The organism is Vicinamibacteria bacterium, from assembly GCA_035570235.1.
GTDB lineage: Bacteria > Acidobacteriota > Vicinamibacteria > Fen-336 > Fen-336 > DATMML01.
This window is the reverse complement of sequence record DATMML010000086.1, coordinates 1-57,671: the sequence shown is the minus strand read 5'-3', so window position 1 is coordinate 57,671 and position 57,671 is coordinate 1. Positions and strand designations below refer to the sequence as shown.

Below are 57,671 nucleotides of genomic sequence, written 5' to 3'. Positions count from 1 at the left end.
CATGCATCCGTCTTTCTACGACGCGGAGCTGATGCGGCCTTCTCGCACCGGCATCGAATACCTGTTGCCCATCTTCACCAACGCGATCGGCCACGCAGATGTGGAGCACCTGCGCGAAAGCATTTTCGACGCGGGCAGTCTCTTCCGCCCCTACCACTCCGTCAACACCGACATCAACAAGCGCATTCGTTACCTGGAATTGGACTGAGCCAGGACCGCCCACCGCGGGCTCGTCCGCGGCCAGAGCACGGATGCGTAGCCCTCCGCCTTTCGGCCGAGGCCCACGACCCCTCCCGATCCGCCCAAAGGCCGATCGCCCGCCGGAGGAGCGTAGAAGCGAACGGGGCCCTTTGGGGGAAGGCCCCGCGAAACCCAGAGGACGGGGCGACCTTGCTGGAAGGAGGCCTCCGCTACTATAGTTCGTGGCACTCACGTGGGCGATAAGAAATCCTTGCCGCTGACCGACATCGTCCCCCTGCTCCCCAAGACGGACCTGCATGTTCATTTGGACGGATCGATCCGCCTCTCGACTCTGATCGATCTGGCCGGGAGAGCGCGCGTCCCCCTTCCTTCCGAGACCCCGGAGGGGCTCAAGGCGCTCGTGTTTCGAGCGCGCTACCGCGATCTTCAGGAGTACCTGGAAGGGTTCCGGTACACGGTGGCCGTGCTTCAAGATGCCGAGGCCCTGGAGCGGGTAGCCTTCGAGTTGGCGGAGGACTGCCAGGCGGAAGGCGTTCGCTACCTCGAGGTCCGCTTCGCCCCGCAGCTCCACGCCCGGCCGGGCCTAGAGGTGGCGGACGTGGTGCGGGCCGTGGACCGGGGTTTGCGGCGGGCGGCGGCCCAGTTCAACGCCCGGCCGGAAGTGACCTCGGGCGCGGAGCCGCGCTTCGTGGCGGGGATGATCCTCTGTGCCCTGCGCTTCTTCCGCTCCGAGTTCTCGGCTGGCTACGACCGCTTTCTCAAGGCCCTTCCCGAGGCGCCCCCGTCCGAGGTCTACGCCGCGGCCAGCATGGAGGTGGCCCGTGCGGCCGCCCGCCTGCGCCACGAGGAGGGGCTCTTGGTGGTGGGGATCGACCTGGCCGGCCAGGAGAAGGGCTACCCCGCGGAGGGCCACCGCCTGGCCTATCAGGTCGCGCACGAGGCTTTCCTGGGCAAGACGGTTCATGCCGGGGAGGACTACGGGCCGGAGTCCATTTTCCAAGCCATCGGAGACCTTCATGCGGACCGGGTGGGCCACGGCACCTGGCTCTTCGACGAGACCAAGATCCGCGACCCCCGCATCACGGACCGCAGGGCCTATGTGGAAGCCCTGGCGGAGTTCATCGCCGACAAGCGCATCACCATCGAGGTCTGCCTCACCTCTAACCAGCAGACCGTGCCGGAGCTCGCCACCGACCTGCGCAAGCATCCCTTTGGGGAGATGCGCCGCCGTCGGCTCTCGACCACATTCTGCACGGACAACCGCCTCGTCTCGCACACCACCGTGACCAGCGAGATCATCCGCGCCATCGAGGCTTTCGCCCTCAGCCCGCGCGAGATCCGGGACATGCTCATATACGGGTTCAAGCGCAGCTTTTTCCCGGGAACCTACCTGGAGAAGCGGGCCTACGTCCGGGAGGTCATCGACTACGCGGATCGAGTGCTGGCGCGGCTGGGCCAGGGGCCGCTGCCCCCGGCCTGACCAGGAGGGTCACTCCCGGGGCACAACCTCCAGGGTCCTCTTCTCCGCCTTCCGCAGCAAGGTAAGACGCGCGCTCGTCCCCACCGGCCCATCCGCGAGCACCCGCTGCAAGTCATCGACGCCGGCCACGCTGTGGCCGGCGAAGCCCACGATCACGTCTCCCGCCGCGACCCCCGCCGCCGCGGCCGGGCTCCGAGGTTCCACCGAGATCACGAGCACGCCGGTCTCCGCCTCCAGGGCCTGGGCGCGGACCACGCTGCGCGGGAGGGGAACGGTCTGCCCGCCGAGGCCCAAGTGGCCCCGGCGGATCTTTCCGTCCTTGATGAGCCGACCGGCCACGAACTGCGCGGTATGGATGGGAATGGCGAAACAAATCCCCTGGGCGGGCAGGATGACGGCGGTGTTGACGCCGATGACCTCGCCCCGCGAGGAAACGAGCGGGCCCCCGGAATTGCCGGGGTTCAGGGCGGCGTCGGTCTGGATGAGGTTGTCCATCAGCCGGCCCGACTGCGCGCGCAGGGAGCGACCGAGCGCGCTCACCACCCCTGTGGTCACCGAGCACTGAAAGCCGTAGGGGTTGCCGATGGCCACCACGAGCTGACCCACGCGGAGGGCGCGCGAGTCACCGAGCCGCACCGGGAGAAGGCCAGGAGGGTCGAACCGAACCACGGCCAAATCGGTGTCGGGATCGTCGCCAATCACGCTCGCGGGCAAGGAGTGCCCGTCGGAGAGGCGGACCCGGACCGACCGCGACCCCTGCACGACATGGCTGTTGGTCAAGGCAAACCCGTCCGGGGTGAGCAAGAATCCGGAGCCGCCTCCACGCCCGACTTCAAGGTTGACCACCGAGGATGCCACCGCCTCCACCGCGCGCGTGACGGCATCTGAATAAGCGTCGAGGAGCGGGCGATCGTCGACGGGAGGGGAAGCCGTCTGCGGCCCCCCCGGGACCTTGTCGTTACGGGCCACCGGAAATGCGAGAGTCATCGTTAGGCCTCCCCAGCCTCTCAAACGTCCGATTCCTCGTTATGCTTGGCTACCAGCGATGATAGGCGGGATGGCCTTCGCGCACGGCCACAAAGAGGCCGCGACAGCTAGCCGTGAGTTTGCCCCCCGCCTCGAGCGTGGCCTCTACGGTGGCGCGGTCGGGGCCGGACTCCGCTACCTGCGCGCGCAGAAATACCTCCGCCCCGGTTGGGGTTGGGCGGATGAGGCGCACGTGATAGTCGGCGGTGACCGTGCAGGGAGGGGTGGCGTGGCCGCCCTTCCGCATCAGGTGCCACGCCGCGGTCCAGTTGCTGTGGCAGTCAAGGAGGGTGCCGATGATCCCGCCGCACAGGACGCCGGGAAAGGCTTCATGCTGCCGTTCGGGGGTCCAGTGGGCTACCAACGTGTCACCTTCCGCCCGGCTCTTGATGCGCAGGCCTTTATCGTTGGCGGGCCCGCAGCCGAAGCAGTGGTTCTCCGGCGCGTAGCGATCCTGAAGACTCTCAGCGTCCATAAGCCATTCTAACCCGCTCGGGAGGCGGACCTCAGTGCAGCTTGTCGAGGGCTCCCCGCGCCTCTCGGCGAACCGAATCGTCGGGGTCGCCGGTCGCGCGTTGCAGGGCGGCCGCGGCCGGCCGCGCCTCCAGGCCTATGCGCCCGAGGGCCCGGGCGGCGTGCGCGCGCACCATCTCCTCGGGGTCGCTCAGGGCCTCGATCAGACCGGGCACCGCGGCGCGGGCGGCCGGACCCAAGCGGCCCAGCGTCCGCGCCGCCCGCCAGCGGCGACCCCCCTCCTTATGCTTGAGGTCGAGGAGGAGGGCAGGAACGGCCTCCGCCGCCGCGGGTCCGATGCGCGCCAGCGCCGCCTCCACGGTCGGGGCCCCCTCCGCCTCGCCCAAGGCCTGCACCAGCGCGGGGACCGCGTCCCGAGCCGCCGACCCCAGGTTGCCGAGCGTCCAGGCCGCAAAGCCCCTCACGTAACTGTCGGGGCTCCGCAGGGCGGCCGCCAGAGGAGCCACGGCCTCCAAGCCGGCCAGATCCATCTTCGAGAGCGCGTCCGCGGCCGACCAGCGAACGCCCTCCCGGGGGTCGCTCAGGGCTTCGAAGAGGGCCGGGACCGCTGCCTTCGCCGCCATGCCCAATGACCCCAGCGCCCGCGCCGCCGCGGATCGTACCGCCTCCGCCTCGTCCCGGCGGAGAGCCTCGGCCAGCCGCGGGGCGCCCGCGGAGGCGGCGGAACCGATCGTGGTCAGGCCGTAGGCGGCGGCCGCCCTTAGAGCGGGATCTCTGTCCGAGAGAGCCTCCGTGAGCGCCGAAACGTCCGCCTCCCTCGGGCCCAGGTGTGTCCGCAGGATTTCCATGTCGGAGGGGAGGCGGGGCAGGAGCTCGCTGGCCCGCATGGAGTCGACGGTGAGAACGGCACCCGCCGGGCTGAGGTGGTCATAGTCCAGGAACGCGGAGGGCCCTGCCGCCCGGAAGGCGGGCAGGAGATCGAGGCAGCGCAACCCTTCCGCGCTGCAGAAGGACGTGGTCTCCTGTTGGACCGAAGGCACGGGCGCCTCCACCTCCACCTGGAAGCGGAAGGGGAATACGATCATCGCGAAGCGGGCGCCGTCAGCCTCGACCTCGGAGCGCAAGGTCCGCACCTCGGCAAAGAAACGTGCCATCGCCTCGCGCACCCGCGGCGACTCGCGGTCCAGGAACAGCTCTTCCACCCGGCCGATCTCGCGGCCCTGGGCGTTCACCAGCCTCCTTACCAGGGCCGAGCGTTCGTGGAGCACGGCCAGGAGCCGCGGTGGCCGACTCAGGTTGTTTTGGAGCTCGGGGATGTCGTTCAAGCAAACCGCCAGCACTACATCGTCTGGCCGGTACTTCCGAGCGATGCGGGCATAGGCGATGCGCTCCTGGCGGGTGGACCAGCCCCAGAGGGCCACGTTCAGCACCTCGATCCGCTGCCCCTCCGCCCGCAGGCGCGCTTCCAGCAACTGGGGAAAGGCCTCGTAGGGCCGTATCCCGTCTCCCAGCGTCACGCTGTCCCCCAAGACCACGACCCGACGGAACCCCTCAGGCTTCTCCAAGGGATGCCGGCGGTCGCGCAGGCCGTCGCGGTTGAACTCCTCCCAGGGCGGCCAGCCGACGGCTTCGGAGCGCATCGTGTAAAAGTCGCCCTCCATCTTGCCCGCCCAGTCCCAGATGTAGTCCGCGACGGGGGGGGCGGGCCGCTTCGGCTCCCGAAAACGGGCGAGGCCTTCTAGGCCGAGGAGCAGAAGGGCGCTGACGGCGAAGGTCGGAAGGAGGCTGGCCAGGAGGGAGGAGCGAAACCTCACGTTCCCGCCGCCACCCGGAGGGCGCCCGAAATCCGCTCCCAGTGGGTGCCCCGCCAGAAGAGTCGATTGCAGCCCGCGCAGACGAAGTATTCGTTCTTCCAGAGCGCGGTGCGGGGCGGGATGCGCGCGAGCACAGACTCTTTGGGCGTTGGCTGTAGCTCCCCTCCGCAGGCCATGCAACGCGCGGCCCGCGGTTGGAGGCCCAGGTCCCGCATCAGCATCGCGAGCTGCTCGCGCTTGCTAAAGGCGGAGGGAATCCAAAGTGCGGGCACGGCACACTCGCGGAGGGGACGACGGTCCAGCAGACGGCTGTCGCTCGTCAAGAGCACGAAGCCCCCGCCCGCCGCCTCCTCCAGAAGGCGGTCCCCCGATCCGGCTGCCCCCTGACGGGCCTCGTAGCCGGCCGCTCTCAGCCAACGCGCGAGGCCTCCCAGACTCGAATCGCAAAGGAACCGCGGGGGCGTCCCGGCGAACCCCTTTTCCACTCGGCTCCCGAGCCCGCACCCTTCCATGAGCCGCAACCGCCGCTCCACCCGGACCCGCGTGAACTCGTAGACGAAAGCCAGGGCGCGAGCCAGAGCGATCCCCTCGCGGGCGCTCTTTTCCCGCGCCCGCTCGAGGAGCAAATCCACGCCGAATTCCAGCCGGCGTGGACGGACGAGGGCAAGGAGGGCCCAGAATCGACGCCGGTAGCCGTCTTCGATGCGGCGGCGCGTCATTCCAGCTTCAAGCTTACTCCGACCCGCCTTGCTCGGGACTCGCCATCCAGGGTATAAATGTCGGTCGCGCGATGGCCCGCTAGCTCAATTGGTAGAGCAAGAGACTCTTAATCTCTGGGTTCATGGTTCGAGTCCATGGCGGGTCACCAACAACTCCCTGACAATCAGTCACTGACGGCCATGTGTGACCCAAACCTGTTTCCCGGCTCGACGCTGGGTCACATATGGGTCACACCATTACTCGAAATAGACCGGCCGTCCTCGGTAGTCGCGACTGGCGGAGACCGGCCCGGACGATCACCCCTTCGAGGATCTGTGCCGCTTGGGGCGAGGCCCGCAGGGCCGAGCGGCTCCAAAGGGTTGTTTCAAGACGTTCCACACACCAGGATCGTTTATAACGCGACGGCGCTGCCGGCAGGGTTTGGGTTGACTACGATGGTATCCGCTCCATTTAGGAGCTCCCTGGGCCACTCAGACGTGAACACTACGCGTCTAGACTCACGTCCTCAATCGCAGAGGCCACGACGTGGTCAGCCGGCTCGACTATTCTCCGTTGTTGGAGATCTGGCCTCGTAGGCCACTTGGACGATTCTTGCTCCCTCCGCGCGCGACTCGCCCGTGCTAAATAGAACGGCCTAACCCAGCAGCCTGCCACACGTCCCTTCGCCAAACGGGCTGATGGGAGACTGCTTGCTTGCCTTCTTGCCCGTTCCCCAGGGGCGCTACACTGCATTCGAGGCGGTCCTAACGGGAACTAGGCCGAACGACCTACGCGGTGTTCGGCCCACATTGAAAGCGCGGGCGAGGCGTTGTGCGCGTTCTTGAGCGTGTCCTTGCCATCCTCACCGTAAGCGCCGGGTCTGGCTGGGCCATCTACGTTCTCGCGTTCGGGAGCGACGCGGGACTCACGGTGCCGGTTCTTCTCGCACTGGTCTGGGGTGGCGTAGCGGTGCTCGTCGTTTGGAGCCTGCGTGCCGGACTGCATCTCCTCAACACAAGGGGCTTGCCGGGGCAGAGGCATCTGCGAAGGGTGATCGCTCAGCCTGCTGCGCTCGCGCTGTGTTTCGCCCTCGTGTGGAGTGAAGCCGCGTTCCGAATTCGGTTCTGGCTGAGTAGGCCCGCCCTCCAGAGCTACGTGCAGCGTGCACGGCCGTCAATTCGTCATGGGGAGTTCAGGCCGGGAGTCCGAGTCGGTCTCTTCTGGCTACGGGAAGCCGAGGCTCTCCCCGGTGGCGTGGTACGTCTGATCACCACCCAGTGCATGTTTGACGACTGCGGCGTGGTGTACAGCCCAGTCGCTGAACCGCCCAGGATCGGTAGGGACATCTACAGCGCCCTGGGCGGCCCGTGGTATCACTGGAGGCAAGGCTGGTGAGCGACCCTGCGACCGAACGACCGGATGCAGCTGACGGCGCCTCTCGGCGCCGGCCGGCGTAAAATTCAAGGCGGCGCCTCGTGCTCGCCATTCGGCGAGCACCGGCTATGCAGCTGATCCGGGGGTTCGACGGGCATCCCACGGAGTGGCGGAACGTGACGAGTATCCTAAGGCGGCGAGCTAGCCAAATGAAGGGCGCGCAGGCCTTCGTCAACCATTACTTTAGGGGCTGCAGGAAGCACGCTGAAGAAGCCTCGGCGGTGTTCCTAGCGGTTGAGCAGCTTTGTGGATCGGACCTGGCAGACCTTGATCCCGAGGCGGCCCTTCGGGATGTGCTTCCCGAGCAGACGTTCCACTTCGATTCTCTCGAGGCTGTGGAACTTGAACTGGCTCTTGAAGAGGAACTGAAACATGAGGATCTCGTCAAGATGGCAATCCGCCGACACATGGATGAGACCATCATGAAGGCGTTGCTCGGTCCAGCGGCCGCCGCCTGTTCCTGGGATCCTAGAACTATCTGGGCACGTTCTGCCCGTGGTGTGATCAACGAGCGGGTTCGACTCCAAGCGGGTGACTGCGTATGCAGCGGGCCGTCCAACGACAAAATGCAGCCGACGAGGCCGACCCATAGGACGGAACCTCGCCGCTGATCTCGGTGTTCGAGGGAAACAGAGGAGGACTGCCTACTGGTGACGTTTCGTCGAATCACCACTGAGGTCGCGGCGGCCGGCGTCAACTGCGTGGTCTTCGTCGTCGCACTGGCGGCTGGGTTCCGCGTCATTTACCCCTTCGTCTTCTTGCTGACCTCACTTCGGTGCCGCTGCTCATAGTCGATGACCTCGGCATGCGTAAACTGCCTCACACGGCCGCCGAAGACCTCCTCGAGGTAGTCATGCGGCGCTACGAGCGCGCCTCAACCCTGCTGACCTCCAACCGCCCCGTAGACGACTGGGGCAAGCTGCTTGGAGACACCGCCGCCGTGACCGCTCTCCTCGACCGGCTACTCCACCACGCACACGTCCTCAAATGCGGTCCACGAAGCTGGCGCACCAAGATTCACACCGACTTGCGCCAGGAGGTGGCAACGAAGTAAACATTCACCAGTCTCGGAGGCTTAGCTGCTGGCCGGTCTTTGAAGTGTCCACTAAGGATACGGACCGAAGAACATCGCTGGGACAGGGGTAGAGGCCAATGTGCACAAACCTGTGCAGCCTGCAATGAAGCTCTCGGCCTCGGTATTGATGATGGGAGGACAGCCCTTCAAGGTGCCCGGGGCTGTACATGTTGCCCTCGGTATTGCAGTGATCGTTATGGGATTGTGGCCGGGCATGGACTTCTACGCCGGGCTCCCCACTCAGCGCCCCAGCGTCAGGAAGCGAGTGCCACGCTGGTTTGGTCGCCTGTGGTTCGTCGCAGGTGGGGCGATCCTGATCTATTGGGGCGTTACGGGGTGGTGACGGTGACGCGGGAATAGCAGTAGAGGCGGCTGCAAAGATGGGCAAGCCAATAGCGATATCTACCAGGGCGACTCTGGAGACTATCAGGGGAGACGCTCCGACGCCCGTATCCCCTTGCCGGGAACGGCGAGCAACGCAGAAGCGATAACGGAGGAGCCAACGAGGTAAACACTTACCAGTCTCGGCCCGCTATCTGGAGGCCGGCTTTGACCATCTTTCTGAGCCCCGCCCAGCTTCAGTGCGGACGGGCGTACTAACGACGCCTCACGCGGAGGCGCTGAGAGATTCGAGCCGTTCCAGGGTATCGGGGTATTTCCGCACCAACCAGATAAGAGCCGCTGCTTGCTCGTTGGGCTTGCTGCGCCCCTGCTCCCAGCGCTCGAGAGTCCTTGGATTGACCCCTAGCCGGAACGCGAACACCTGCCGCGACATGTTGAGCGCCTCGCGCGTCTCACGGACGAGCTTCGGGTTTAGCCTCGGCAGGGCGATAGGCTCGACTTCGTGGGTCCGAAGTGTGAGCCGGCCCTCGCGGTGCTCGCGCATCGCCTGGACGCCCGAAATGAGCTCGCGGAACAGGCTCCGCTTTCTCGCTCGCTTCACGGTCTTGGTCATCGGTTACTTTCTCCTCAAGGCACGACGCCGGGCCCGCTGCCGCGTCTCCTCATTGATCGCCGCCTTCAGGAGCCGCTTCTCCTTCGGGCTGAGATCCACAACCTCGTCCTTCCCGTACAACGTGAGAAACCAGATCTGCATGTCCTGTTCGAAGTAGTAGTAGATCACCCTCAGGCCACCTCTCCGACCGTGACCCCTCCTCGGGTCCGCCCACCGCACTTTGCGAAAGCCCCCCGTGCCTTGGATGACCTCCCCCGCCTCGGGGTCATTCGCGAGATGGATCTGCAACTCTCCGTAGTCGTCGTCGCCCAAATAGTCGGGCAGGAGCTGCGTGAAGCGCGGCGCCTCGATGAACTCCAGCAATTCAAGCATACGCAACTTGCGTAGGTTCATCAAGTCGCCGGTTTAGGCGCCGGCACGCCGGCCGCGTGCCGGAACAGCAGCCAGGCGCCCGCCTGACGGCCCCCGCGCGCGACTCGCCCGTGCTAAATAGAACGGCCTAACCCAGCAGCCTGCCACACGTCCCTTCGCCAAACGGGCTGGTGGGAGACTGCTTGCTTGCCTTCTTGCCCGTTCCCCAGGGGCGCTATACTGCATTCGAGGCGGTCCTAACGGGAACTAGGCCGAACGACCTACGCGGTATCGTGCCTGCGGAAACAGCCTTTATTCGTTTGTGCAGACCGACTAGGTAAGCGATGCCTCCAGGCGAGGGCGACCGGCGGTCGGACGAACGGGACACCCGGCTCTACTGCTCCTTCTGCGGCAAGAGCCAAGAGCAGGTCCGCAAGCTCGTCGCCGGGCCAAAAAGCCACATCTGCGACGAGTGCATCGAGGTCTGCGTCGACATCATCTCGGACGACCGCATTGCGGACACGCCACACGCTGAACAAGCCAAGCTGGTGCGAGAAGGCAGTCGCGTCCTGACTGCACGATGTAGCCTTTGCCGAATGCCTGTGGTCATCCAGGACCTCTTGGCGGTGATTGGCCGTGGATCCGTATGCGTGTCCTGCATCGCGGCTGTTCAGGCCATCCGCCGTCCGATCGAAGGGCTCAAGGACACGCAGGAGTAGTGGTGCGAGGGTGAGCAACAGTGAGATGCAGCGGACGGCGCCAGGTAAGGATGGAGCACCGCCGCTGATCTCAGTGTTCGGCGGTGTAGGTTGGAAGCATCAACGAAGCCGGGCAAGGATCACGGCGTCATTGCGACGGCACGCCTCGGCTAAGCACGCCTCCAACTCAAACACGCGCTGTACAGTAAGCGGGAAATCCGAGGACCGACATGACACCGCTGACGAAGGCAACGATCGCAGGGCCTGTGACACTCGGCGTGGCATGGGCGGCCATGAGTCTTGCGCCGCCGACGTGGGACCTGCTCTTCCTGATCGTAGCTGCCTCCGCACCACTCTGGTTTGGGCTGATCGCTCTCGGAGACGGTCTAAGGCAATGCTCGCGGGGCCCCCGGCGGGCCGAGACTGTGGTAGCTATCGTAGTCGGGTTCTCCGTCGTGCTTTTCAGTGGTAGGGTCCTTCTTGGGATCTTCGGATGGCATTGACGACGCTCGTCACGAGCCAGCCGCCGAACACTTATCAGGCCCTCGGCTGTCAAGTGAAGACACATCCGTTGTTCGTCCCACCGAGGGACGTGGATTGAATGGGCGACCAAATCGTCAGCTCGTCGCTCTTGATCGGTTTCTCGCAGGCCCCATCCGCTACCTGGCCCAGTTTCTGCTTCTAGTCGGTCCGGCAACGGCAGACGCTCAGGTCAGACCGATCGCAACGCCTCCCCCGCCAACTTCCTTCGCGTCCTACGGTGAGCCGGAGCCCGTACGGCTGTCCGACATCACCTCAAACGGCCAGCAGTACGAGCGTGTCAACGTCCGCACGACCGGCGAGCTGCGCTCGCTCGCTGGCAACACACCATACTTCGTCCTGGCCGATGGGATCTCGCGCGTTCTCCTGATCCCGGCCATCGAGGGAACGCGAGATACCGATCTGCTCGTGGGACGCCCCATCGAACTCACGGGCGTCGTGCGCGTGCTGCCGGCTCAGCAGCAAAGTGTCCCCTGCTACGCCACGCGGCTGCCCGAGAGCAAGTGCCTCGATCCCGAGCTGCCCGTCCTGCCTAACGCGCGTCAGGACTGGCCACCCGTGTCGATCACGTTCTTCAGCATTGTGGACACCACGCCCTTCGGTCAGAAGACGGTTGCGCCGGGCGGGGTCAGCTTGCTGGAGATCATTCACAACCCCGGGCCGTACGGGGTGAAGCCCATCACCGTGGTTGGCGTCTTTGCCGGCCGCAACCTCTTCGGTGACCTGCCCGCGGGCTCGCAACGCACGCCGTCCGACTGGGTCCTGAAACAGGGGACGAACGCGGTCTGGGTGACGGCCAAGCTGCCGCAGGGCAGAGGCTGGAAGCTCGATCCCGACTATCGCGGTGACACCGGGAAGTGGCTGCAGGTAACCGGCCGCGTTGAAGCCATTAACGGAGTCACCTACCTGCGCGCGACTAACGTTGCGCTCGCGAGCGCCCCCAGGTCGTCGGACCAAGAGCCTTAAGCGTCAACGCGGCCCGTAGTCTGGCGAGCACACATCTCCTGCCTGGTGAGGCCGCCCGCATGGGAGGCTGCTACTACGCCGCTACCAACCTATGCGGACGAACCGCAGCAACGGCCGGAGTGCTCGTCGGTTTCCGTTGGTCTTAGCTTGGTTTAGGGGGGCCTGGTTGTTGCAGCCGGAGGTGTCTCCGAGCAGCTTGCGGCGTGTCCCCCTGTTCCGCCCCCGGCGGCGTCCCTCAGGTTCCATCGAAGGAAGGACGGGTCTTCTCCAGAAACGCGCGTGTCCCTTCCCGGAAGTCTCTCGTCGAGGCCACCAGCCCGAAGTAGTCGGCGCCAAGCAGAGTCGATTCCTCCTGGGTCAGATTCAGACCGCGGTGAAGTGCCTCCCACGTCATCCTGACCGAGATGGGCGCCTGGGACAGGATGTCGAGGACGAGGGTTTCGGTTTCCTGGATCAGCTTCTCTGGATCGGCCACCCGGTTGACGAGCCCCAAGCGCTGGGCCTCGTCCGCGCTCATCAGACTTCCGGTGAGCAGGAATTCTGCGGCGCGTCCCTTGCCGATGAGGCGAGGGAATCTCGTGGTGCCGCCAAAGCCGGCAAATGCCCCGATCCGCACCTCGGGATGCCCCAGCCGGGCATGACGAACGGCCAGGCGGAGCGTGCACGCTTCGGCTAGTTCCAGGCCACCGCCGAGGGCGTAGCCGTTGATGGCGGCTACGACGACTTTCCCCAGCGTTTCGATTTTGTGGTTCACCGTCACCGCCAGCCGGGCAAAGTCCCGGACCTCAAGCGGCGTCCCTTGATTGAGGAAAGCGACATCGGCGCCAGCCGAGAACGCCTTGTCGCCGGCTCCGGTCACTATCACGGCTCTGACCCGGTCATCTGTTCGAGCGCTATCGAGCAGGGATACGAGGCGTTGGAGGACGTCCGTGTTCAGGGCATTGAGCGCCTCCGGGCGATTCAGGGTGATCCAACCGATGCCCTTGTCTTCCCGGTACCGTACGACGTCAGTGGTCGACACGCGTGATCCATCCTTTCGTCTTGCAGCCTCGGTGGACAGCGCAAAACCGGGCCATTCCTGGACGGGCCCAAGAACCGGCCACCAGGCAGCGGCCGAGACTGGTAGATGTTTACTTCGTTGCCTCCTCCTGGCGCAAGTGGGTGTGAAACTTGGTGCGCCAGCTTCGTGGCCGCCTTTGAGGACGTGGGCGCGGTGGAGTAGACGGTCAAGGAGAGCCGTCACGGCGGCGGTGTCCCCTAGCAGCTTCCCCCAGTCGTCGACAGGACTTACCGCACGTTACCTGCCGCATCCCGCCACTTGCCGAATAAAATCGGCTCCAACGATCCGGAGGATTTCACGAAAGCGGCCCTTGCCGGAACCTCAAGCTCGGTCAGCGCCTGATTCTGGGGAAAGCGATAGGAGCCGATGAGGATATTGGGTTGCACGGCGTTCACCACCATGCCCCAATACTGCCTCGCATCCGGACACTGGCCCGAATTCTCTTTGGTGACCATCGCCGCAAAGCCTGCGTATTTCGCAAGACATGCATAGTACTGCGTCGCCATTTCGATCGACTGCCCATGCGCGCCCCGGTAGCCATATGCGTCCAGGCCGGCATTCTTCAGAATCTCCGCCGACATATATAGCGCTTCCAGAGATCCCATCGGGTACCCGATTCCTTGCGAAGGATTACTGTGCCGGTACCGGTCGTTAATCTCACCCGCAGCGACAATGGCCGTCTGATACCCCGGATGGCTCTTCACCGGATCGACGCTCGAATTGGGCGTGATGTTCAATAGAGGCGTGTCGTTCGGCCCGTAAATGATGTGGTCAAACAGCTCGATCCACGGCAATATCACAGTCCGCGAGCCCTTGCCGCCGTCGAGTACAGCCTTTAGATCCTCCCCATCATCCAACAAGCGGGAAATCGAGAGCAGAGCCAGAAGATGCGTGGCGAACTGGTTGTTGTACGTCTCGTCGGAGTACCGCCACTTCATACTGACACCGTATTGAGCGTTGTTGATCGAACGAATGACATCGAACATGTTGTGATGAAACATGTCCATCCGTGCTTGTTCGGCGGGGTTGACTGCGCCCATGCCCTCAAGAAGATCCTGGGCATGCACCGAATAGATGACGCCGCGCGCGTGCGTCAACGCGCCGACGAACGTTCCAAATTGCGTCGTGTGGGCCTTGCCATCTGGATCTAGATCGCAATATTTGTCGTCCGCGTTGCGAAAGGCGCCGGCATCGTCGCGAAAGCCGTGGTCCGCCCACGCCAACACAATGCTCTTCGCCAGACTCGAAGTCGCGCTGACCGTCGGCCCAGCCACAGGCGGCTTGGCCCCAGCCTGAACCAGCGCAGCATAAAGAGCAGCCCGTGCAGCCACAATCGCTGCGCCGTGTGGTGGAGCCAGGCCGGAACGAACTTGCATCGCTGTCGCCAGGGCTTCTTCGGAGCGATCGTTACCATAGGCGGGCTTCTGCTCGAAAGCATACCCGCGCAGATAGATCTCCATGTCGCAGCCAGAGTACGTCGCTTCCCAATCGATTCTCGCGCCAAGAGCCTGCCCGACACGTGCAGCCAGCGCGCCAAATCGCTCGGCGGTGAACGTTCCCGGAATGTTTGCCCGTCGCGCGATATCTTGTAAATCGGCGCGCGCATCGAATACGCGAGGATGCTCTTTCAAGCTCACGTAACTCCCGGTCACACGCGGATAAGAAGCGGGTGCTTTGCGGACCGGAGGGGCGTCGGGGAAGCTGACCGTTCCTGACCCGTTGATCGCGGCATTCTCAACAGTCCCCACGACGCGAATCCCATGGACGAATAGGCGCATGCCGTGGAGCTTTAACAGGACCGCGCCGGGCACTGGCACATCGAATCGATGCTTACGCCCCAGGGTGTCTTTGCACACCGCGTCGACCGCGGCTTCGTTACCGAGGTCGGCTCTTCCGGCAACCCCCAAAATGCTCTTGCTTGCTTCAGTCGGGGCGTTGTTTGCATAAATATGAACGTCAATCGACTCCGGCCTTCCTAGCTGGCAAGCCCACCCCCGCACGTGCGCACCACCATCGTCGACAGAGACGCCGTCGATCTGGCCAATAATGCGGCCTGTTTCTGCAGTGTCAGCCGTTGATGGCGCCACCACAATCCAACACAGGGCGCCAAGGATCATGAGACGAAAGGTGCTTGGGTTGTCGTACTTTTCCATTGAGATTGCCCTTCGACGCCGGCCATTCTATGGGCGCAGCTAAATCCCCCAAAGGCCTTGGATGCGCAGCGCCCAGGTTCTCAGGCCGTCCACCACAGGCATGCCTGCTCTCCAGCCATCATGCGATCATCCTGCCGTGCGACCTGGCAAGGCGCAAGGCTGGGTCCCTGGGCCGAAGGACTACGTTCGGCGAAGCGGCGCTCAAACTGGTTGGTACGGCGATCAGACGCCCAGAACTCGGGCCTGAGGGGCCGTGCGGCTAGGGCAATTCGGCGCGTCTCTCCGGGGCCGCGATGGAGCTCAACGCGGCAGCCAAGAGGCCCCGGGCCGGTAAAGCCCGCGCCCGCATGCTTCCTCGCTCGGTCCTGGATCTCCCGAGCGAGGTCACGCGCTTGCTAGAAATCGAAGTGATCCACGTTCTCCTTGGTGAACGTGAACGGCTGGCCGAGCAGCACGTTGTCGCCAGCGACTGTGAGCGGGCCCAGCCGGCCGGCGGTGAAGCTCGTCTGCCCGGGCTTCAAGGTGCCTTTGGCCAGGGCGCTCGCTACCTGGATGGTGAGATAGCCAAGGTCCATCGTGTTCCAAAGCACGACGGAGTCGAGGACGCCGTCCTTGAGGTAGGGCCGCGAAGCGTTCGGCAGTCCGAGCCCCGTGACCTTGACGTCCGCGCGACCCGACTGCTTCACCGCCTCTGCCGCTCCGGGGATGGCGGGGGAGGCGATCGCCATCACAACCTTGACCTCGGGATGCACCTTGAGCAGCGTCTGGGTCTCGTCGAAAGCGCGCTTACGGTCGTCGTCGCTGGGGCGGACGTCAACAAGGGTGAGGCCCGCGTACTTCGCGCCCAGGAGTTCCCGGATGTGCTTGATCCATTCGTTCTGGTTCGCGGCCGTGAGGGAAGCGGTGATGATCGCGAAGGAGCCCTTTCCGCCGAGGATCCGCGCCGTTTGCTCGAGCAGGACGTCGGCTATCCCCTCCGGTGTCGCCTGGTTGACGAAAAGGTCGCGCGCGTCGTGCTCGGCGTCGGCGTCCCAAGTCACAACCTTGATCCCCTGGCCGCGCGCCTTGCGCAGCGCGGTTGAGATCGCCTCTTTGTTCTCGACGCTCACCGCGATCACGTCGACGCCCCGCGTGATCCAGGCCTCTACGACCTCGTTCTGCTTGGCGGGGTCGGTCTCGGTCGGGCCGTCCCAGAGCAGCTTCACCCCGAGCGGGCCAGCCGCCTCCTGGGCGCCCTTGTGGCAGCTCACGAAGTACGGGTTGCCTTTGTTCTTGGGCATCATGGCCACCGTCAACTGCCCCTTCGTCTCCGCGCCGCGCTGGCAGCCGGTCACGACGAGGGGGGCCAGAGCGAGGAGGAAAGCCAGGCGGAGGTTCATCCGCGGCTCCTTTCCGAGAACACGCGGTGGGCGCCGATGGCGGCGATGAGCATGACGCCGGTCAGGATACCGGCAAGCTCCGCCGGCAGGTCGCTGAGACGGAGACCATTCTGCAGCAGGGCCACCGCCAGGAGCCCAAGCAGAGTCCCGGGCACCGAGCCGCGGCCGCCGAAGATCGAGGTGCCGCCGAGCACGACGGCCGTGATCGCGAACAGTTCGAAGCCGGTGCCAGCGTCGGCCTTGGCCTGGCCGAGGCGGGCCGCGTAGACGGCAGCGCCCATCCCGGCCATGAGCCCGCTCAGCACATAGACCAGGGCCAGCCGGCGCGCGACCGGTATTCCCGCGTAGCGGGCCCCGTCTGGGGAAAAGCCGATGGCGCGCAGACCGCGGCCGGCCGGCGTGCGGTGGAGAAGCAGCCAAAAGAAGATGGCGGCGGCCAGCAGCAGCGGGAGCTGGGCCGGGACTCCGCCCGGCAGGCGCCCCTGGCCAAGGAAGAGGAAGCCGGCAGGGAAATCGGTATAGTTCCTCACCCCCCCCGTGAAGCCTTCGGCCACGCCCCGGAACAGTGAGTACGTGCCGAGGGTCGCGATCAAGGGCGGGACGCCGAGACGCGTCACGAGCAGGGCGTTCAATGCTCCCCCGGCCACGCCCACGAGCACGCCCACGAGGGCGGCGGCTCCCATGGGCAGACCGAGGTCCCGGTACATCGCTCCCATGAGGACGGCCGCGAGGCCCAAGAGCGACCCCACCGAGAGATCGATCCCGCCGGTCACGATCACGGGGGTGAGAGCCAGGGCGAGCAGCCCGATCTCCACGCTGGCGCGGGCGACCTCGGCCGCGTTGCCGGCGCTGAGGAAGTTCGAGCCAGCGGCCGCAAAGTAGCCCAACTCGACGAGCACGACCACACCGAGGAGCGCTTCGTGGGTGAGAGGTCCGGGGAAGTGACGCCTCACGGCTGCGGCCGTGACGTCTGCTTTACGAGACGCCACGACCGCTCCGGCGGGCCATCGGGACGGCGTTGGCGGCCACGGCAACCAGGATGACGAGCCCCTGGAGCGCGCGCTCCCAGTACGCCTGGGTGCCCAGGAAGGTGAGGGTGGGCCCGATGGCGCCGAGAAGGGCCACGCCGAGTAGCGTTCCCGCGAGCGTCCCGCGGCCGCCCGAGGTGCTCGTGCCACCCACGACCACGGCCGCGATCACCCTCAGCTCAAGCCCCACGCCGGCATTTGTCTGCACGTCGATGAACTGGATCGACGTGAGGAGGGCGGCGAAGGCGGTCAAGCCGCCCATGCAGACGAAGCTTCCGAAGATCACCCGGCGGGGCCGGATGCCGGCCAACCGGGCCGCCTCGGGGTCCGAGCCAGTGGCATATACCCCGCGTCCGGCGTTCAGGCGGCGCAGGCCCCACGCGAAGCCCGCGAAGATCGCCAGCGCGACCGCGACCACGGCGAAGCGTCCCCCCTCTTGGCCAAGGCCGAACCATTGGAAGCCCACGGGCAGGTCCTGGACCCAGATGCCTTCGGTGGCCCACCGCAGGCTCTCCCGGAGCATCACCATCGTCGCCAGCGTAACCACGATCGCGGGCAGACCGAGGCCGGCGACGAGGCCGCCGTTGATGGCGCCCAGCAGCGCGCCCACGAAGACCGTGCCCAGGGCCACGAAGGGCATTGGCCAGTTGGCCTTGGCCAGCAGCCCGGCCGCCACCCCGCAGATCGCGAACTGGGAGCCGATCGAGATGTCGATTTGCCGGGCGAGGATCACGACCGTCATCCCCACCGCGGCCACCAGCACGGGCGCGTTGCCCACGAGCAGGTCGCGGACGTTCGCCGCCCGAAAGAAGCCGGGGGCCCTCACCGCGACGAGCGCGAGCAGGGCGAAGAGCGCGGCCGCGACGGACGCCTCGCGGCGGTGGTGAGCGAGGAGACGACTAATGACGGACCTCCGGGGCAAGCTCGTGACCGAGGGCGAGGGCCAGCAGCCGTTGTTGGGTGGCGGCGTCCCGCGACAAGGTTTCGACGACCCTTCCCCCGCGCATGACCGCGATGCGGTCGCTCATGCCGAGGATCTCGGGCAGCTCGGACGAGATCATCAGGATTGCGAGGCCCTGTTCCGCGAGGTCCACCATCAGGCGGTGGATCTCCGACTTGGCCCCGACGTCTACGCCCTGCGTCGGTTCGTCCAGGATCAGCACCGACGGCCGGGTTGCGAGCCAGCGCGCGAGGGCGACCTTCTGCTGGTTGCCGCCCGAGAGGTTCGCGACAGGAGTCTCGAGCGAGGGGGTCTTGATCGCGAAGCGCTCGACGAAGCCGCTCGCCAGCTCCCTCTCGCGCCTGGAATCGAGGAAGGGGCCGGAGGTGAGCTGGCGCAGGACGGCCAGCGTCACGTTCGCGGTCACGCTCATCTCGAGGATCACGCCGTGGCGCCGCCGGTCCTCGGGGACGTAGGCCAGGCCGAGCGCGGCCGCTCGCCCGGGAGAATCGATCGCCACCGGCCGGCCGCGCAGGCGCAGCTCGCCGCCGTCCGCGGGCGTGAGGCCGAAAAGCACACGGGCCAACTCGGTGCGCCCCGAGCCCACCAGCCCCGCGAGGCCGAGGATCTCGCCGGCATACAACTCCAGGGTGACGCCCACCAGCCCGCCTATGCGGCACGACAGGCCGTGGGCTTCCAAGGCCACGGGCCCGCGGGCCACTGGCCGCTTGGGGAACACCGCGGTCAGCTCACGCCCGACCATCAGCCGGATCAGTTCCGCCTGGGCCAGCCCGGTGGCCGGCCGCGTCTCCACGACCGCTCCATCCCGCATGACGGTCACGCGGTCGGCGATGCGCAGCACCTCGCTCAGGTGGTGGGAGATGTAGACGATGCCCACACCCTGCCCGCGTAGCTCGACGATGAGGCCGAGCAGCCGCTCCGCCTCGGGCTCGGCAAGGGCAGCGGTGGGCTCGTCCATGAGAAGGATCCGGGCCTGGGCGCCGAGGGCACGGGCGATCTCTACAAGCTGCTGCTCCGCCATGCCCAAAGAGCCGGCCTCCGCCTCGGGGTCGATGCGCGCGCCCACCCGGGCGAGCATAGCGTCGGCCCGCCGCCGCCGCTCGCGCCAGTCGACGCGTCGCCACGCCCCCCCCGGCTCGAGGCCGAGGGCGAGGTTCTCGGCCACGCTCAGGTCGGGCAGGAGCGCGGGTTGCTGGTAGATCGGCGCCACGCCCCGCTCGCGCATCACCACCGGGTCCGCGCGCGCGACGCGTCGTCCGTCGATCTCGACCGTCCCCGAGTCGGCCCTTAGGGCCCCGGTCAGGATGCGGACCAGCGTGCTCTTGCCGGCGCCGTTCTCTCCGACGAGGCCGTGAACCTCGCCGGGAGACAGGTCGAACGACACGCCCCGCAGGGCGCGCACGCCCCCGAACGCCTTGCTGACGTCACGCAGCCGGAGGAGAGCCATCGGCCGCCCTCAGAGGCCTCGTCTCTCGAGGTGGAACACCTCACGCAGATCTCGCGCGACGGGGCTGTGGTCGGGGTTCGACGGCATCAGCTCCTGCATGTGGCACCACCACCGCTGACAGACCTCGGCAGACGCGATGGCCCGCCAGCGCTCCTCGCTTTCGATCTCGGCGTAGGCAAACAGGTCGTTCGTCTCGATATCGAGATAGATGGAGTAGCTGCGCACGCCGTGCGCAAGGAGCGTGTCCTCCAGCTCGCGCCAGATCGGATTGTGCCGACGGGCGTACTCTTCGAGCCCCTCTGCGTGCACCGACATCCGGAACGCCTTGCGGATCATCGCCAAGCCTTCCGTAGCGAGGCCAAGCGGCGGCTCAGGTCGCTCATCGCGCTTCGATCTCGGGGTAGCGCCTGGCCGCCTCCGCCCACGCGTCACCCCGCCGGGGTGTGAACCGTCGCGGCCGGACAGAGTCTTTGAGCAGACGTCGGGCGTCGGCCAGCGAGGGTAGCTCCCCGCACGAGATCGCCTGCACCAGGAGATTCCCGGCCGCGCTGGCCTCGACGGGGCCCACGAGCACGGGCCGCCCGGCGGCATCGGCGGTAGCCTGGTTCAGGTACGAGTTGAGGGCTCCCCCACCGACGACGTGGATGCCGGGCACCTCTTGCCCGGTCAGGGCCTCGAGGGTGGCGAGCACGGAGGCGTACCTCAACGCGAGCGAATCGAGGATCACCTTCGTTAGCAGCACGGGATCGTCAACAGCCGGCTGGCCGGTCTCGATCAGGCTCGCGCGAAGCTCTGCGGTCATGCTGGGCGGATTGAAAAACCGGGGGTGATCTGGGTAGACCAGGCCGGCGAGCCCGCTGACGGCATCGACCCGTTCCAGCAGCTCTTCATGGTCGTGGGCGTGGCCAGCCGCCTCCCATTCCCGGCGGCACGCTTCCAGGATCCAGAGGCCCATCACGTTCTTGAGAAACCGTACAGTCCCGAACGCCCCCACCTCGTTCGTGAAGTTGGCGCGGGCGACGGCCTCGCTAACGAGAGGGACCTTGCGCTCGATGCCTATCAACGACCAAGTGCCCGACGAGATATATGCCCAGCCGGGCTCGAGGGGCGTTCCCGCCACCGCGCTGGCGGTGTCGTGGGTGGCGGGCGCGATGACCCGCATCGCGCCCACGCCGAGCTCTCTCTGGTGCCCGCGTGACAGCGTCCCCAGCTCCGTCCCCGCCGCCACTACTTCGGGCATCAGCGCCAGAGGGAGCCCGAGACGCTCGAAGAGCGTCCCTTCCCATCGCCCCTCATGCACGTCGAGCAGCTGCGTGGTCGAGGCGTTGGTGTGCTCGCTCACCAGCGAGCCGCAGAGCGCGTGGTGGCAAAGGTCGGGAATCAAGAGCAGACGACACGCTCCCGCCGGCAGGCCCTCGCGAGTGTGCGCGATGAGCTGGTAGAGCGTGTTGAAGACGAGGAACTGGACGCCGGTGCGCGCGAAGATCTCCGCGCGCGACACTCGCGCGCCCACCTCGCCCATGATCCCGTCGGTGCGCTCGTCCCGATAGCTGATGGGATCCTCGAGCAGCCGTCCCTCCGCATCGAGGAGACCGTAGTCGACGCCCCACGAGTCGACGCCGATCGACTCGAGCCGGCCGCCGAGCTCCGTCGCGACCGCCCGCCCGCGCCGGATCCCGTCCCGGATGCCCTCGACCAAACGATCGAAGTCCCAGCGCAGATGGCGGGCGATCCGTCGCGGCGGGTAGTGGAAGCGGTGTGTCTCGTGGAGTATGAGGCCCGAGGCGTCGACGCGCCCGAGGACGGCCCGGCCGCTGCCGGCGCCGAGGTCGATCGCGAGATGAAGCGCGGCGGCATCCACGACGGTGGTCAGACGATTCCCGCCCCGAGCCGCGCTGCGGCGGGCCGCGCCTGGGCCGCCCGCTGCCGATACCCGCTGACCCGGTAGACGCCCAGCGGGTCGATCGCACCACCCGCCCGGTGACGGGCCATGGCGAGGATGGGTTCTACGTCAGTGGTGAAGGCCCGCTTGAGCGACTGGAGCGCCAGGAGGGCGTCGTTTGCATCCTGGTGGGCGGCGAGCTGCTCGCGATCGACGAGGTGCGCCTGCACGTAGGCCCGCACCAGCTCGGCGGCGCTGGTCATGAGCGACTCGACGGGATCGGTAACGTTGTGGGACTGGTCCAGCATGTAGGCGGGGTTCAAACCCGGCACTCGGGACAGCTCGGCGTCGACCAGCTCGTTGAAGATCAGGAAGAGCTGGAAGGGCTTGATGGAGCCGGAGTCGAGGTCGTCGTCCCCGTACTTGCTGTCGTTAAAGTGGAAGCCGCCGAGCTTTCCGAACTGGATGAGTCGGGCCACGATCATCTCGATGTTGACGTTGGGCGCGTGGTGGCCAAGGTCGACGAGCGAGAAGGCCCGCTCTCCCAGCTCCCGGGCGCAGTAGTAGCTGGTGCCCCAGTCGTTGATGACGGTCGAATAGAACGCCGGCTCGTACAGCTTGTGCTCGATGAACAGACGCCAACCGTCGGGCAGGGCGCGATAAATGTCGCGCATGCTGTCGAGGTATCGCTCGAGGGCCTTGCGCAGGTGCATCTGGCCCGGGAAGTTACCCCCGTCGCCGATCCACACGGTATGCGAGCGGGCGCCGAGCTTTTCCCCCAGCTCGAGGCACTCGAGGTTGTGCTCGATCGCCTGGCGCCGGACGGCGGGATCGGTGTGGCTCAAGCTGCCGAACTTGTAGGAGCGGGCCTGGTCGGCTTGGTCCTCGAAGGTATTGGAGTTCATCGAGTCAAAGAACAGCCCGCGCGCCTCGGCGAAGGATCGCAGTTGGGCCGGGTTCTCCGGCCGGTCCCACGGAATGTGCAGCGAGATGCCTGGTGTCGAGCGTACGAGCTTGAAGATGACCTGACAGTCCTCGATCTTCTCGAAGACGTTGCGCGGCTCGCCGGGGCCGGGGAACCGCGCGAACCGCGTGCCCCCCGTGCCTACCCCCCACGACGGGACGGCGACCCGAAAAGCCATTGCTCGCTGCATTAGCTTCTCGATGTCGGCGCCGCGCCGCGCGAGCTGCCGCCCGAGGTGTTCGTAGTCTTCCTCCAGCCACTCGAGCCGCTTCCGGTTCTCCGCGGCGATGCGCTCGTCGGTCAGCTCAAACTCCATAAGACCTCCGCCGCTGAGCTGGGCGTTCGCGACGCGCCCCCTGGACCCACCGATGGCTAGCCGCGAATGAATCGCGCTTCGCTCGCAGCGGTTGCTCTCCTATCCGTTGCTATCGCGTGAAGGCGGTCACGTTGCCGGCATCCACGTTAACGATGTTTCCCGTCGACTTAGAGGACCGGTCCGACGCGAAGAAGGCCACCGCCTCCGCCACGTCCTCCGGCAGGACGCTGCGCTTCAACAGGCTGCGCTGCCGGTAGAACTCCTCGACCTGATCATCCTCGATTCGGTTGCTGGCCGCCCGTTCCGCCCGCCAGCTCCCACTCCAGATGCGCGACCCGCGGATGACGGCGTCGGGATTCACAACGTTGACGCGGATCCCGTGCTCCGCGCCCTCGAGGGCTAGACAGCGCGCGAGGTGCAGCTCCGCCGCCTTGGCCGTGCAGTACGCCGCCGCTCCCGTCGAGGCAACGAGCGCGTTCTTGCTCCCAACGAAGACGATGGAGCCGCCCCGGCCCTGGCGCTTCATGAGCGAGTAGCCCTCGCGGGCGACCAGGAAGTACCCGGTGGCGAGGACGTCCATATTGCGCTGCCAGGTCGCGAGCGACGTTTCGTCCACCGGTGCGGCCGACGCGATGCCCGCGTTCGAGACTAGGATGTCGAGCCCGCCGAACTCCCGGGCCGCCAGGGAGAACCATGCGCGCACGGCAGCCTCGCTGATCACGTCGCCCAGCGCCCCCCGCACGCGGTCCGCCCCGTGCGCCCGCTCCAGCTCGCTCACCGCGTGCTCGAGCGCGGCAGGATCGATGTCGGTCAGGACCACGCAGGCGCCATCCCCCAAGAGCCTCCGGGCGATCGCCCCCCCTATACCCCCCGCACCGCCGGTGACGAGCGCGACGCGGCCTTCCAGCTCCTTTGGCTTCCGAAGGAGCTGGAGCTTGGCCTCCTCGAGCGACCAGTACTCGATGTCAAAAGCGTCCTGCTCGGAGATGGGCTGGTAGGTGTCGACCCCCTCCGCCCAACGTATGACGTTGATCGTATTCACCATGTACTCGGCAGCGACGCGCGCCGTCGACTTGTCCTTCTGGAACGCCAACAGGCCGACACCCGGCACGAGCACCAGGACGGGGTACGGATCGCGGATCGCCGGGGAGTCGCCCCGCCGGCAACGCTCGTAATAAGCCGTGTACTCGTCGCGATAGCGCGCGATGAGCGCATCGAGACGGGGCAGCAGATCGGAGAGCGTGTCGCGGCCCGGTGCAAACGGGACGAACAGGGGGCGGATCTTGGTGCGGAGAAAATGGTCCGGGCAGGTCGTCCCCCTCGCGGCAAGCTCCTCGCCGCGGGCGCTGCCCACGAACTCGAGCACCGCCGGCGAATCGACGTAGTGCATCACCTTGCTGCCAAGCGGGCTGAGCTTTCCGCGCAGCACCGGCGCGAGCTCGCCGACGAGAGCGTGCCGCTCGGCTTCGGGGAGGGACGGCGCCACGGGCGGGCCGAACGGATCGCTTCGCGCGTGCGCGGTCAGCCAGTCGGCGGCCTGCTGGATGATGCGCAGCGTCGTTTGGTAGCACTCCTTGGAGGTCCCGGCCCACGTCACGAGTCCATGGCTGCCGAGGACGAGACCAACGACCTGCGTTCCATCGCCCGCAGCGCCGATCTTGAGCCCGAGGTCGAAGCCGGGCCTCTGCCAGGGCACCCAGCCTATTTCGTCGCCGAAAATCTTACGAGTCAGCGTCTCGCCGTTATGGGCGGCGGCGATCGCGATGATCGCGTCCGCATGCATGTGATCCACGTGGCGTTGCCGGACGAAGCAATGGACCGGCGTGTCGATGCTGGTCGCGCGCGGGTTCAGCGCGAACGTGCAGTGCGGGAAGTAGTTGACCATCTCCTCTTCGTGCTCGCGCCCCCCATAACGAGCCTTCAGCGCCAGCAACTTCTCGAGATAGAGGGTGGCGAACCCGTCGAGCTTCATGCTGCCGAGGTCGCCCCCGGAGCCCTTGACCCACAGCACTTCGACCTGGGCGGCCGTGAGCGGGTCCGACATCATGACCTTGGCCGACGTGTTGCCCCCGCCATAGTTCGTAATGCGGAGATCCGACCCGAGCAGGTTCGAGCGGTAGCGCAGGAGCTCGGGCTCGGAGAGCCCGCGGCAATCGTCGTCGTTCCACTTGTCGGGGAGGTGTTCCGTCCGGCGCAGGGCGCTGGGCGTCGTTTGGCTCAAGGATTTCGTGCCTTTCGGGCTGCCCTCGGCGGGCCGATCATATCAAATCCCGGTCTGAGGACCTGCGGCTCGGCGTGGATCGTGGTCAACAACCGCTACCAACCGAAAGGAAGCGTGATTGCACGCCCCCGGCGGGCCCGATCCTGACCATCGTGTCGGGCTGTCGGAGCGTGAGCTTCCCACCGAACTGGACCGCTCCCCCCAAAGCTTCCTCTGAGCGGCCGCACCTCATGGACGACTCCGTCTGTCAGGCCGTGGGGTACTTCGGGCACGGTGGCCCATACCGGGTTGTCCAGGCCCTCCCCGGCGTGTTCAGACTCGGCCCAGGATGATGCTGAACCTGCAAATGGTCCAGGAGATGTCTGGGTATCCAGTACTCCTTAACCCAACCAGAGGACTTCCCGGTCTTGCGCTCCTCGCTAGCCGCTTTTTCTTTACGAGGCGACGCCAGATGCGGAGCGGGTGAGCCCCCCGTGACTCAACCGGAGCCCTACAGTACCTCGGCAAGGCGGCGCACGCCCTCACGAATCTCCGCCTCTCGCAGACGCGGGTAGCCAAGCAGGATTCCGGGTCGGGCCGGTCGCCTCAGAAAGTAGCGGCTGATCCCGTAGACTCCGACTCCGCGCACGGCAGCGCCGGCGATCGCGGCCTCTTCTGATACACGCTCCTTGGGCCAGAGCACGACGTGGGCGCCCGCGCCATCGCCGGTGACCTCGATCCGGTCACCCATATGCTGCTGAAGGGCCTCAAGCAGAGCGTGACGGATGGCGGCGTTCCGCCGTCGAACGCGCCGTAAGTGCCGCTCGTACATTCCGGTGCTAATGAATTCCGCCAGGGTTTCCTGCTCCAGCGTTGCCGTATGACGATCGCACAGCCACTTGGCCGCGGTGAAGGCCGGGAGCAGGCATTTCGGCAGGATCAAGTAGCCGAGGCGAAGAGCGGAAAAGATCGTTCGTGAGAACGTCCCGACATAGACGACGCGCCCCTCAGTGTCTAAACCCTGCAGGGACTCCAATGGCTTCGTCTGGTAGCGGAACTCACCGTCGTAGTCATCTTCGACGATCACAGCGTTCCGGCGCTTGGCCCATTGGAGGAGCCCCTGCCGCCGCGCCAGCGGAAGGATCGCGCCGGTTGGAAACTGGTGGGATGGTGTGACGAAGGCAATCCGCGCATTGTCGGACAATGACGCCGGGTCCAGCCCGTCCCGGTCGACCGCGATCGGGTGCAAACGAGCCCGGGCGGCGCGCAGCACCTCCCTCGTGCCCTGATAGCTGGGATCCTCGATGACGACTCCATCGCCCGGCTCGATCAGCACGCGGGCAATCAGATCCAACGCTTGCTGCGAACCATTCACGACGATCACCTGCGAGGGATCGCACGCCACGGCGCGAGAGCGTCGGAGATGGGCGGTTATTGCTTCGCGCAGCGCTTCGCTCCCTCCCGCCGGGCCGTAATCGAGCTCGCGGATCCGGGTCTGGCGGGCACGTCGACGCAGTATCCCCCGCCACGCTTCGAACGGGAAAGACTCCACGTCGCTGAGCCCGTACGCAAAGTCGTAGGGAAGCGGCGACGTGCGTGGTTCTGGGAAGCCCTGTTTCCGGCCCATGGCCGCCGTGATGGAGCCGAAGCGCGACAGCCGCAGTTGCGCGGGCTTCCCCGAGCGCGCGGAACGGGCAATGGACAGCCCTGTCGGCACATACGTCCCCGAACCCCTACGGCCAAGGACGAATCCCTCGGCCAGCAGTTGCTCGTAGGCGAGCACTACCACGGTGCGCGAGATTCCGAGCTGCTCGGCGAGATCGCGCGTGGAGGGAAGGCGATCGCCCGCCCGGAACGTACCGGCGAGGATGGCTTGCCGCAGTCCGGAGTAGACCTGGCGGAAGAGCGGCTCGCCCTTCGAGAGTGGTATTACCAGCTGCATTAGAAGTGGACCTTCGGAAATACCATATGCGCGACGTATGCTCGCGCAGGCTCGGTCGGACCTCAAGCCGGGGGGGCCGCGGAGAAAGGAAACGATGCCCAAAAGAGAAAGCGCTGCCGTCTGCTGGCTCGTCGCCGTCACGACCTTAGTCGGGCCGTCGGGGCTGGCGGCCCAGACGGCCGGGGCCCCGACGAAGGCGGGAGCACACGCGAGCGGCACCCAACGCGACGGCCAGCACGACTTCGACCCCCTGGTCGGCACCTGGAAGGCCAAGCTGAAGCGTCTCGTGCATCCCCTGTCCGGCTCCACCACCTGGATCGATTTCGAGGGCACTCAGATCACGCGGAGCGTGTGGGGGGGCCGCGCCACCCTGGATGAATTCCATGTCGACAGCCCGTCGACCAATACCCACATCGACGGCCTGACGTTGCGTCTCTACAACCCTGAGTCGCGTCAATGGCATATTTACTGGGCCAACGCAAGGAAGGGCACCCTGGATTTTCCGCCCGTGGTCGGCGAATTCAACAACGGACGCGGCGAGTTCTACGACCAGGAGTACTTCGAGGGCCGCTCGATCTTCGTTCGTTATGTGTGGTCCGATATCACGGCCACCACGGCTCGGTTCGAGCAATCGTTCTCGGACGACGGAGGCAAGACCTGGGAAGCGAACTGGATCTCCACCATCGAACGGGTGAAGGAATAACTCGGGAGCGGTCAGGGCCACTGGGCGGATGATCGCAGTGCGCATTTCCACAACTGCCCTTCTCTTGGTGACGTCCTTGCCGGCCCGAGGCGCGCAAGCGACGTCTGCGGACGACGTGCGGCGGATTTTTCACCGGGACCATGCGGTCCGGCTCGTGCCGCTGCTCGTCGAAGCAATCCGCTTTCCCACCGTCGAGGGTGACGCGAGCGCGTTCGGCGACCAGAAGAAATGGCTCGGTGGGGTCGGCCGCGAGCTCGGGTTCGAGGTCCACGACGCGGGCCCGGTGACGGAAGTCGACCTCCCCGGCCCCCCGGGGGCTCCCGTGCTGGGCCTCGTGGTCCACGGCGACGTCCAGCCGGTCTCCGAAGCCGAGTGGAGCGTCCCCCCGTTTGCGGGCATCGAGAAGGACGGGTTCATCTGGGGGCGGGGATCCGCCGACGACAAGGGCCCGCTGGTACAGGCTCTCCTCGCTATGCGGTCGCTTCGCGACAGCGGCCTGCCGCGGACGCACACAATCCGCCTGCTGGTAGGGAGCGACGAGGAGAGCAGCAACAAGGACATGAAGACCTACCTCGAGGGGCATCGCGCTCCGGACCTGTCCTTGGTGCTCGATTCTGCATTTCCCGTGGTGGTCGGCGAAAAGGCCTGGAACGCGCTCACCGTGACCGCGGACCCCCCGCTCACGGTTCGGCCCGGCCCGGAGCGGCCGTGGGAGATTGCTTCCCTCGAAGCCGGCATATCCACGAGCATCGTTCCCAGCCGGGCCGTGGCAACCCTCCGCTGGCGACCGGCCTCGCTCGAAGGGCTTCGGGAAGCGGTCGCGGGCCTGGCGGGGGAGCCCTCGGAGGGCACCAGCCTCCAGACGGTAGTGGATGGTCGGCAGGTGACGGTGGTCGCCCACGGTCGGGCCGCGCACGCAGGGCTCAATCTCGAACGCGGCGCCAACGCGCTCCTCCTGCTCGCACGGTCCCTCTCCGGAAAGGTGGCTCGCTCCGGGGCGGCGGACTTACTGGACTTCGCGGCGATGGCAGGGGCGGATCTGTACGGCACCGGTCTAGGCCTGACCGACGCCGATCCGATCTGGGGACGATATGCCGTCAACGTCGCCACGATCAAGGGCACGGACGGGGGCAAGCTCGCTCTGACCATCAACCTGCGCCGCCCTCCCCCGCTCACGGGTCCGGGCCTCCGCGCGCGCCTCGAGTCTCTCGTGGCTGAGTTCAACGCGACGCACGACGCGCATCTCGCGCCGTCAGGCTTCTTTGACGACGAGCCGTTCTCGATCGACCCGGACTCCGAGATCGTGCGGCGGCTACTCGCCGCGTATGACCGGGTGACGGGTGAAGACGCGAGACCCGCGATCTCCGGGGGGAGCACCTATGCCAAGCGGATGCCGCACGCGATCGCCTTCGGCATGTGGCTGCCCGGCAAGCCCTATCCCGGCCACGACGCCGACGAGCGGATCAGCGTGGTTGATCTCCTGAGTGGAACGGACGTCCTGATCGAGGCTCTCGTGGATTTGGCCACAAGTCCTCGGGCTCTGCCACCGGCGGGCGCCGATTCGCAACCCTCGAGGCTCACCTTCGACTCTCGCAACTTTATTTTCGTGCGCCTCAGCACGGCACACTCCTCGGCGCTCTATGGCGGCTATTCCTTCGGCGCCTGGGGAGCCTTCGCAGGACTGGTGCGAAACCCGCGCAACGGCTATCACGAATGGATCGGTGGAGCCTTGACGGGGATCGTCTGGCGCGAGCAGGCGGTGAGTATCGCGCTCGCTTTAGCGGATGCTTCCGATGGGAGATACGGGCAACTCTACTTCGTGCCCAGCCTGAGGACGGGCTCCCTGTCCCTTTCCGGAACGGTCGAGCTCTACGAACCCCTGGGAGGTTCGGGCGTTCGCCAGCTCTACCTGGACCCGGTGAGGCTCCTCCGGCGAATGGGGCCGCGCTGGGACCTTGGAGTGGCCTACAGCCTGGGCGTTTCCGCCGGGGCCGCACCCCAGCACCGGATTGGGCCCGCGCTCCAGGTGGCGTGCGGAGGGGGGTCGCTCAGGGTCGAGCTTCTGCATGACTTCCGCCGTTCGTCCAACGACGTTCGAGCAACCTACCAGGCGAGCTTCTAACCCCGTCCTGGGAAAGGGAACCCATGGTCACAGGCTCCGTCCTCGCATTCGCTCTCTTGCTCGGCCCCACCCCGACTGACCGTGACGGGCAGCACGATTTCGATTTCGAGTTCGGCACCTGGAAGACGCGCCTGTCGCGCCTGCTGCATCCCTTGACCGGTTCCAAGACCTGGGTCGAGTACGAGGGCACGACCGTGGTGCGCAGCGTCTGGAACGGCCGCGCCAATCTGGCGGAACTCGTAGCCGACGGTCCGGCCGGTCATTTTGAGGGTCTGAGTCTGCGACTCTACAATCCCGACGCCCACCAATGGAGCCTCAATTTCTCCAACATCCGCGCGGGCACGCTGAGCCAGCCCGTGATCGGCGACTTTAGGAACGGTCGCGGCGAGTTTTTCGACCAGGAGATGCTGGACGGCCGGGCCATTTATGTTCGTTTCGTGATTGCCGCCATCACGCCGGAGTCGTACCGCTTCGAGCAGGCGTTCTCCGCCGACGGCGGCAAGACTTGGGAAGTGAACTGGGTCGCGACGGACACCCGCGTCAGGGAAGAGCCTGCCCAGACGCGCTGACGCCAGCTGCCCGTAACCCCGAGCCTCCGAGAGTCCCAAACCAGCACTCGCGTTTGTAGCCCTTGACCCCGGCGTTCGGTGTCTCCCTCCCAGGTCCGTGACGCCTTTTGGCCCAAGACGCTGGACCTTGCCGCACTCGCCGTCCCAGGGGAGCCAAACTCCGACGAACCCTCTCGATCCTGTGGCTAGTCGACTAGGATGGGGCGGATGGCCACCCCTAGTGTCGACGTCGAGACTGAGATAGACCGGCTCTATCAGCTCTCCCTCGCCGAGTTCATAGCGGCCCGGAACGCTCTCGCGGCCAAGTTGAAAGCGGGGGGAGACAAGGACAATGCGGCTCGCGTGCGGGAACTCGGTCGACCCAACGTCACCGCGTGGGCCGCAAACCTTGCCTACTGGAGGGCACGGCCCGAGTTCGATGCGCTGACGGCGTCCACGCGACGCCTTCAGAGCGCTCAAGCCGAGGGAGCCACGGGCATGGCACTGCGCGAGGCGATGAAGGAGCGTCGCGAAGCCCAGGCTGCGCTTATGGAGCGTGCGAAGTCTCTTCTCGTCACCGCGGGCCACGGAGCGAGTCAGGACACCCTGCGGCGAGTGTCGGGCACCTTTGAAGCGCTCGCCGCGGAGTCGACCCATACCGACGGTGTTCGCGCCCATCCGGGCCGCCTGATCCGTGACCTCGAGCCGCCGGGGTTCGAGGCGATCACGCAATTGGCGCACGATCCCCCTTCCGGGCTGAGGCCCGATCCTGGCCCGTCGGTCCAGGCCCCCGCGGAGGCCGACAGCGCCTCCCGAACGAACCTTTCACGGGCGGCCGAACGAACGAACGAGACTCGAATAGAGCCCTTGGAGCATGCCCGTGCCGAGTCGGCCGAGGCAGAAAGGCGGCTCGAGCGCGCACGACGGGAAGCCCGCGAGGCGGCCGGCGCCCGGTCGGTCGCCGAGAAGCGGGCGCAGGGGGCACGCGATGAGCTGGACGAGGTCACCCGCCGCTTCAATCGTGCCCAAGAACGGGTAGGGATTACCGCTGCCGACGCGGCGGCCGCGCGTGAGGAAGCGGAGCGGAAAGCAGCCGCCCTTGAGCAAGCTGAGGCGGCGCGGGATGCCGCCCGTCGCTCCCTACGCGATCTAGAGTAAGCCGCATCCATGCGCAGGTGAGCCGATGAACTGTTTTCAGGCGTGAGGCAAGGACCCCAGCGAGACCCTCCACTTCGTGCTCCCCGGGGTTCGACGTCTGCTCAGTGTCAGTAAGCCCTGGCAAGAGATCCACTTACCGTCAGGTGGATCGCAGAGTTGTCTCACGGACGGTCGGTTGTAGAGGGCGGCCAACTATCCGACCCTGCCTGCCGCCCCGAGTCGTGCGCAATTTCCACCCTTGACCGCCAGCCTAGAAAGGAGGTAGTTCTATCCCTCCAAAGTCGGCAAGCCACGGCGACGGTTCGACGGGGTCCAGACCGCATGGCTGGCGGAGGGTTGGAGTCAAGGCCGAGACTTCTCCCCTTTGAGTTCGCTCGAGTGTTCGTGCTCTCCCCAACGACCCGCCGCAACTTGCTGATTGCCAAGAGATAGTGTTGTAGGAATCTGCATTTGCCAATTGCACAGGGAGAAGATCAGTGAAAACCAACACTTCGGGCCTCAAGGTGACCCTCGCCCTGCGTTTCCTCATAGGCTTATTGGTTTACCCGTCGGCCGCTGTCGGTCCCGCCCTGGCGGCCAGCCTCCCTGTGGTGGACGATTTTGAAAACGGGCTCCCGGCCGGGAGAGACGCCAACAACCTCCCCATCGGGTTCTATACCTTCAATGATGGAAACGCAGGAACCACGGTAGCGATCTCAACCACAGCCGCGCCCCCCGCACCTGTCCCCGGCGCCGGCGTTCCCAACCATGTGCTCAAACTGGACGTGAACGTCGTCTCCTACGCAGGCGTCGTCCACGCATTCGAGAACGCCGCCGTCAACACATGGGTCAGTCAAGACTGGAGCGCCTACGAGGGGATTTCCTTCTGGTTGTACGGCAACAACAGCGGAACGACTCTCTTCGTTGACGTGCTCGACAACCGCAACCCCGGTTCAACGAAGGATGATGCCGAGCGCTGGTCGATCGACGTTCCCGATAGCTTCAGCGGTTGGCAGCAGATCAAGATTCCCTTCGCCTCCATGCATCGCAAGGAAATTGGCAACGGCGCCCCCAATGACGGTTTTGGACTGACCGAGGTTCATGGCTGGGCCCTGGGTGCGGTCACGACCGCGGGTCCACAGACTTACTACGTGGACAACGTCATGCTCTACGGTGTCGCGCCGGTTCGCCCGCTCACGGTCGGATTCACCGCCATCGACTACGACGTCACCGAAGGGGCGACGGCCACAATCACGGCGAAGCTCAGCAAGCCCTCCAACAGCTCGGTGACGGTTGACTACGCCACCACTATCGGTTCCGCGATTCCAAACCGCGACTACACGCCGGTCAAGGGATCCCTGACCTTCCCACCCAACAGCACGCAACAGTCCTTCACGGTACAGACAATCGACAATCAGAAGTTCAAGGGTGTACGCGGCGCCCTCGTGGAACTCTCGAATCCGACGAGCGGCCTCACTCTGGGCGTGCCCGCCATTACCAGGCTCGCCGTCCAGGAAGATGAGACCTTTGACCCCAACCTGCTCGACGACTTCGAGACCTACCCCTATTTCTGGCGGGCGGACAAGAAGGCGGTCCTGTCCAACCCGGAAATTGCGGCCGGCGACCCCCTGGCCCTGCCCGGTCAGGGTGCCTATGAGCACGTGCTCGAGGCCAAGCGGAAGCACGGCGATGGCGGATACGAGTTCAAGCGAGCCTTCCCGATTGGGCAGGACTGGAGCGACAAGGACGGACTCAGCTTCTGGTTCTACGGTCGGAGCAGCCATCGAGAGGTCAAGGTCAAGCTCACCAACCGCACGACCAGCGACGAGTCGCCGGAGCTGAAGCTCGTCTGGCATGACGAGTTCAATGACGAATTGGGGACTCCCGTCAACCCCAGGCGATGGGGCCAGGAGGTTGGCGACGGCACCGTCAACGGCATTCCCGGCTGGGGCAACAGTGAGTTGGAGTACTACACCGGCGGCGCGAACAATGTCGCCACCGATGGCGAGGGCCACCTGCAGATCACGATCAACAAAGCCGACGGCTCCCTTATGTGCTACTACGGACCGTGCCTGTACACCTCGGCCCGATTGTTGACCAAGGACCGTTTTGAAGCAGCCTATGGCCGTCTCGAAGCGCGCATCAGGGTGCCGAAGGGCTCTGGCTTGTGGCCGGCATTCTGGATGCTCGGCACGAATATCGACCAGGTCGGCTGGCCACAGAGCGGCGAGATTGACATCATGGAAAACGTCGGCCGCCTGCCCACGCAGGTGTTCGGGACCCTGCACGGTCCGGGATACTCGGGCGGGCAGAGCTACGGCAAGACCCTCGACCTGGGCGTGCCGGTTGCAGACGACTACCACGTCTTTGCCGTCGATTGGCAGCCGGATAAGGTCGTCTGGTCCGTCGACGGCGCCCCGTACTTCACCGCCACCCCGACCGATGCATTCCTGCAGGGTAAGCAATGGGTCTTCAACCATCCTTTCTACGTGCTGATGAACGTGGCGGTCGGGGGCAACTTTGGCGGGCCGGTGGGGCCGGACGCCACCTTCCCTCAGACCATGTCGGTTGACTATGTGCGCCTCTACCAAGCCGAACCCAGGCTGGCCACCTTCGACGCCTCGTTCCGCGACGATTTCTCAGGCTGGAAGCGGATCAGCATTCCGTTTTCGGCGTTCGGGAGCTCGAATGAAGAGGGAGACTGGGGTGGGGAGGGGCAACAAGAGGGCGAGGGGGAGGGGGCGCAAGAAGGGCCAGGGCAAGCGCAAGTGCTGGACCTCTCCGCCGTGCAATCCATGGGCTTCCGGGTCCCCGAGGACATGGATCATCCGGTGCTCGTGGACCAGATTCGCCTGAACGCTCCGCATGATCTGACCGTCACGAACACGGCCGACGGCGGCGCAGGATCGTTGCGAAAGGCGCTGGGCAGCCTGGCCGTCGATGGCACCATCCACTTCTCCCCCGCGCTCGCGGGGCAGACGATCACGCTGCTCTCCGGCCCGCTGACCCTCGCTAAGAACGTGACCATCGACGGCTCGGCGGCCTCCGGTCTCAGCATTAGTGGGAACCACACCGATCGAGTGTTCATCGTCAATTCGGGCACGAGCGCGACGCTGCACAATCTGACCGTTGCCGACGGCTACGGCTGGCAACTCGCGGGGGGCATTCTCAACAACGGCTCCCTGACCCTGGACCATGTCGTGGTTACCGGGAACACGATGGCCACGAACGCCGGAATGTTTTGGCAGGGTGGCGGCGGCATTTACAGCGGAGATGGGGCGACCCTCAACCTGATCGACAGCACCGTGGCGAACAATCAAGCCCGCTGGGACGGCGGCGGCCTCTTCTCGTTCTTCAACACGACCACCACCATCGTGCGGAGCACAATTAGCGGCAATGTGTCCAACGATGTGGGGGGCGGTTTCCGCTCGCTGGGCAGCGTCCAGATCATCAACAGCACCTTCAGCGGCAATACGTCAACCGGCTGGCACGGGGGGGCAATCTTCCATACCGACGGGGCGATGGAGATTGCGAGCTCCACCATCGCCAACAACATCGGGCCGAGCTTCGCCCCGTCGACAATCTTCATCGGATCCTTCAACGCCGCGGTACCCAGCCTGAAACTAACGAATACGATCATCAGTGGCAACCAGTGGTACGCCTGTGAGCAGCACGCGGCGGGGACCGTCCAGCTGACCTCGGGTGGCCATAACCTGGTTCAGGACGGCAGCTGCAGCCCCTTGTCGAGCGACCTCATCATCAGTGATGCCAAGATCGGCCCCTTGGCCAACAACGGGGGCCCGACCCTGACCCACGCTCTGCTCCCGGGCAGCCCCGCGATCGACGCCGGGGACGACGCGGCCTGCCCGGCGACGGACCAGCGCGGCGTCACGCGCCCCCAGGGCCCTCATTGCGACATTGGATCCTATGAAGCCCCTTGACCTGAGCTGAGCTCGCTTGTCTGATCCGACGCGCGGCCATTAGGAGAACCCGTCCTCGCTGACTACGAGTGGTGCCGAGGTTCCGAGAGGATCCTTCGTTAGCCTGGCCGCATGTCGCTCACAGACGGGGGGTTCCGCGTTCGGATCAGAGTGGCGCCGCCTCCTTTGTGGTCGGTGACGGGCGTTCCCCTTGGCCGGACGCGTGGGCAAAGCGGCAGCCAAGACCCAAGAGCCACGGCTGATTCAAGAAGCTGGATGGTGGGCCGGAGGAGCCCGCCCTCAAAACCGGGGTTCATTGCCGTATACTCTCTACCCGGTCGCTTCCCAAATCGACACATGAAAGGAAGGCCATGAGGGCTCTGCTCGGTTCGTGCCTCGCCGCTGCTATCCTCGCGTGCTTTTTGACACCGTCCGCGACATACGGCCAGGCGGCGCCGCCCCCGGCGCCTCCCGGAGCCGAGGCGTCCAAGCCAAAGACCCTCTCCGATCGGTTCGAGGGACTTGAGTTCCGGAACATTGGTCCCTATCGGGGGGGACGCTCGTGCGCGGTGTCGGGGGTGAGGCATCAGCCGAACACCTTTTACTTTGGCGGCACGGGCGGCGGTGTGTGGAAGACAACGGATGGGGGATCCAACTGGGAGGTCCTTTCCGACAAGGACCTCAGGACCGGTTCGATCGGAGCCATTGCCGTTTCCGAATCGGATCCAAACATCGTCTACGTTGGCACCGGGGAGGCGCCGATCCGCGGCAACGTCTCGCACGGTGATGGCGTCTACAAGTCGACCGATGCCGGCCGGAGCTGGAAGAACGTGGGCCTGAAAGACTCGCGCCAGATCGCGCGTATCCGCGTCCATCCGCAAAACCCCGACCTCGTCTACGTGGCCGTGCAGGGTCATGTCTGGGGCCCCAACGCCGAACGGGGCATCTTCCGCTCCGAGGACGGTGGCAAGGTCTGGAAGAAGATCCTTTTCGTCGACGACAAGACCGGGGCTTCGGACCTTGCCATGGATCCGACCAACCCGCGCATTCTCTACGCCGGCTTCTGGCAGGTCGTTCGGCATCCCTGGGAACTTGTCTCGGGGGGCGCCGGAAGCAGTCTCTGGCGGACAACCGACGGGGGCGATAGCTGGAAAAAACTGACCGAAGAGCTGGCCGAGGGGACCTGGGGGAAGGTCGGGGTGGCGACCTCGCCCGCCAGTCCGGGGCGCATCTTCGCATTCGTCGAGGCCAAGCACGGCGGCCTCTTCCGCAGCGAGAACTATGGCGAGAAGTGGACCCACGTCAACGACGAGCACAAGATCCGGGAGCGTGCGTGGTATTACTCGTGGGTCTACCCCGATCCGAAGAATGCCGACACCGTCTACTTGCCCAACGTCTTCATGCACAAGTCAACCGATGGGGGAAGGACTTTCTCGAATCTGCTCGTTCCGCACGGCGATAACCACGACCTGTGGATCGACCCCGACGACCCCAATCGGATGATCCTCGGCAACGACGGCGGGGCCACGATCACTTACAACGGCGGCCGGACGTGGTCGACCCAGGACAACCAGCCCACTGCTCAGTTTTACCGCGTGGCCGTGGACAATCAGTTCCCTTACTGGCTCTACGGCTCGCAACAGGACAACTCCAATGTCTGCATTCCAAGTGGCGTCCCCGGAGAGGGGATTGAGGAGAGCGACTGGCACTCGGCGGGTGGAGGCGAGAGCGGTTGGATGGCCCCCGATCCGACCGATCCGAACATCGTCTACGCGGGCGAATATGGCGGCCAGATCACCCGCTACGACCACCGCACTCGCCAGGTCCGTACCATCATGGCCTGGCCGCAGTTGGCCGACGGGCACGCGACCGCGGACCTGAAATACCGCTTCCAATGGAACGCGCCGATCGTCACCTCGCCCAACGACCCGAAGGTCCTGTACCACGCATCGCAGATCCTCCTGCGCAGTCGCGACGGGGGCCAGACCTGGGAGGAGATGTCGCCCGACCTCACCCGCAACGACCGCTCGAAGCAGGGCAAGTCCGGCGGCCCCATCACGATCGACATCACGGGAGTGGAAGTCTACGACACTATCTTCGCCCTCGCGGAGTCGCCCTTGGAGCCAGGGGTGATCTGGGCGGGCAGCGACGACGGCCTTCTCCACGTCACCCGCGACAACGGCAAGACGTGGCAGAACGTCACCCCCAAGACCCTCCCGGAGTGGATACAGATCAATTCCATCGACGCCTCGCCGCGCGACAAGGGTGCCGCCTACGTCGCAGCCACGATGTACAAGTCTGACGACTTCCGCCCCTATCTCTACCGAACCAGCGACTACGGGAAGACTTGGACCAAGATCGTGACCGGCATCCCGGACGGCGCCTTCACGCGCGTCATCCGCGAGGACCCGGTGCGCAAGGGCCTTCTCTACGCGGGGACGGAGACCGGGTTGTACGTCTCCTTCGACGACGGAGCGAACTGGCAGCCGTTCCAGCGCAACCTTCCCGCGACCCCCATCACCGACCTCGCGGTCAAGAACAACGACTTGGTCGTCGCCACTCAAGGCCGCGCCTTCTGGATTCTGGACGACCTCACTCCTCTCCGGCAGTGGAGCGAGACGGTCTCCCGCTCGGCGGCATACCTGTTTCCCCCCCGTCCGACCGTGCGGATGGACATCCAGAAGCCGGAGGAGGAAGAGCTGCCCCGCCCGGTTGGCCAGAACATCCCCGGCGGCGTTGTCGTGAGCTACTGGCTCAAGGACAAGCCCACCGAGAAGGAGCCGATCAAGCTGGAGTTCCTCGACGGCGACACCGTGATCCGCACGCTCTCAAGCGAGAAGCCGCCCAAGGCGGAGGACCTCGCGGAACAGGCCAAACGCGATGAGGAGTGGAAGGACAAGGACAAGCCGCTCGAGCCGAAGGCAGGTGTAAACCGACTCGTCTGGGACATGCGTATCTTGAAGCCCACCCTGGTGCCGAAGGCCATCTTCAACGAGGGGACCAAGGCGCCGCCGAAAGTCGCCCCCGGGACATACAAGGTGCGTCTGACCGCCGCCGGGCAGGTCTCTACGGAGACCGTGGAGGTGAGGCCGCACCCGGCCGGGTTCGCGACCGCGGAAGATCTGAAGGCCCAGTACGACTTCCTGAAGTCGATTCGCGATCGCCTCTCCGAGACCCACGACGCCGTGCTGAAGATCCGCGACCTCCGACAGCAGGCCAAGGACATGGGAGATCGGGCGGAACGACTCGGCAAGGGGGATGCGCTCAAGAAGCAGGCGACCGCGCTGGCGGAGAAGCTCACGGCGGTGGAGGAAAAGCTCACGAATCCGCAAATCAAGTCGGATGAGGACGATCTCAACTACGAGCCGAAGCTCGACCACGAGTGGACTTACCTAGCCGCCGTTGTCGCCCGTGCGGACGCGCGGCCCACAGCATCCTCGCTCCAGTATTACGGAGGGCTGAAGGAAAGGCTCGATGCGATACAGGCCGAGCTCCGGGTCGTCATGGACAAGGAAGTGAGGGACTTCAACACCGCGGTCGCGGAAGCGAAGATCCCACCCGTAGCGGCGGCCCCCCGGGGGGGCAGTTAGCGGGAGAGGGAGCGTTCGAAAAGCAAAGTGAGATCGCTCTCACGGGGAGCCCAGCTCCCTTCGCGGCCGCGGCTTGGCGCTGGCCGGGACTGACTGAGGTGGTGGAGGTGGCTTGGCTTGAGGCCCAGCCCCCGCTCCTGGTCTCGGGGATCGGGTCGGCCCGAGCGGGTCAAACCTCCTGACACAAGAGAGAGCTGGGCCTGCTGGCCTCCGCTCCAACCGCGATGCCGGATCGCACTGATCAACTGAACCACCCAACCGCCACCACCCGCACGAGGCCCGCCCGCGGCCCTCTGGGACAGGAGCGGTATCTGGTGGCACCCCCGCAGGTCATCACCAGCCCGGAGACGCAACTGCGGTACCGCATCGAACGCCTGCTCGGCGAGGGGGGGTTCGGCCAAGTCTATCTGGGCAAGCGGCTGGGGCGCTCATCGGCAGTTCCCGCCATCGTCTGCGTCAAGATCAGTCGACGCATAGACGGATGGCTGCGCGAGGCGTACTTCGGGCAGTTGCTGGATGGACATCCACGGGCCATCCGCGTCTTCGATACCTTTCCGCTGATACGCCCGGACGGCCAGGTCCTGTACTGCCTCGCCCTGGAGTACGCGCAGCAGGGCGACCTGAGGGCTTTTCTGGACCGCACGGGCAAGGGGTGGCCGGAATCCACCGCGCGCCGTGAGATTGCCGGCATCCTACAGGTGCTTGGAAAGCTGCACCGGGGGCAGATGCTCCACCGAGACCTCACACCGCTGAACGTGTTCGTCTGCGACGCCCGGTGCCTGAAGCTCGGGGACTTCGGGATCGTCCGCCAGCAGAGCGACCGCCGAGGGATCACGGCCGGCACCATGAACCCGCTGACGGCCCCGAGCGAAATTCTTGCTGGGGCCGCTCCCATGTGGCAGGCGCGCGATGACGTGTACCAGGTGGGGCAGCTCCTGGGCATGCTGTTGAAGGGGAACGCCCGGGTGCGAATACGCACCCACGAAATCCGGCTTCTCCCCTGCAGCGATCAACTGAAGGAGATCGTCTACCGCTGCATCGGCGAGCGGCGGAAGCGCTACGAGAGCGCCGACGAGTTGATCGAGGCCCTCCGCAGCCGCCCCGCTCCCTTGAGGGTCGGCGTGCGGCGCACGCTCAAGGGAGTGCATCTCACCTTTACGGGCATCCTAAGCAAGCGCCGTCGCGACGCCGTCCGCGCGGCCCGGCGCGCGGGGGCCATCGTCCATCGGGGACCCTCGGCGCGGACGACGGTGGTCGTACGCGGGCGGCCCAATCCGCAGCAGGCTGCCGGGCGGGACGCAGGCCTTAAGCTGATGGAAATTAAGCGATTGCGCGAGAAGGGATTCCGTATAACCCTCCTCAACGAGGCTCAGTTCTGGCGGCTTGTCGGTCGACGTTGACACGAGGCTGGGCGGGAGCTGGGCTTTGCGGGTTGCGGGTCTGCGCGTCTCTCCTGGCCCTCGGGATAGGATTGATTGTTGAGGACAGGCGGTGAGCGGGCCTTTCCAAAGACCTGCGAGCATGAGTTTCTTAGGGTTGCCGCGGGCGGGGGACCCGAGCACGCCTGGGATAGGTGGCGAGGTGGGAGTGGCGGAAGAGATCAGTATGCGCAAGGCAACCACAGGCGACCTCGGGATCATCATGCACCATCGGAGGAGCATGTTCGTGGACATGGGCCACCGCGATCCCACGAGCCTGAACGCCATGCTCGCGACGTCGGAACCCCTTTTCAGGCGAGGCCTGGAGAATGGCTCGTATCAGGGATGGCTCGCGGAGGCTTCACCGGGCGCGGTTGTGGCGGGTGGGGGAATCATCATCTTGGAGTTCCATTCCCAACCTCGGGATCCGCGTCCGCGACGGGCTTGGATAGTGAACATGTACACCGAACACGCCTTTCGGCGCCGAGGCTTGGCCAAACGCCTGATGGACGCCATGATCGTCTGGTGTCGCGAGGAAAAGCTCAGCTCGGTTTTCTTGCACGCGAGCGAAGAGGGACGACCTCTTTACTCGTCGCTTGGTTTCACGCCCACCAACGAGATGCGGCTGGACCTGACTTGATGAGGGTGCGGGGCCTTCGCCCCGCCGATTGCGAGGCTCTCTAGTGTCGGGTGAGCAGGCTCTCAACTTCGTCGCCAAGCACGGCATCGTGCTTCAGGCGGCGCGGGGCCCGGTTCCCAGCCTAGCCGAGGCCATCGCGGGGGGGCCGATTCGCGGGAGCTGGTGGGGCCATCCCAAGGGCAAAGAGATCTTCCTGGCGGCCGCGGCCGTCATCGCCAGCGGCGACGTTCTCGTCTGCAAGCTTGTAGACGGCAAGATTACCTACGTGCACCGGCGCCTGTGGCCGGCATTGGTCAGGCTGGCCTCCCGCTTCTCTAAGGCGCAATTGGCGAAGGTGGATGAGGAGCACACTCCGTCCGGGGCGCACAAGTCGCAGCGCGTGGCATTTCCGCGCTGGGTTCCGTCCGAAGTGATGATGGCCGCGCAACGTCTATCTGAGGAGGAGGCGGAGGGTCAGCTCTCGGCGTGGCTACACCTGGGCAAAGGCCGAGGAGCCCGGCCGCACTAGGCGGGTTCGTCTCTCGCCGCGCCGCCGGGCAGGCGCCGGATCTGCATCGGCCCCGGGGTGCAAAGCACTCCTAGGACGTGGAGCGCCTTCCCCGCCCCGGCGGCGGCTTTGTCCGGGGCAAGCGTGCGGACACGGTCTCGTCCGCGAGACGGAAGCGGGCTGAGGTCTGGGCATGAGCAAGAAACGGACTTCGAAGCCGACAAGACCTCTCGTCGGCACGTGGCGGCTCACGGCCCTGAAGGCACGCACACCGTCCGGCGAGACCACGTATCCGTGGGGACGTGCTGTCGGGGGCCGTCTGACCTACTCCTCGAACGGCCAGATGTCCGTACAGATCATGAAGGCCAATCGACTTCCCTTCTCATCGGAAGACCTCGAGGGGGGCACCGCCGAGGAGGTCCAAGCGGCCTTCGACGGATACCACGCCTACTTTGGGACATTCTCCTATGATGGACGGGCGCGCACCGTGACCCACCGAATCGAAGGTAGCCTCTTCCCGAACTGGATAGGACACGACCAGACGCGCTCGGTGAAGCTGTCGACGAGAGGCTTGACCCTCACCTCCTCGCCCATTCTGTTCGGCGGCCAGGAGGTGGTCTTCCTGGCCGTCTGGGGCAGGATTAGGTAAGGCGGCCCGGGCGTCCAGCGTCGCCATACCTCCGGAGGCGGTTCTGGGCTAAGCTGGCCAGCCGGGAGGTGGATATGAAATCCGCGGGACGACTGGGGATGACCGTGCTCGGGATCTATTTGATCGCGGTCGGACTCTTTCCCTACCTGACTTTTCTTGCTGGCCTAGCGCCCTTGCTCTCCTTGGCCGCCATCGTGGCCGGCATCCTCATCCTGCTCGGACGCTGAGCGGCCGGTCCCGATCCGTCAACGTCCGCGGTTAGGATGGTCCCGTGAGCTCCCTGCTTTCGTTCCACCCCGCGGTTCAAAGCTGGTTCGCGCGCCGCTTTGGCGAACCCACTCCCCCACAGCGCGAGGGCTGGCCACTCATCCGCGAGGGCCGACACACCCTGATCGCCGCCCCCACGGGCTCCGGCAAGACGCTGGCGGCTTTCCTTTCCGCCATCGATTCGCTGCTGCGTCAGGAGCCCCCCCTCCCCGACCAGACCCAGGTCCTGTACGTCTCCCCGCTGCGCGCTCTCTCAAACGACGTGCAAAAGAACCTGGAAGGCCCCCTCGCCGAGATCGCGGCCGCCGACCCCCTCTTGCCCACCGTCCGCGTGCTCGTGAGAACGGGCGACACGCCCGCCGGGCAGCGCGCGGCCATGGCCCGCCGGCCCCCCCACATCCTGGTCACGACGCCGGAGTCACTCTACATCCTGCTCACCAGCCAAGCCGGGCGGGGAATGATGGCCACTGTCCGGACGGTGATCGTCGACGAGATCCACGCCCTCGTGCGCGACAAGCGGGGAAGCCATCTGGCCCTCTCCCTCGAGCGCCTACAGGCCTTGACGCGGCGCCCCCTCCAGCGCGTGGGCCTTTCCGCCACCCAAAAGCCGCTGGACGAGGTGGGGCGGTTCCTGGTCGGAGCGGAACGCGAATGCGCCCTCGTCGACGCCGGGACCTTCCGCGAACTGGACCTGGCGGTGGAGGTACCGCCCTCGCCGCTTACCACCGTCTGCTCCCACGAGCAATGGGAAGAGATCTACGCGCGGATGGCGGACCTGATCCGAGGCCACCGCACCACCCTCGTCTTTGTGAACACGCGCAAGATGGCGGAGCGGATAGCGGCTCAGCTCACGAGGCTGCTGGGAGAGGACGCGGTCTCGAGCCACCACGGCAGTCTCTCGCGGGAGCGGCGGCTCGACGCCGAGCAGCGCCTCAAGGCGGGCCGATTGCGCGCTCTCGTCGCCACCGCTTCCCTGGAGCTGGGGATCGACATCGGCGAGGTCGACCTTGTGATCCAGGTCGGCGCCACGCGGTCCATTGCGACATTTCTGCAACGCGTGGGCCGGGCGGGGCATGCCTTGACCCGCGTACCGAAAGGGCGGTTCTTCCCCTTGACCCTGGACGAACTGGTGGAAGGGGCGGCCCTCCTCCGCTGCGTTCGCCGGGGCATTCTTGACCGCACCCCGTTGCCGCCGCGGCCCCTCGACATTCTGGCCCAGCAGATTGTGGCCGCCTGCGTCTCCGAGCCCTGGGACGAGGCAGACCTATTCGCGACCCTCCGGCGGGCCTGGCCCTATCGCGACCTCTCGCCCGCGGAGTTCGAGCAGGTCGTCCACCTTCATGCCGAGGGTCGGCGGGCGCTCCTGCATCGTGATGGCCAGACCGGCCGGATCCGGGCCACCCGGCGGGCCCGGCTCCCCGCCATCATGTCGGGGGGCGCCATCCCCGACACCGCCGACTACCAGGTCCGGCTCGAGCCCGAGGGCACCCTCGTGGGCACCGTGAACGAGGACTGGGCGGTGGAGTCGAATCGGGGCGACATCTTCCAACTCGGCAACGCGTCTTGGCGGGTTCTCCGGATAGAGCAGGGGATCGTGCGGGTCGCCGACGCCCGGGGCCAGCCCCCCTCTCTTCCTTTCTGGCTCGGCGAGGCGCCCGGGCGGACGCGCGAGCTCTCGGCCGAGATCGCGGCTCTGCGCGAGGAGTGCGGGGACTGCGGCCAGGAGCCGGTCACGTTCCTGCAATCCGAGTGCGGCGCCGCCCTCCCCGAAGGGGCGGCGCGACAGATAGCCGACTACGTGGAGGCCGGACGGTGCGCCCTGGGGGCGGTGCCCACCCAGAAGCGGGTGATCCTCGAGCGTTTCTTCGATGAGAGCGGCGGAACGCAGCTGGTCGTCCACGCCCCCTTCGGCTCACGCATCAACCGGGCGTGGGGCTTGGCCTTGCGCAAACGCTTTTGCGTGGGGTTCGGTTTCGAGCTACAGGCCGCTGCCAACGAAGAGGCGATCGTCCTTTCTCTCGGTCCCCAGCACAGTTTCGAACTGGAGACCGTGTTCGACTACCTCCATCCCGCGAGCGCGCGCGAGGTGCTCGTCCAGGCTCTTCTGGCGGCCCCGATGTTCCCCACCCGCTGGCGGTGGAACGCCCAGCGGTCGCTCCTGCTGGAGCGGTCTCGCAACGGGAAGAGGGTTCCCCCTCCCCTGCTGCGCATGCGGGCCGACGACCTGCTGGCCGCCGCCTTCCCCGCGGCCCTCGCCTGCCCCGAGACCCTGCCCGCGGGACCCATCGAGGTGCCCACCGAACATCCGATCGTGCGCCAGACGGTCGAGGATTGCCTGACCGAGGCCATGGACGTGGAGGGTTTTCTGGACGTGCTCCGCGGGCTCCGCGACGGCACCATCGAGCGGCGAACCGCGGACACCGCGGAGCCTTCGGCCTTCGCCCGCGGGATCCTGGCCGCCCAGCCGTATTCATTCCTCGACGACGCTCCCCTCGAGGAGCGCCGGACACAGGCGGTGATGGCCCGCCGGGTCCTGGACATCCGTACCGCGAACGAGCTGGGCGCGCTCGATCCCGAGGCTATCGCGAGGGTGCGCGAGGAGGCCTGGCCACAGCCGCAGGACGCAGAAGAGGTCCACGAGACTCTCCTTTGGATCGGCTACATCACGGTCGAGGAGGGTCGGGGCTGGCGGCCGTGGCTCGATGAGCTGGCCGCGACAGGGCGGGCAGTCTGCGAGGGAGATCGCTGGCGCGCGGCAGAGGCATCGCGTGACCCCAGGGCCGTCCTGCGCGGCCGGCTGGAGGCGCTGGGTCCGGTATTCAGCGACGATCCGCTCCTGCTCGAGCTCGAAGCCGAGGGCTCCGTCATGCGCACCCGCATCGACGCGCGCCAGGCCTGGTGCGACCGGCGCCTGCTCGCGCGCATCCAGCGCTACACCCTGGACCGCTTGCGTCGTGAGATCGAGCCCGTGACCGCGGCCGAGTTCCTGCGCTTCCTGGCCTGCTGGCAGCACGCGGACCCCCAGGACCGGTTGGAGGGGCCGGGGGGCGTGGCGGAGGTCGTGCGCCAGCTCGCCGGCTTCGAGGTTCCGGCTGCCCTCTGGGAGGCGAGCGTGCTGCCCGCCCGGATTCGTGGCTACCAACGCCAGTGGCTGGACCAGGTGACGCTCTCGGGCGAGGTGATGTGGCTGCGGCTGTGGGCCTCTACACCCCTCGTCCTCCGACGGACGCCGATCGCTCTCGTCCGGCGCGAGGACCTAGAGCCCTGGCTCACCCTCTCCACCCTGGCCGGCGGGCGGGCCGCCGAGCCGGAGGGGACGGTTCGAGAGGTGGCGGAGGCTCTGGCGCGGAGGGGCGCATCGTTCTTCCCGGAACTGCTCCGCGTGACGGCTCTCCCCCTTCAATACCTGCAGGCCAACCTGACCGATCTGGTCGTCCAGGGCCGCGTGACCTGCGACTCGTTCGGCGGCTTTCGCTGGCTGATGGTCTCCGCCGGGCGGGGTCGAAGCCAGGGGGACGCCGCGGGGCGCTGGAGCGTGCTCCCGGCGGGGGTCCCGGCCACGGCCCCCCCCGCGGAGTTCGTGGTCCGGCAACTCCTGAGACGCACCGGCGTCATCTTCCGAAAGACCCTGGCCCGGGAGAAACAGCCTCTCCCTTGGCGCGAGCTGGCGCGCACCTGTCGGCTCATGGAGGCTCGAGGCGAGCTCCGCGGCGGACGATTTGTCGCCGGCTTCGATGGGGAGCAATACGCTCTTCCGGAGGCGGTCACGCTCCTGCGTGCCGTTCGGAAGCGGCCTCCTTCGGGCGCGACGCCGGTGTCGGTGTCCGCCGCCGATCCCCTCAACTTCCAGGGCATTCTCACCCCCGAGGAGCGCATCTCCCCCATCGGCGGGAGACTGGTCAAGGTCGGCTAAGTCATCCCTGCTCCCTAGTCGTCCCCCAGATCTGCTGCGGTTTTCCACCCGCTTGGTCGAGTTCGTGACACGCGGAGGCGCGCAGCGCGGCCGCGCATCCCGGGGGCGCGCGGGGAAGGCCTGCCCGCGATCCCGTGGTGTGACCCAACGCACCCCCGGCCCGCCCCCACCGAAGTTAAGGTGTAGGTGCGGCGAGGGTTGGCCCCTGCGATTGGTATCCAGGCTCGGACCTCCCCAGGCTCGGCCGGCCGGTGATGGTGGTGACGCCACCGGGCGTTCTGTGGCCGGCCTAGACACGAAGGTCCCGCGGTGAGCCCGGGCGCAATCGCGAGCATGAACGACGATCTAATTTCGGAGCCGGCGACGCTCGGACCCCAGGGGCTCCGTGGTCTCTTCAACCGGCTCCAGGACCAACAACCGGAGGGGGGCCGGCTGGAGGCGTTCGTCGAGGAAGTCTTCGCGGAGCTGAGCCGGGAACTACACCTGGCCGCGGTCCTCGTTTACGCCGAGCGCCGCGACAGCTTCGAGCTGCGCATTGGCTATGGGGGATACCCTGCCCCCGTCGACCCCGTCCCCAAAGACTGCCCCTGTCTGCGCCTGGTGCTTCAGCACCGGGTCTACATCTTCGCCGATCCCCTGGAACCGGCGTCCCCCTGGACATGCCGGCTCCTGCCCTGCCAGCCCGCGGCGGGAGTCGTCGTCGGCCGCCGGCCGCACCGACACGCCCTGTTCTTCCTGCTGGAGGAAGGATGGGTCCGCGACCATGTGGACTTCGCCCTCAACGTCCTCCGGGCCGGCCTGGGCCTCCGGCTCCTTGAGGAGCGGGTCCAGAGCAACCTCCGCGAGGCGGCCGAAGTGCAGGAGAGCCTCCTTCGCGAGGAGCCGCCCGTCCTTCCCGGCTTCGAGATCGCCTGTCGCTCGCTTCCGGCGGAGCTGGTCAGCGGGGATTTCTGCGACTTCGTTCACGTCTCCCACGACCTCGTGGGCTTCGCGGTCGGGGATGCCGCCGGTCATGGCCTCCCCGCCGCCCTCCTCGTCCGCGACGTGGTCACGGGCCTGAGGATGGGCCTCGAGAAGCACCTCCGCATGGAGTACGTCTTCTCCAAGCTGAACCGCGTGATCCACCGCAGCAACCTCTCCAGCCGCTACGTGTCCCTCTTTTATGGGGAGCTGGAAACCAACGGCAATCTCGCCTACGTCAACGCCGGGCACCAGCCTCCCCTCCTGGCGCGGAAAGATCGCCTGCAGGAGCTGAGGATGGGGGGGGCCGTGATCGGCCCTCTGCCCGACGTCACCTTCCGCCGAGGCTTCCTTCGCCTCGACCCCGGCAACGTGCTGGTGCTGCTCACCGACGGTCTCGTGGAGCGAAAGGGCCTCCGGGGCGAGTTCTTCGGCGAGGAGCGCCTCAAGACCCTGGTCCAGGAGAACTACGAGACCCCGGCCGGTGACCTCGCGGACCGGATCCTCGAAGCCACGCTCGCCCACGGCGGGGGGCAACCGTGGGATGACGACGTCACCCTGATGGTGGTGCGGCGACAGGGGGAGTGACAGACGCCGGGTGTTGTGACAGCCGTCACTTCGGTCTCCCCGCCCCTGGATCATAATGGCTGTGTAGGCAGGCCTTTAGGCCTCCGGGCGGCGTCTCTCGCCCCCTCCCCCACGACGAGGACACCTTGGATTCGAGTCTGAGTTGGTCCTTCTCCGTGCGCCCGCGGCGCGTGGGAGGAGGGCCGCACGCGCTGTGGAAAGGGAGGTCCCATGAGCGACGTTCATCAGAGTGGTCCCGTCACTGCCCTGCCCCGCCTGGTCGCGCGCCCGGTGGCGGAGCTCGAAGACCGCATCCTGGCCTGGACGTCCCGCTTTCCGGTGGCCCTCGTCATCCCTATGATCCCGGCGGAGATGGACCGGCCCGCCCTGGCCGGAATCCTGGACGAGCTCGCCCAAGTACCCTATCTCGACACCCTCGTCGTCTCCCTCAACCACGCTACGGCCGACGACTACGTGCGGGCGGACGAGTTCTTCGCCCCCTACCCCGGGCGCAAGGTCATCCTCTGGAATGAGTCGCCGGCCGTGAGGGAGCTGCTGTCCCACCTCGCCTCTGCGGGCCTCTACATCGGGGAACCGGGCAAGGGGCGGGCCTGCTGGCTGGCCATCGGCTACCTCCTGGCCGAGGAACGGGTGGAGTACATCGCTTTCCACGACGCCGACGTCCTGAACTACAGCCGCGAGATGCTGGCCCGCCTCGTGTTGCCCTCCGTGGACCCCACCGTCGACTTTGACTTCGTTAAGGGCTACTACGCCCGGGTCTCGAATCGGCTGCACGGCCGCGTCACGCGCCTGCTTCTGACCCCGCTTCTGGCCGCCATCACCCGGCTCATCGGCCACGACCCCTACATTGGCTACCTCTCCGCCTTTCGCTATGCGCTGGCGGGGGAGTTTGCGGTGAAGTGCGACCTCGCAGAGCGCATGCGCCTACCCTGCGACTGGGGCCTCGAGATCGTGACCCTGTTCGAGGCCCTGCGCCACCGGGATCCGGGTCGGATCTGCCAGGTGGAGCTCGCGGAGCGCTATGACCACAAGCACCAGGAGCTCTCCGCCGAGGACTCCGGCGGCGGACTCCACCGGATGGCGAAGGACGTCATCAAGCACCTCCTCCGCACCCTCGCCGCGGAGGGCGTCAACCTGCCCGATGGCCTGCTCCGCAGCCTCCTCGCCGCCTACCAGAGGGAGGCTGAAGACGCGGTGGCCGACAGCTACGCCGTGGCCACTACGAACGGGCTCGAGTTCGATCGCCACGAGGAGGAGAAGAACGTCCAGACCTTCCTCGCTGCCCTAAGAACCTCGATCGACGAGTTTCTGGCCGACCCTCTCGGGGCGCCCCTCGTCCCCAATTGGGCCCGGGTGTGGGCGGGGGTGGCCGACGCGGGCGCCCGCCTGGTCGCGGCGGCGGGACGTGGGCCCGCCGATGTCCCGGTCCGGAACGGCGAATTGGTCTCGACGGGGAGAAAGCGCTAGCTCTGACGAAGCCACTGCTGATCGCCACCGACCTCGACGGGAGTCTCCTTGACGAGGATACCTACGCCCACGAGGCGGCCCTCCCCGCCCTCACCATCGTCTCCGCCCTGTCCGAGCAGGGGCTGCTCCTGGTGCTCGCCAGCAGCAAGACCCGAGCCGAGGTCGTGCACCTGGCCCGGGGTCTGGGCATCCTTCCCCTCCCCTTAATCGTGGAGAACGGGGGAGCCCTCCTCGTGCCTCGCGGCCTCCTCTCCGGCCGCGTTCCCGGTTCGAGGCGGCGCGGCGGCTACGACCTCGTCGTCCTCGGTGTCCCCCGACGGAAGCTGATGACCGTCCTGAGCGAAATCGTCGCCGAAGTGGGGGCGCGCATCCGGGCCTTCTCGACTCTGGCCCCCCGCGACATCGAGCAGATCACGGGCCTCTCCCGCCCCGCCGCCCTTCGGGCCCGGCTGCGGGAGTGGGACGAGCCCTTTCTGGCCGATCCTGCGGACGCGGAGCGCGTCAGCCGGGCCGCGCTCCGGCGGGGGCTGACCGTGGTTCAGGGCGGCCGTTTCCATCATCTGACGGGGCCCACCGACAAGGGGGCGGCCCTCGGCCTCCTCATCGACCTCCTCGCGGCGGAGGGGAGGCGCTATCGGACGGTGGGGGTGGGCGACTCCGGAAACGACCTGGCCATGCTCGAGCGCGTCGATCGGCCCATCGTCATCCCCCGACCCTCGGGGACGATCGACAACGTGCTCGCCGCGCGCCTGCCGCGGGCGGAGCGGGCACCGGTCCCGGGCCCCGCGGGCTGGAATGCCGCCGTGATGGCGGTGCTCCGCGGCCGGCGGCTCCGCCCCGCCCCGGCACCTGGTGAGCAACCGCGGGAATGCTGAGCGACCCCCTGCCCCTCCCCCCGGGGGTCGAGGCTCGCCTCCAGGAGATCAGCGAGGTCGACGTGTTGGTGGGGATCCCGAGCTTCAACAACGCCCGCACCATCGGCCACGTGGTTCGAGCGGCGGCGGCGGGGCTCGCCAAGTACTTCCCGGACCAGCGGGCGGTCATCGTGAACTCGGACGGGGGGTCCGGCGACGGCACCCCCGAGGCGGTGGCCGCGGCGGACTTCTCGAACCCCGGAGCCATCCTTGTGCAGCACCCCCTCACGCCCGTGCAGAAGATCGTCACCCCTTACCACGGGATGCCGGGGAAGGGCAGCGCCTTCCGCACCATCTTCGCCATCGCCGAGCGCCTGGGGGCCAAGGCCTGTGTGGTCTTCGACGCCGACCTACGGAGCATTACCCCCGAATGGGTCCACCTTCTCCTGGGTCCCGTGCGGCAGCTCGGGTTCGACTTCGTCGCCCCCCTCTATGTGCGGCACAAGCACGACGGGACGATCACCAACTCCATCGTCTATCCCCTGACCCGGGCGCTCTACGGCCGAGACGTCCGCCAGCCCATCGGGGGTGACTTCGGCTTTTCGGGCGCCCTCGCCTCCCACTACCTCACGAAACCGGTGTGGGAGTCGAACGTCGCGCGCTTCGGCATCGACATCTGGATGACGACCACCGCTCTCGCGGACGGGTTTAGGGTCTGCCAGTCCTTCCTGGGGGCCAAGATCCACGACGCCAAGGACCCCGGCACGGATCTGGCGGAGATGCTGCTCCAAGTCGTGTCGTCGGTCTTCGATCTGATGCGCACCTATCACGAACGCTGGCGGGACGTCCTGGGCGCGGAGGAGGTTCCCTTGTTCGGCTTTCCCCACGGCGTCGGCCTGGAACCGGTCCCCGTCAACGTCGAGCGGATGCTCACCATCTTCCGGCAAGGGGTCCAGGCCCTCTCCGAGGTCTGGGAGGGAGTCCTGCTCCCGGAGACCCGCCACGAGGTCATGACCCTGGAGCGACCGACCAACGGTTTCCACTTCCCGGACCCGCTCTGGGTGCGGGTCATCTACGACTTCGCCCTCGCGTACCAGCGCCGGGTGCTGCCCGGTGACCAGCTCCTTCGTTCCTTGGTGCCGCTCTACCTCGGGCGGACGGCTTCCTTCGTCCTCCGCACCGAGGACAACGGGGCGGGGGACGTGGAGGCGGTCGTCCGCGACCTCGCGGACGAGTTCCTTCGGCAGAAGGGCGGTCTGCGCGAGCGCTGGATGGCGCAGGAGGTGTGACATGTGGGACTTCCTGAACCATGTGATCGGCAGGACATTGAGCAGCTTCGGCCAGCGGCTGGAGGCGGTGGGCCCCGACCTGCTGGCCATGCTCCTCATCCTCTCCCTGGGAGCCCTGGCCGCGGCCGCCCTCCGGACCCTTTTGCGCCGGCTGCTGCCGCGGCTGGGGTTCGACCGCTTTGCCGCGCGGTTGGGCCTCAGCGTCGTGCTGCAGAAGGGCGGGGTCACCCAGTCCCCCTCGCAGGCGGTCGCCGCCGCCGGCGCCTGGGCGGTCTTCGCCCTGTCCGTGCTCCTCGGCATCGGTACCCTGAACCTCCAGTTTGCCAACGACCTCGTCTCGCGGGCCTTCAACTACCTCCCCCAGCTTCTCATCGGCGTGGGTCTCGTCCTCCTGGGCTCCTTGATCAGCGCATTTCTCAGGCGGACCGTTCTCATCGCCGCCGTCAACGCCGGGCTCCCCTCGGCCCGGCTCTTGGCGGCCGGCGTGCACACGGCGGTGATGATCCTCTTCGTGGCCATGGCTCTGGAGCACCTGAGCATGGGCCGGCAGATCATCCTCGTTTCATTCACCATCCTCTTCGGGGGCGTCGTCCTGGCCCTGGCCCTGTCCTTCGGCCTCGCGGGTCGTCACCTGGCCCGTGAGTTCTTGCGTCGGGCCGTGCAACCGCCCACCGCCGAGGAGAGGGGAGACCCCTTGCGCCATCTTTAGGGAAGCCGGGCCTGGCCATCCAGGACGGGTGGCCATTCATGGCCTGGCCGATCTTGGACCCCGCGGCCGAGCCAACCGGACGACCAAGACCGCGTTCCCCGCTCGACCTACAGACAGAAAGGGCGCTTCCCGCCGCGCCACGATAGAATCAGCCCTGTGCTCATGGAAGTTGAAGGGCCGTCGCTGGCTTGCCTCCATTGGAAAGGGCCTTGCCGATCGGGGACACCTTGGATCGGGGCTCCGCCATGGACCGTTTCCTTCTAGTCTGCTTCGGGGGCGCCCTCGGAACGGGGGCACGATATCTGGTCGCGATAGGAGCCCCCCGGATCCTCGGTACCACCTTCCCCTACGCGACCCTGACCGTGAACGTCGTGGGCTCCTTCCTTCTGGGGGCAATCATGCACGTCGGTCTCACCACTAACCTCATGTCGCCGGGGCTTCGGCTGACCCTGGCCACCGGGGTCGTGGGCGGCTTCACGACGTATTCGACATTCAACTACGAGACAATCGAGTTCCTGCGCGAAGGGGCCTACTGGCTGGCGGGACTCAATGTGGCGGCCACCCTCCTGCTGTGCCTTCTGGCGGGGGCGCTGGGCCTGGCCGCGGGGCGCTGGCTCGTGGGGAGCTGATCTTGCGTGTCCTCGAAGGCGATCAGTGGATGGTCCGCATCTTCATCGGGGAGAGCGACCGTTGGAAGGGGCGGCCCTTGGCGGACGCGCTCGTCGAGCGGCTACGCAAGGAGGCGTTCGCGGGCGCAACCGTGCTGCGGGGGCTGGCCGGCTTTGGCGCGCGCAGTGTCGTGCACACCGCACACTTGCTCGAGCTGTCTCAGGACCTGCCGCTGGTCATTGAGGTCGTCGACACCGACGAGCACATCAAGCGGCTGGAGCCGATCCTCGAGGAGATGGTGGCGGACGGCTTGGTCACTCTGGAGAAGGTCAAGGTACTGAAGTACAAGCCGGGGACGCCGCGCACCTGAGGGCACGGAGTCTCGCGCCCAGCGGCGGCCAGGTCCGGGCGAATCGGACCCGGTGCGGAGGTCGCATTCGACAGATCACCCCGGCCCGACTCCAGGGTTGATGCCGAGCGTCTGCGGGGCCTGTTCCGCCGGCTCGGTGCCTCCGCTTCCCCGAGACCAAGGGGTACGCGCCCATCGGTTCAGGAGCGAAGGGGGGCGGAGGCGCTCGCGGTCAGATCACTAGAGGGTTGCACGTGGTCGGGGGCGCCCAGGATCGCACCTACGATTCGCGCCGCGTCCTTCAGGACGTGACGCTCCTCAGGCAAGGCGGCCACCCCGTTGCCCCAGATCTCGAGGGCCCCCGTGTGGCGGTCCCGGAAGTAGAGATCGAGCCGACCACCGTCGGACGGGAACGGGAGGCGGATGCGTCCGGGGGCCTCGGGCGGCTCCCCGCCAGAGAGGAGGTCGTCGGACCGGAGGAGATGGGCCGCCGGCGTGGGCGTGGCCGATCCCGAAAAGGCCACCACCTGTCCTCTTTCGTTGCGAACCACCACCGCGGAAAGCGGAAACCCGACGCGGAGCACGGAGGCGATCTCCGTTAGCACCCGCTCCTGAGGATCGGTGCTCTCTAGGCGACGGAGGACGGAGTGGATGGCCTCCATGTGTGCGCGCGCGCGACGCAGCGCGGTGATCCGCTCACCCCGTTGGGAGCCGAAAGCGGCCGCGATGAGGCCGGAAGCGGCCAGGCCGACGAAGGCGATGACATCGTCCTTGTTGGCAATTTCCAGCCTCAGGTAGGGCTGGGTCAGGAAGAAGTCCAGGCTCAGGGTGGAGGTCAGGGCGGTGGCGACGGCCGCCCGGCGGCCCCCGTATTCCGCGACCAAGATCGTGAGGGCCAGGAAGGCGAATGTGAAATTCGATGCGTTGGTGATCCCACGCCAGGGGAAGAAGGCCATCCCCAGGAGGATCGCTCCCAGGGGCCCGGCCGCCAGGTAAACGAGATCGGATTCGTCGTCCATTGGCCTGGAATCATGCCCCCCGAGGGGTCCCGGTGCAAGCACCGAAAAAGCCGGCGCCCCCCGGCCGCGACAGCGAACCCAGGAGAAGGGCGAGCCACCCCTCGGAGACGCGGTTACGGTCGAGATCCTCTTCGGCTTCGGGCACGACACCGTCCGGAGCTCGGCCTCTTGCTCAAAGCCCGAGATACGCCCTCTTGACGTGGTCGTCGGCGAGCAGCTCCCGACCCCTCCCCGTGAGCGCGATGCGGCCATTCTCGAGCACGTAGGCGCGGTCGGCGATCCCCAGCGTCTTGAAGACATTCTGCTCCACCAGCAGCACGGTGGTCCCTCCCCGGTGGACCTCCTCGATGACGCGGAAGATCTCGCTCACCAGCAGCGGCGAGAGGCCCAGGGAGGGCTCGTCGAGCATCAGCAGCCGGGGGCTCGACATCAGCCCGCGCGCGATGGCGGCCATCTGCTGCTCGCCCCCGGAGAGGGTCCCCGCGAGCTGCTTTTCGCGCTCCTTCAGCCGCGGGAAGAGGGTGAACATCTTCTCCAGCGTCTGCGGACGGTTCTTTCTCGCCTCCGGGGTGAGCGCGCCCAAGAGCAGGTTCTCGCGGACGGTCATGTCGGGGAAAAGCCGGCGCGCCTCCGGGACGTGGGCGATCCCCAGCCCCACCATCTCATGCGCGGGCCGGGTGTGGATCGGCTCCTTCCCGTAGAACACGCCGCCCTTGGCAACAGGAAGCAGGCCTGAGATCGTCATCAGGGTGGTGGTCTTGCCGGAGCCGTTCGCTCCGATGAGGGCGACGATTTCTCCCTCCTTCACCTCCAAGGAAACGTCCCACAGGACCTGGACATCGCCGTAGGCAACGTCGATGCCTTCGACCCTAAGCACGGGCGCTCCCGAGGTAAGCCTCCACCACCAGCGGATCCTTCGCGATCTCCAGCGGAGTCCCTTCCGCGATCTTCTCGCCGTAGTTGATGCAGAGGATGCGCTGGGAAATGGACATGATGACGCGCATGTTGTGCTCGATGATCAGGATCGTGACCCCGCTCGCGTGAATCTTGCGGACGATCTCGATCGTTTTCTCCACCTCGGCCGGGTTGAGCCCCGCGAAGTTCTCGTCCAGAAGCAGCAGCTCCGGCTTGGTGGCCAGCGCCCGCGCCATCTCCAAACGTTTGCGCATGCCCAGAGGCAAGCTGCGGGCGGGGGCCTCGCGCCAGCACTCCATCTCCGTGAAGGAGATCGCCTGCCACGCTTCCCGGCGCGCTTCCTCCGGGCGATTGGTCCGCGAGAAGGCCGCCACCATGACGTTCTCGAGAACGCTGAGGCGGGCGAGCGGCCTCACGACCTGGAACGTGCGGGCCAGGCCCAGCCGGCAGACCTTGTGGGGCTTGCGGCCGTCGATCCGAGTGCCCCGGAAGAGGATCTTTCCGCTCGCGGGCGGGAAGTAACCGTTGATCAGATTGAAGATGGTGGTCTTCCCCGCCCCGTTCGGCCCGATCAGCCCCAGGATCTCCCCCTTCTGCAGGCGAAAGGACATGCGGCGTACGGCCATCAGGCCACCGAAGCGCTTGCTGACGTCGTCGAGCTCGAGGAGGGGGGTCATGCCGTCGCCGGTCCTCCCGGCCCTCTTCGTCGTCGCGCCCGCGCATCCAGGACCGCGCCCACGATCCCGTTGGGGAAGAAGATGATGATGCCGATCATGAGCACCCCAAAGAAGATCAGGTGCCCCTGCTTGACCCAGACCCGGAGGAGCTCGGAGACGAGGATGAAGATAACCGCTCCCACCGCCGGGCCCAAGCTGGTGGCGGCTCCCCCCAGCATCGTGACCAGGATCATCATGATCGAGATGTCCGCGACGGAGAACACGATCCCGGGGTCGATGAAACCCATGTAGTTCAGATAGAAGCCCCCCGCCACCCCGGTGAAAAAAGCGCTCAGCAACACCGAGAGGAGCTTGTACTTGGTGGTGTCGATCCCGAGGGACTCCGCGCAGTCCTGGTCCTCGCGGATGGCCAGGAAGTAGTAGCCGGCCTTGCTCCCCATCACCCAACGGATGACCGCGAAGCTCAAGGCGGCGAGGCCGAGGGCGATGTAGTAGTACCAGATCTTCTCCGTAAAGGCGGGGATGAGCAGGATGCCCTCCGCCCCGTTGGTGAGCTGCTTCCAGTTGACCGCCACCAGACGCAGGACCTCGGAGAGCGCGAGCACGGAGAGGGAGAAGTAGGAGCCCCGTAGTCGGAGGCAGATCCAGCCGATGAGGGCGGCCACCGCCGCCGCGGTGAGGCCGCCGAGGGGGAGCCCCCACCAAGCGGCGGGGGCGGAGAAGCCGGACTTGACCAGGATCCCGGCGGTGTAGGCGCCGACCCCGAAAAAGGCGGCGTGCCCGAAGGAGATCTGCCCCGTGTACCCCCCGAGCAGGTTCCAGCTCTGGCCGAGGACGACCCAGAGCAAGGAGAGGATCGCCATGTGGAGCAGGTACGGGTTTTGGGTCGCCGCGGGGAGGAAAAGGAGGGCGGCGAGGGGGAGGGCGGCCAAGACCCTCTTCTTGGGCATCCCTTCCCCCTAGGCCCGCCCTCTCCCGAGCAGGCCACGCGGCATGAAAATGAGAACGAGGACGAAGATGACAAACCCGAAGGCGTCCTTGTACCCGAGGGAGATGTAGACGGAGCCGAGCGACTCCGCGAGGCCGAGCACCAGGCCACCCAAAACCGCCCCCGGGATGTCCCCCAAGCCGCCCAGGATGGTGATAACAAACGCCTTCTGCGTGAATTGCCCCCCCACCTGCGGGTAAAGGTAGTAGACGGGGGCGAGGAGCGTGCCCGCGGCCCCGACCAGGGCGGACCCGAGGCCGAAGGTGATGGCGGTGATGCGCTGGGTATCTATCCCCATCAGGGCGGCGGCGCGCTTGTCCTGGGCGGTGGCCCGGATCATCCGGCCGGTGTCGGTCCGGCCTAGAAAGAGGAAGAGAAGCAAACCCAGGGCCAAGGCAATCCCAAAGGCGACCAGGAAAGGCAAGCTGAAGGAGAGCGAGATGGTCTGCCCTCCGAGCGACATATCCCAGTAGATGGTCTTGCTTGCGTAGGACACGGGGACGGAGCGGTAGTCGGCGGTGAAGAGGAGGAGGGCGAGGTTGGCGAGTACGAGCCCGAGGCCGACGGTCAAAAGGACCTGGTTCTCGGGGAGCACGGTGTCCGCTTCCATGACGGGCTCGAGCAGGAACTTTTGCACCGCCACCCCGAGCAGGAACATCAACGGGAAGACGGCCAGAAGGGACAGGTAGGGGTCGATCCCGAGAAGCGTGAAGCCCCAGAAGGTGATGTACATCGCGACCATCATGAGCTCGCCGTGGGCCAAGTTGATGATGCGCATCACCCCCATGATGAGCGACATCCCCAGCCC

At 66.5% G+C, this 57,671-nt stretch carries 46 protein-coding genes, 1 tRNA gene and 3 pseudogenes (1 of these 50 running past the window's edge); 26 read left to right on the top strand and 24 right to left on the bottom strand.

Going from position 1 to position 57,671, the window contains the following annotated elements; translation table 11 throughout:
• Nucleotides 1–208, top strand: partial view of a 6-phosphofructokinase gene (locus tag VN461_16035; GenBank protein HXB56286.1) — the final stretch only. 1,178 nt of this gene lie to the left of the window's left edge; the window shows 208 of its 1,386 coding nt (coding positions 1,179–1,386); its start codon lies off the left edge, out of view; the stop codon is at nucleotides 206–208.
• Between the two features lie 243 nt (nucleotides 209–451).
• Nucleotides 452–1,681 carry an adenosine deaminase family protein gene (locus tag VN461_16030; GenBank protein HXB56285.1) on the top strand — a complete coding sequence of 410 codons (1,230 nt, stop codon included), beginning with the start codon at nucleotides 452–454 and terminating at the stop codon, nucleotides 1,679–1,681.
• A gap of 9 nt (nucleotides 1,682–1,690) precedes the next feature.
• On the opposite strand, the gene VN461_16025 is transcribed toward VN461_16030, so the two are convergent.
• From VN461_16025 to VN461_16010, 4 genes are read right to left on the bottom strand one after another with little or no spacing between them, the layout of a single operon-like run.
• On the bottom strand, nucleotides 1,691–2,668 hold the full coding sequence (locus tag VN461_16025; protein HXB56284.1) for a trypsin-like peptidase domain-containing protein: 978 nt from the start codon (nucleotides 2,666–2,668) through the stop codon (nucleotides 1,691–1,693).
• 49 nt (nucleotides 2,669–2,717) lie between these two features.
• A complete protein-coding gene (locus VN461_16020) occupies nucleotides 2,718–3,182 on the bottom strand; it encodes a PaaI family thioesterase (protein ID HXB56283.1) in 465 nt (154 codons plus the stop codon).
• Between the two features lie 31 nt (nucleotides 3,183–3,213).
• The gene (locus VN461_16015; protein HXB56282.1) at nucleotides 3,214–4,995 is read right to left on the bottom strand and encodes a HEAT repeat domain-containing protein; all 1,782 of its coding nucleotides are present in this window, start codon (nucleotides 4,993–4,995) and stop codon (nucleotides 3,214–3,216) included.
• Complete coding sequence (locus VN461_16010) at nucleotides 4,992–5,714, bottom strand: Mut7-C RNAse domain-containing protein (GenBank protein HXB56281.1); 723 nt, start codon at nucleotides 5,712–5,714, stop codon at nucleotides 4,992–4,994. Before VN461_16010 ends, VN461_16015 begins: the two co-directional genes overlap by 4 nt.
• Before the next feature lie 73 nt (nucleotides 5,715–5,787).
• Between VN461_16010 and VN461_16005 the strand changes: the two genes are divergently transcribed.
• Both VN461_16005 and VN461_16000 read left to right on the top strand, forming a co-directional pair.
• Nucleotides 5,788–5,863, top strand: a tRNA-Lys gene (locus VN461_16005).
• Between the two features lie 662 nt (nucleotides 5,864–6,525).
• Entirely contained in the window at nucleotides 6,526–7,089 is a 564-nt protein-coding gene (locus VN461_16000; protein ID HXB56280.1) for a hypothetical protein, read from the top strand.
• A 266-nt stretch (nucleotides 7,090–7,355) separates the two neighbouring features.
• Here the strand turns inward: VN461_16000 and VN461_15995 are convergent, their stop codons facing one another.
• The gene (locus tag VN461_15995; protein ID HXB56279.1) at nucleotides 7,356–7,502 is read right to left on the bottom strand and encodes a hypothetical protein; all 147 of its coding nucleotides are present in this window, start codon (nucleotides 7,500–7,502) and stop codon (nucleotides 7,356–7,358) included.
• Between the two features lie 389 nt (nucleotides 7,503–7,891).
• Between VN461_15995 and VN461_15990 the strand changes: the two are divergent.
• Nucleotides 7,892–8,182, top strand: a pseudogene (locus tag VN461_15990) (ATP-binding protein).
• Between the two features lie 628 nt (nucleotides 8,183–8,810).
• Here VN461_15990 and VN461_15985 read toward each other — a convergent pair.
• Nucleotides 8,811–9,158, bottom strand: coding sequence for a helix-turn-helix domain-containing protein (locus tag VN461_15985; protein ID HXB56278.1), 348 nt, complete (start codon nucleotides 9,156–9,158; stop codon nucleotides 8,811–8,813).
• A 3-nt stretch (nucleotides 9,159–9,161) separates the two neighbouring features.
• A complete protein-coding gene (locus VN461_15980; GenBank protein HXB56277.1) occupies nucleotides 9,162–9,551 on the bottom strand; it encodes a toxin in 390 nt (129 codons plus the stop codon).
• A 302-nt stretch (nucleotides 9,552–9,853) separates the two neighbouring features.
• Here VN461_15980 and VN461_15975 point away from each other — a divergent pair.
• Both VN461_15975 and VN461_15970 read left to right on the top strand, forming a co-directional pair.
• A pseudogene (locus tag VN461_15975) lies at nucleotides 9,854–10,018 on the top strand (ClpX C4-type zinc finger protein).
• A gap of 786 nt (nucleotides 10,019–10,804) precedes the next feature.
• Complete coding sequence (locus VN461_15970) at nucleotides 10,805–11,713, top strand: hypothetical protein (GenBank protein HXB56276.1); 909 nt, start codon at nucleotides 10,805–10,807, stop codon at nucleotides 11,711–11,713.
• Between the two features lie 235 nt (nucleotides 11,714–11,948).
• On the opposite strand, the gene VN461_15965 is transcribed toward VN461_15970, so the two are convergent.
• The 12 genes and pseudogenes from VN461_15965 to VN461_15910 all read right to left on the bottom strand — a co-directional run bounded on the left by VN461_15965 (nucleotide 11,949) and on the right by VN461_15910 (nucleotide 27,045).
• Nucleotides 11,949–12,734 carry an enoyl-CoA hydratase-related protein gene (locus VN461_15965; GenBank protein HXB56275.1) on the bottom strand — a complete coding sequence of 262 codons (786 nt, stop codon included), beginning with the start codon at nucleotides 12,732–12,734 and terminating at the stop codon, nucleotides 11,949–11,951.
• A gap of 109 nt (nucleotides 12,735–12,843) precedes the next feature.
• Nucleotides 12,844–12,998, bottom strand: a pseudogene (locus VN461_15960) (ATP-binding protein).
• A gap of 2 nt (nucleotides 12,999–13,000) precedes the next feature.
• Nucleotides 13,001–14,926, bottom strand: coding sequence for a hypothetical protein (locus tag VN461_15955; protein HXB56274.1), 1,926 nt, complete (start codon nucleotides 14,924–14,926; stop codon nucleotides 13,001–13,003).
• A 395-nt stretch (nucleotides 14,927–15,321) separates the two neighbouring features.
• Complete coding sequence (locus VN461_15950) at nucleotides 15,322–16,305, bottom strand: substrate-binding domain-containing protein (GenBank protein ID HXB56273.1); 984 nt, start codon at nucleotides 16,303–16,305, stop codon at nucleotides 15,322–15,324.
• A complete protein-coding gene (locus VN461_15945) occupies nucleotides 16,302–17,294 on the bottom strand; it encodes an ABC transporter permease (protein HXB56272.1) in 993 nt (330 codons plus the stop codon). Before VN461_15945 ends, VN461_15950 begins: the two co-directional genes overlap by 4 nt.
• Nucleotides 17,281–18,255 (bottom strand): ABC transporter permease, encoded by a 975-nt coding sequence (locus VN461_15940; protein HXB56271.1) that lies wholly within the window; start codon nucleotides 18,253–18,255, stop codon nucleotides 17,281–17,283. The genes VN461_15945 and VN461_15940 overlap by 14 nt, the downstream gene beginning before the upstream one ends.
• The gene (locus VN461_15935; protein HXB56270.1) at nucleotides 18,233–19,741 is read right to left on the bottom strand and encodes a sugar ABC transporter ATP-binding protein; all 1,509 of its coding nucleotides are present in this window, start codon (nucleotides 19,739–19,741) and stop codon (nucleotides 18,233–18,235) included. Before VN461_15935 ends, VN461_15940 begins: the two co-directional genes overlap by 23 nt.
• 9 nt (nucleotides 19,742–19,750) lie before the next feature.
• Nucleotides 19,751–20,077, bottom strand: a complete 327-nt coding sequence (gene rhaM / locus VN461_15930) for an L-rhamnose mutarotase (protein ID HXB56269.1) — start codon at nucleotides 20,075–20,077, stop codon at nucleotides 19,751–19,753.
• Nucleotides 20,078–20,120: 43 nt separating this feature from the next.
• The gene (locus VN461_15925) at nucleotides 20,121–21,602 is read right to left on the bottom strand and encodes a rhamnulokinase family protein (GenBank protein HXB56268.1); all 1,482 of its coding nucleotides are present in this window, start codon (nucleotides 21,600–21,602) and stop codon (nucleotides 20,121–20,123) included.
• An 8-nt stretch (nucleotides 21,603–21,610) separates the two neighbouring features.
• Nucleotides 21,611–22,903, bottom strand: a complete 1,293-nt coding sequence (rhaI, locus tag VN461_15920) for an L-rhamnose catabolism isomerase (GenBank protein HXB56267.1) — start codon at nucleotides 22,901–22,903, stop codon at nucleotides 21,611–21,613.
• Nucleotides 22,904–23,012: 109 nt separating this feature from the next.
• A complete protein-coding gene (locus VN461_15915) occupies nucleotides 23,013–25,100 on the bottom strand; it encodes a bifunctional rhamnulose-1-phosphate aldolase/short-chain dehydrogenase (protein ID HXB56266.1) in 2,088 nt (695 codons plus the stop codon).
• 514 nt (nucleotides 25,101–25,614) lie between these two features.
• Nucleotides 25,615–27,045: a PLP-dependent aminotransferase family protein gene (locus VN461_15910; GenBank protein HXB56265.1), complete on the bottom strand. Its 1,431-nt coding sequence runs from the start codon at nucleotides 27,043–27,045 to the stop codon at nucleotides 25,615–25,617.
• A gap of 94 nt (nucleotides 27,046–27,139) precedes the next feature.
• Here VN461_15910 and VN461_15905 point away from each other — a divergent pair, with 94 nt between their 5' ends.
• The 19 genes from VN461_15905 to VN461_15815 all read left to right on the top strand — a co-directional run bounded on the left by VN461_15905 (nucleotide 27,140) and on the right by VN461_15815 (nucleotide 53,285).
• Entirely contained in the window at nucleotides 27,140–27,748 is a 609-nt protein-coding gene (locus VN461_15905) for a hypothetical protein (protein ID HXB56264.1), read from the top strand.
• A gap of 37 nt (nucleotides 27,749–27,785) precedes the next feature.
• Nucleotides 27,786–29,870 (top strand): Sapep family Mn(2+)-dependent dipeptidase, encoded by a 2,085-nt coding sequence (locus VN461_15900; protein ID HXB56263.1) that lies wholly within the window; start codon nucleotides 27,786–27,788, stop codon nucleotides 29,868–29,870.
• A gap of 23 nt (nucleotides 29,871–29,893) precedes the next feature.
• Nucleotides 29,894–30,439: a hypothetical protein gene (locus tag VN461_15895; protein HXB56262.1), complete on the top strand. Its 546-nt coding sequence runs from the start codon at nucleotides 29,894–29,896 to the stop codon at nucleotides 30,437–30,439.
• Between the two features lie 207 nt (nucleotides 30,440–30,646).
• Nucleotides 30,647–31,576: a hypothetical protein gene (locus VN461_15890; GenBank protein ID HXB56261.1), complete on the top strand. Its 930-nt coding sequence runs from the start codon at nucleotides 30,647–30,649 to the stop codon at nucleotides 31,574–31,576.
• 476 nt (nucleotides 31,577–32,052) lie between these two features.
• The gene (locus VN461_15885; protein ID HXB56260.1) at nucleotides 32,053–35,496 is read left to right on the top strand and encodes a family 16 glycosylhydrolase; all 3,444 of its coding nucleotides are present in this window, start codon (nucleotides 32,053–32,055) and stop codon (nucleotides 35,494–35,496) included.
• 557 nt (nucleotides 35,497–36,053) lie between these two features.
• The gene (locus VN461_15880) at nucleotides 36,054–39,065 is read left to right on the top strand and encodes a glycosyl hydrolase (GenBank protein ID HXB56259.1); all 3,012 of its coding nucleotides are present in this window, start codon (nucleotides 36,054–36,056) and stop codon (nucleotides 39,063–39,065) included.
• Nucleotides 39,066–39,379: 314 nt separating this feature from the next.
• On the top strand, nucleotides 39,380–40,465 hold the full coding sequence (locus tag VN461_15875) for a protein kinase (protein ID HXB56258.1): 1,086 nt from the start codon (nucleotides 39,380–39,382) through the stop codon (nucleotides 40,463–40,465).
• Nucleotides 40,466–40,670: 205 nt separating this feature from the next.
• Nucleotides 40,671–41,123: a GNAT family N-acetyltransferase gene (locus tag VN461_15870; GenBank protein ID HXB56257.1), complete on the top strand. Its 453-nt coding sequence runs from the start codon at nucleotides 40,671–40,673 to the stop codon at nucleotides 41,121–41,123.
• A 43-nt stretch (nucleotides 41,124–41,166) separates the two neighbouring features.
• Nucleotides 41,167–41,631 carry a hypothetical protein gene (locus VN461_15865; GenBank protein ID HXB56256.1) on the top strand — a complete coding sequence of 155 codons (465 nt, stop codon included), beginning with the start codon at nucleotides 41,167–41,169 and terminating at the stop codon, nucleotides 41,629–41,631.
• 172 nt (nucleotides 41,632–41,803) lie between these two features.
• Nucleotides 41,804–42,259, top strand: a complete 456-nt coding sequence (locus VN461_15860; protein HXB56255.1) for a lipocalin-like domain-containing protein — start codon at nucleotides 41,804–41,806, stop codon at nucleotides 42,257–42,259.
• A gap of 74 nt (nucleotides 42,260–42,333) precedes the next feature.
• Complete coding sequence (locus VN461_15855) at nucleotides 42,334–42,486, top strand: hypothetical protein (protein HXB56254.1); 153 nt, start codon at nucleotides 42,334–42,336, stop codon at nucleotides 42,484–42,486.
• Between the two features lie 44 nt (nucleotides 42,487–42,530).
• Nucleotides 42,531–46,439, top strand: a complete 3,909-nt coding sequence (locus tag VN461_15850; protein ID HXB56253.1) for a DEAD/DEAH box helicase — start codon at nucleotides 42,531–42,533, stop codon at nucleotides 46,437–46,439.
• Between the two features lie 309 nt (nucleotides 46,440–46,748).
• Nucleotides 46,749–47,987 carry a PP2C family protein-serine/threonine phosphatase gene (locus VN461_15845; protein ID HXB56252.1) on the top strand — a complete coding sequence of 413 codons (1,239 nt, stop codon included), beginning with the start codon at nucleotides 46,749–46,751 and terminating at the stop codon, nucleotides 47,985–47,987.
• 210 nt (nucleotides 47,988–48,197) lie between these two features.
• Nucleotides 48,198–49,454 (top strand): glycosyl transferase, encoded by a 1,257-nt coding sequence (locus VN461_15840; protein HXB56251.1) that lies wholly within the window; start codon nucleotides 48,198–48,200, stop codon nucleotides 49,452–49,454.
• Nucleotides 49,343–50,329: an HAD hydrolase family protein gene (locus tag VN461_15835; protein HXB56250.1), complete on the top strand. Its 987-nt coding sequence runs from the start codon at nucleotides 49,343–49,345 to the stop codon at nucleotides 50,327–50,329. The genes VN461_15840 and VN461_15835 overlap by 112 nt, the downstream gene beginning before the upstream one ends.
• Nucleotides 50,323–51,597, top strand: a complete 1,275-nt coding sequence (locus VN461_15830) for a glycosyl transferase family 2 (protein ID HXB56249.1) — start codon at nucleotides 50,323–50,325, stop codon at nucleotides 51,595–51,597. The genes VN461_15835 and VN461_15830 overlap by 7 nt, the downstream gene beginning before the upstream one ends.
• Nucleotide 51,598: 1 nt before the next feature.
• Nucleotides 51,599–52,306 carry a hypothetical protein gene (locus VN461_15825; protein ID HXB56248.1) on the top strand — a complete coding sequence of 236 codons (708 nt, stop codon included), beginning with the start codon at nucleotides 51,599–51,601 and terminating at the stop codon, nucleotides 52,304–52,306.
• A 209-nt stretch (nucleotides 52,307–52,515) separates the two neighbouring features.
• Nucleotides 52,516–52,935, top strand: coding sequence for a fluoride efflux transporter CrcB (gene crcB / locus VN461_15820; protein ID HXB56247.1), 420 nt, complete (start codon nucleotides 52,516–52,518; stop codon nucleotides 52,933–52,935).
• Between the two features lie 29 nt (nucleotides 52,936–52,964).
• A complete protein-coding gene (locus VN461_15815; protein HXB56246.1) occupies nucleotides 52,965–53,285 on the top strand; it encodes a DUF190 domain-containing protein in 321 nt (106 codons plus the stop codon).
• A gap of 179 nt (nucleotides 53,286–53,464) precedes the next feature.
• Here the strand turns inward: VN461_15815 and VN461_15810 are convergent, their stop codons facing one another.
• The 5 genes from VN461_15810 to VN461_15790 form a co-directional block, all read right to left on the bottom strand.
• Entirely contained in the window at nucleotides 53,465–54,283 is an 819-nt protein-coding gene (locus VN461_15810; GenBank protein HXB56245.1) for a DUF4118 domain-containing protein, read from the bottom strand.
• Nucleotides 54,284–54,455: 172 nt separating this feature from the next.
• A complete protein-coding gene (locus VN461_15805) occupies nucleotides 54,456–55,160 on the bottom strand; it encodes an ABC transporter ATP-binding protein (GenBank protein HXB56244.1) in 705 nt (234 codons plus the stop codon).
• Nucleotides 55,153–55,875, bottom strand: a complete 723-nt coding sequence (locus VN461_15800; protein ID HXB56243.1) for an ABC transporter ATP-binding protein — start codon at nucleotides 55,873–55,875, stop codon at nucleotides 55,153–55,155. Before VN461_15800 ends, VN461_15805 begins: the two co-directional genes overlap by 8 nt.
• Nucleotides 55,872–56,825 carry a branched-chain amino acid ABC transporter permease gene (locus VN461_15795; GenBank protein HXB56242.1) on the bottom strand — a complete coding sequence of 318 codons (954 nt, stop codon included), beginning with the start codon at nucleotides 56,823–56,825 and terminating at the stop codon, nucleotides 55,872–55,874. The genes VN461_15800 and VN461_15795 overlap by 4 nt, the downstream gene beginning before the upstream one ends.
• 9 nt (nucleotides 56,826–56,834) lie before the next feature.
• On the bottom strand, nucleotides 56,835–57,671 hold an 837-nt coding region (locus VN461_15790; protein HXB56241.1), incomplete at its 5' end, for a branched-chain amino acid ABC transporter permease.

What these genes read in the sequence shown, in the direction of transcription:
- VN461_16020 (HXB56283.1), bottom strand. Translation starts at nt 3,182, where the DNA reads ATGGACGCTGAGAGTCTTCAGGATCGCTACGCGCCGGAGAACCACTGC.
- VN461_15910 (HXB56265.1), bottom strand. Translation starts at nt 27,045, where the DNA reads ATGCAGCTGGTAATACCACTCTCGAAGGGCGAGCCGCTCTTCCGCCAG.
- VN461_15870 (HXB56257.1), top strand. Translation starts at nt 40,671, where the DNA reads ATGCGCAAGGCAACCACAGGCGACCTCGGGATCATCATGCACCATCGG.
- rhaM (HXB56269.1), bottom strand. Translation starts at nt 20,077, where the DNA reads ATGATCCGCAAGGCGTTCCGGATGTCGGTGCACGCAGAGGGGCTCGAA.
- VN461_15840 (HXB56251.1), top strand. Translation starts at nt 48,198, where the DNA reads ATGAGCGACGTTCATCAGAGTGGTCCCGTCACTGCCCTGCCCCGCCTG.
- VN461_15860 (HXB56255.1), top strand. Translation starts at nt 41,804, where the DNA reads ATGAGCAAGAAACGGACTTCGAAGCCGACAAGACCTCTCGTCGGCACG.
- VN461_15950 (HXB56273.1), bottom strand. Translation starts at nt 16,305, where the DNA reads ATGAACCTCCGCCTGGCTTTCCTCCTCGCTCTGGCCCCCCTCGTCGTG.
- VN461_15825 (HXB56248.1), top strand. Translation starts at nt 51,599, where the DNA reads ATGTGGGACTTCCTGAACCATGTGATCGGCAGGACATTGAGCAGCTTC.
- VN461_16025 (HXB56284.1), bottom strand. Translation starts at nt 2,668, where the DNA reads ATGACTCTCGCATTTCCGGTGGCCCGTAACGACAAGGTCCCGGGGGGG.
- VN461_15980 (HXB56277.1), bottom strand. Translation starts at nt 9,551, where the DNA reads ATGAACCTACGCAAGTTGCGTATGCTTGAATTGCTGGAGTTCATCGAG.
- VN461_15795 (HXB56242.1), bottom strand. Translation starts at nt 56,825, where the DNA reads ATGCCCAAGAAGAGGGTCTTGGCCGCCCTCCCCCTCGCCGCCCTCCTT.
- VN461_15985 (HXB56278.1), bottom strand. Translation starts at nt 9,158, where the DNA reads ATGACCAAGACCGTGAAGCGAGCGAGAAAGCGGAGCCTGTTCCGCGAG.
- VN461_15810 (HXB56245.1), bottom strand. Translation starts at nt 54,283, where the DNA reads ATGGACGACGAATCCGATCTCGTTTACCTGGCGGCCGGGCCCCTGGGA.
- VN461_15935 (HXB56270.1), bottom strand. Translation starts at nt 19,741, where the DNA reads ATGGCTCTCCTCCGGCTGCGTGACGTCAGCAAGGCGTTCGGGGGCGTG.
- VN461_15800 (HXB56243.1), bottom strand. Translation starts at nt 55,875, where the DNA reads ATGACCCCCCTCCTCGAGCTCGACGACGTCAGCAAGCGCTTCGGTGGC.
- rhaI (HXB56267.1), bottom strand. Translation starts at nt 22,903, where the DNA reads ATGGAGTTTGAGCTGACCGACGAGCGCATCGCCGCGGAGAACCGGAAG.
- VN461_15895 (HXB56262.1), top strand. Translation starts at nt 29,894, where the DNA reads ATGGTCACAGGCTCCGTCCTCGCATTCGCTCTCTTGCTCGGCCCCACC.
- VN461_16010 (HXB56281.1), bottom strand. Translation starts at nt 5,714, where the DNA reads ATGACGCGCCGCCGCATCGAAGACGGCTACCGGCGTCGATTCTGGGCC.
- VN461_15815 (HXB56246.1), top strand. Translation starts at nt 52,965, where the DNA reads ATGGTCCGCATCTTCATCGGGGAGAGCGACCGTTGGAAGGGGCGGCCC.
- VN461_15855 (HXB56254.1), top strand. Translation starts at nt 42,334, where the DNA reads ATGAAATCCGCGGGACGACTGGGGATGACCGTGCTCGGGATCTATTTG.
- VN461_15955 (HXB56274.1), bottom strand. Translation starts at nt 14,926, where the DNA reads ATGGAAAAGTACGACAACCCAAGCACCTTTCGTCTCATGATCCTTGGC.
- VN461_15995 (HXB56279.1), bottom strand. Translation starts at nt 7,502, where the DNA reads ATGTTTCAGTTCCTCTTCAAGAGCCAGTTCAAGTTCCACAGCCTCGAG.
- VN461_15830 (HXB56249.1), top strand. Translation starts at nt 50,323, where the DNA reads ATGCTGAGCGACCCCCTGCCCCTCCCCCCGGGGGTCGAGGCTCGCCTC.
- VN461_15905 (HXB56264.1), top strand. Translation starts at nt 27,140, where the DNA reads ATGCCCAAAAGAGAAAGCGCTGCCGTCTGCTGGCTCGTCGCCGTCACG.
- VN461_15890 (HXB56261.1), top strand. Translation starts at nt 30,647, where the DNA reads ATGGCCACCCCTAGTGTCGACGTCGAGACTGAGATAGACCGGCTCTAT.